The organism is uncultured Collinsella sp. (genome assembly GCF_959026545.1).
In the GTDB taxonomy this organism is placed as follows: Bacteria; Actinomycetota; Coriobacteriia; order Coriobacteriales; family Coriobacteriaceae; genus Collinsella.
On the sequence record NZ_CAUFLV010000002.1, the window covers coordinates 57,672 to 115,342 of the forward strand.

48 protein-coding genes, 8 tRNA genes and 1 pseudogene (2 of these 57 cut by a window edge) are annotated in these 57,671 nt (G+C 63.1%); 47 read left to right on the plus strand and 10 right to left on the minus strand.

The genetic code is table 11. From position 1 onward, the window contains the following. Positions 1-1,861 carry the 3' portion of a glycoside hydrolase N-terminal domain-containing protein gene (locus tag Q5Q88_RS01460; protein ID WP_302741365.1) on the plus strand. Its footprint begins 3,584 nt before the window's first position, so the window shows 1,861 of its 5,445 coding nt (coding positions 3,585-5,445); its start codon lies off the left edge, out of view; it ends in the stop codon at positions 1,859-1,861. A 353-nt stretch (positions 1,862-2,214) separates the two neighbouring features. Further along, positions 2,215-2,508 (plus strand): annotated as a pseudogene (locus Q5Q88_RS01465) (glutamine synthetase III); the annotation flags it as partial. Positions 2,509-2,629: 121 nt separating this feature from the next. Here the strand turns inward: Q5Q88_RS01465 and Q5Q88_RS01470 are convergent. Further along, a complete protein-coding gene (locus Q5Q88_RS01470) occupies positions 2,630-4,114 on the minus strand; it encodes a glutamate synthase subunit beta (RefSeq protein ID WP_294122442.1) in 1,485 nt (494 codons plus the stop codon). Further along, the gene (gene gltB, locus Q5Q88_RS01475; RefSeq protein WP_294159256.1) at positions 4,107-8,828 is read right to left on the minus strand and encodes a glutamate synthase large subunit; all 4,722 of its coding nucleotides are present in this window, start codon (positions 8,826-8,828) and stop codon (positions 4,107-4,109) included. The genes Q5Q88_RS01470 and gltB overlap by 8 nt, the downstream gene beginning before the upstream one ends. Positions 8,829-9,190: 362 nt before the next feature. Between gltB and Q5Q88_RS01480 the strand changes: the two genes are divergently transcribed. From Q5Q88_RS01480 to Q5Q88_RS01490, 3 genes are all read left to right on the plus strand, one after another. After that, positions 9,191-11,281 carry a glutamine synthetase III gene (locus Q5Q88_RS01480; protein WP_294122438.1) on the plus strand — a complete coding sequence of 697 codons (2,091 nt, stop codon included), beginning with the start codon at positions 9,191-9,193 and terminating at the stop codon, positions 11,279-11,281. A 25-nt stretch (positions 11,282-11,306) separates the two neighbouring features. Then, a tRNA-Glu gene (locus tag Q5Q88_RS01485) sits at positions 11,307-11,383 on the plus strand. Between the two features lie 266 nt (positions 11,384-11,649). Continuing rightward, complete coding sequence (locus Q5Q88_RS01490) at positions 11,650-12,174, plus strand: biotin transporter BioY (RefSeq protein WP_118654338.1); 525 nt, start codon at positions 11,650-11,652, stop codon at positions 12,172-12,174. A gap of 65 nt (positions 12,175-12,239) precedes the next feature. Here Q5Q88_RS01490 and Q5Q88_RS01495 read toward each other — a convergent pair whose 3' ends face one another. From Q5Q88_RS01495 to Q5Q88_RS01520, 6 genes are all read right to left on the minus strand, one after another. Beyond that, entirely contained in the window at positions 12,240-14,441 is a 2,202-nt protein-coding gene (locus Q5Q88_RS01495; protein ID WP_302741370.1) for a MurT ligase domain-containing protein, read from the minus strand. An 84-nt stretch (positions 14,442-14,525) separates the two neighbouring features. Beyond that, positions 14,526-15,320 carry a hypothetical protein gene (locus tag Q5Q88_RS01500; protein ID WP_302741372.1) on the minus strand — a complete coding sequence of 265 codons (795 nt, stop codon included), beginning with the start codon at positions 15,318-15,320 and terminating at the stop codon, positions 14,526-14,528. A 3-nt stretch (positions 15,321-15,323) separates the two neighbouring features. Further along, on the minus strand, positions 15,324-15,776 hold the full coding sequence (locus Q5Q88_RS01505) for a peptidylprolyl isomerase (protein WP_118654336.1): 453 nt from the start codon (positions 15,774-15,776) through the stop codon (positions 15,324-15,326). 75 nt (positions 15,777-15,851) lie between these two features. After that, positions 15,852-16,877 carry a hypothetical protein gene (locus Q5Q88_RS01510; RefSeq protein ID WP_302741375.1) on the minus strand — a complete coding sequence of 342 codons (1,026 nt, stop codon included), beginning with the start codon at positions 16,875-16,877 and terminating at the stop codon, positions 15,852-15,854. Continuing rightward, positions 16,877-17,962 (minus strand): hypothetical protein, encoded by a 1,086-nt coding sequence (locus Q5Q88_RS01515; protein ID WP_118654334.1) that lies wholly within the window; start codon positions 17,960-17,962, stop codon positions 16,877-16,879. The genes Q5Q88_RS01510 and Q5Q88_RS01515 overlap by 1 nt, the downstream gene beginning before the upstream one ends. A gap of 195 nt (positions 17,963-18,157) precedes the next feature. Then, entirely contained in the window at positions 18,158-18,574 is a 417-nt protein-coding gene (locus tag Q5Q88_RS01520) for a NusG domain II-containing protein (protein WP_302741376.1), read from the minus strand. A gap of 280 nt (positions 18,575-18,854) precedes the next feature. Here Q5Q88_RS01520 and Q5Q88_RS01525 point away from each other — a divergent pair, with 280 nt between their 5' ends. The 18 genes from Q5Q88_RS01525 (at position 18,855) to lysS (ending at position 36,146) form a co-directional block, all read left to right on the plus strand. Further along, complete coding sequence (locus Q5Q88_RS01525) at positions 18,855-20,069, plus strand: iron-containing alcohol dehydrogenase (RefSeq protein ID WP_118654332.1); 1,215 nt, start codon at positions 18,855-18,857, stop codon at positions 20,067-20,069. A gap of 700 nt (positions 20,070-20,769) precedes the next feature. Continuing rightward, positions 20,770-21,723, plus strand: coding sequence for a hypothetical protein (locus Q5Q88_RS01530; protein WP_302741379.1), 954 nt, complete (start codon positions 20,770-20,772; stop codon positions 21,721-21,723). 456 nt (positions 21,724-22,179) lie between these two features. Next, on the plus strand, positions 22,180-23,247 hold the full coding sequence (argC, locus tag Q5Q88_RS01535) for an N-acetyl-gamma-glutamyl-phosphate reductase (protein WP_294158139.1): 1,068 nt from the start codon (positions 22,180-22,182) through the stop codon (positions 23,245-23,247). Positions 23,248-23,273: 26 nt separating this feature from the next. After that, positions 23,274-24,563, plus strand: coding sequence for a bifunctional glutamate N-acetyltransferase/amino-acid acetyltransferase ArgJ (argJ, locus tag Q5Q88_RS01540; RefSeq protein ID WP_302741382.1), 1,290 nt, complete (start codon positions 23,274-23,276; stop codon positions 24,561-24,563). A gap of 9 nt (positions 24,564-24,572) precedes the next feature. After that, a complete protein-coding gene (gene argB, locus Q5Q88_RS01545; RefSeq protein ID WP_118654328.1) occupies positions 24,573-25,571 on the plus strand; it encodes an acetylglutamate kinase in 999 nt (332 codons plus the stop codon). An 18-nt stretch (positions 25,572-25,589) separates the two neighbouring features. Continuing rightward, on the plus strand, positions 25,590-26,873 hold the full coding sequence (locus tag Q5Q88_RS01550) for an aminotransferase class III-fold pyridoxal phosphate-dependent enzyme (RefSeq protein WP_118654327.1): 1,284 nt from the start codon (positions 25,590-25,592) through the stop codon (positions 26,871-26,873). A gap of 23 nt (positions 26,874-26,896) precedes the next feature. Then, positions 26,897-26,972 (plus strand) — tRNA-Val (locus tag Q5Q88_RS01555). A gap of 274 nt (positions 26,973-27,246) precedes the next feature. Continuing rightward, positions 27,247-28,170 (plus strand): HAD family hydrolase, encoded by a 924-nt coding sequence (locus tag Q5Q88_RS01560; RefSeq protein WP_118654326.1) that lies wholly within the window; start codon positions 27,247-27,249, stop codon positions 28,168-28,170. Between the two features lie 92 nt (positions 28,171-28,262). Further along, positions 28,263-29,141 (plus strand): glutamate racemase, encoded by an 879-nt coding sequence (gene murI, locus Q5Q88_RS01565; protein ID WP_294122419.1) that lies wholly within the window; start codon positions 28,263-28,265, stop codon positions 29,139-29,141. 172 nt (positions 29,142-29,313) lie between these two features. Continuing rightward, complete coding sequence (gene rph / locus Q5Q88_RS01570) at positions 29,314-30,048, plus strand: ribonuclease PH (protein WP_118654324.1); 735 nt, start codon at positions 29,314-29,316, stop codon at positions 30,046-30,048. A gap of 94 nt (positions 30,049-30,142) precedes the next feature. Further along, positions 30,143-30,808, plus strand: a complete 666-nt coding sequence (gene rdgB / locus Q5Q88_RS01575; RefSeq protein WP_118654323.1) for an RdgB/HAM1 family non-canonical purine NTP pyrophosphatase — start codon at positions 30,143-30,145, stop codon at positions 30,806-30,808. Position 30,809: 1 nt separating this feature from the next. Further along, entirely contained in the window at positions 30,810-31,256 is a 447-nt protein-coding gene (gene dtd / locus Q5Q88_RS01580) for a D-aminoacyl-tRNA deacylase (protein WP_118654322.1), read from the plus strand. Between the two features lie 258 nt (positions 31,257-31,514). Continuing rightward, complete coding sequence (locus Q5Q88_RS01585; protein ID WP_118654321.1) at positions 31,515-31,811, plus strand: Veg family protein; 297 nt, start codon at positions 31,515-31,517, stop codon at positions 31,809-31,811. Continuing rightward, positions 31,812-32,795, plus strand: a complete 984-nt coding sequence (gene ispE, locus Q5Q88_RS01590; protein WP_302741388.1) for a 4-(cytidine 5'-diphospho)-2-C-methyl-D-erythritol kinase — start codon at positions 31,812-31,814, stop codon at positions 32,793-32,795. Between the two features lie 36 nt (positions 32,796-32,831). Beyond that, positions 32,832-32,908: transfer RNA gene (locus Q5Q88_RS01595), tRNA-Pro, on the plus strand. Between the two features lie 257 nt (positions 32,909-33,165). After that, positions 33,166-33,417, plus strand: coding sequence for a twin-arginine translocase TatA/TatE family subunit (locus Q5Q88_RS01600; protein WP_118654320.1), 252 nt, complete (start codon positions 33,166-33,168; stop codon positions 33,415-33,417). A gap of 97 nt (positions 33,418-33,514) precedes the next feature. Further along, the gene (gene greA, locus Q5Q88_RS01605; RefSeq protein WP_118654319.1) at positions 33,515-33,985 is read left to right on the plus strand and encodes a transcription elongation factor GreA; all 471 of its coding nucleotides are present in this window, start codon (positions 33,515-33,517) and stop codon (positions 33,983-33,985) included. 175 nt (positions 33,986-34,160) lie between these two features. Then, complete coding sequence (lysS, locus tag Q5Q88_RS01610; RefSeq protein WP_294158096.1) at positions 34,161-36,146, plus strand: lysine--tRNA ligase; 1,986 nt, start codon at positions 34,161-34,163, stop codon at positions 36,144-36,146. A gap of 256 nt (positions 36,147-36,402) precedes the next feature. Here lysS and Q5Q88_RS01615 read toward each other — a convergent pair whose 3' ends face one another. Continuing rightward, a complete protein-coding gene (locus Q5Q88_RS01615) occupies positions 36,403-36,879 on the minus strand; it encodes a PIN domain-containing protein (protein ID WP_118654317.1) in 477 nt (158 codons plus the stop codon). After that, a complete protein-coding gene (locus Q5Q88_RS01620; RefSeq protein WP_302741393.1) occupies positions 36,849-37,217 on the minus strand; it encodes a hypothetical protein in 369 nt (122 codons plus the stop codon). Before Q5Q88_RS01620 ends, Q5Q88_RS01615 begins: the two co-directional genes overlap by 31 nt. Positions 37,218-37,408: 191 nt before the next feature. On the opposite strand from Q5Q88_RS01620, the gene Q5Q88_RS01625 reads away from it, so the two are divergent. The 24 genes from Q5Q88_RS01625 to Q5Q88_RS01740 form a co-directional block, all read left to right on the plus strand. Beyond that, the gene (locus tag Q5Q88_RS01625) at positions 37,409-39,346 is read left to right on the plus strand and encodes an ATP-binding cassette domain-containing protein (protein WP_118654315.1); all 1,938 of its coding nucleotides are present in this window, start codon (positions 37,409-37,411) and stop codon (positions 39,344-39,346) included. Beyond that, positions 39,343-39,759 (plus strand): PadR family transcriptional regulator, encoded by a 417-nt coding sequence (locus tag Q5Q88_RS01630; protein WP_118654314.1) that lies wholly within the window; start codon positions 39,343-39,345, stop codon positions 39,757-39,759. Before Q5Q88_RS01625 ends, Q5Q88_RS01630 begins: the two co-directional genes overlap by 4 nt. Then, complete coding sequence (locus Q5Q88_RS01635) at positions 39,752-40,597, plus strand: hypothetical protein (RefSeq protein WP_118654313.1); 846 nt, start codon at positions 39,752-39,754, stop codon at positions 40,595-40,597. The genes Q5Q88_RS01630 and Q5Q88_RS01635 overlap by 8 nt, the downstream gene beginning before the upstream one ends. Positions 40,598-40,887: 290 nt before the next feature. Then, positions 40,888-42,345: an aminoacyl-histidine dipeptidase gene (locus Q5Q88_RS01640; protein WP_302741398.1), complete on the plus strand. Its 1,458-nt coding sequence runs from the start codon at positions 40,888-40,890 to the stop codon at positions 42,343-42,345. A 314-nt stretch (positions 42,346-42,659) separates the two neighbouring features. Next, complete coding sequence (locus tag Q5Q88_RS01645; RefSeq protein WP_302741400.1) at positions 42,660-45,290, plus strand: ATP-dependent Clp protease ATP-binding subunit; 2,631 nt, start codon at positions 42,660-42,662, stop codon at positions 45,288-45,290. A 154-nt stretch (positions 45,291-45,444) separates the two neighbouring features. Continuing rightward, positions 45,445-46,509: a DNA integrity scanning diadenylate cyclase DisA gene (disA, locus tag Q5Q88_RS01650; protein WP_118654310.1), complete on the plus strand. Its 1,065-nt coding sequence runs from the start codon at positions 45,445-45,447 to the stop codon at positions 46,507-46,509. Between the two features lie 57 nt (positions 46,510-46,566). After that, complete coding sequence (locus Q5Q88_RS01655; protein WP_302741403.1) at positions 46,567-47,436, plus strand: 2-C-methyl-D-erythritol 4-phosphate cytidylyltransferase; 870 nt, start codon at positions 46,567-46,569, stop codon at positions 47,434-47,436. Positions 47,437-47,730: 294 nt separating this feature from the next. Further along, the gene (ispF, locus tag Q5Q88_RS01660; protein WP_118654308.1) at positions 47,731-48,219 is read left to right on the plus strand and encodes a 2-C-methyl-D-erythritol 2,4-cyclodiphosphate synthase; all 489 of its coding nucleotides are present in this window, start codon (positions 47,731-47,733) and stop codon (positions 48,217-48,219) included. A gap of 255 nt (positions 48,220-48,474) precedes the next feature. Further along, positions 48,475-49,947, plus strand: coding sequence for a cysteine--tRNA ligase (gene cysS / locus Q5Q88_RS01665; protein ID WP_302741404.1), 1,473 nt, complete (start codon positions 48,475-48,477; stop codon positions 49,945-49,947). Positions 49,948-50,185: 238 nt separating this feature from the next. Beyond that, positions 50,186-51,160, plus strand: coding sequence for a 23S rRNA (guanosine(2251)-2'-O)-methyltransferase RlmB (gene rlmB / locus Q5Q88_RS01670; protein WP_302741405.1), 975 nt, complete (start codon positions 50,186-50,188; stop codon positions 51,158-51,160). Between the two features lie 75 nt (positions 51,161-51,235). Further along, positions 51,236-51,934 carry an NYN domain-containing protein gene (locus Q5Q88_RS01675; RefSeq protein WP_302741406.1) on the plus strand — a complete coding sequence of 233 codons (699 nt, stop codon included), beginning with the start codon at positions 51,236-51,238 and terminating at the stop codon, positions 51,932-51,934. Between the two features lie 48 nt (positions 51,935-51,982). Continuing rightward, positions 51,983-52,057 (plus strand) — tRNA-Thr (locus Q5Q88_RS01680). Positions 52,058-52,779: 722 nt separating this feature from the next. Continuing rightward, positions 52,780-52,863: transfer RNA gene (locus Q5Q88_RS01685), tRNA-Tyr, on the plus strand. 5 nt (positions 52,864-52,868) lie between these two features. Further along, positions 52,869-52,944, plus strand: a tRNA-Thr gene (locus tag Q5Q88_RS01690). 3 nt (positions 52,945-52,947) lie between these two features. Continuing rightward, positions 52,948-53,024: transfer RNA gene (locus Q5Q88_RS01695), tRNA-Met, on the plus strand. Positions 53,025-53,120: 96 nt separating this feature from the next. Then, positions 53,121-54,311: an elongation factor Tu gene (tuf, locus tag Q5Q88_RS01700; RefSeq protein WP_118654303.1), complete on the plus strand. Its 1,191-nt coding sequence runs from the start codon at positions 53,121-53,123 to the stop codon at positions 54,309-54,311. A gap of 265 nt (positions 54,312-54,576) precedes the next feature. Further along, positions 54,577-54,726 carry a 50S ribosomal protein L33 gene (gene rpmG, locus Q5Q88_RS01705; RefSeq protein ID WP_006720939.1) on the plus strand — a complete coding sequence of 50 codons (150 nt, stop codon included), beginning with the start codon at positions 54,577-54,579 and terminating at the stop codon, positions 54,724-54,726. Between the two features lie 14 nt (positions 54,727-54,740). Next, positions 54,741-54,816, plus strand: a tRNA-Trp gene (locus tag Q5Q88_RS01710). 75 nt (positions 54,817-54,891) lie between these two features. After that, positions 54,892-55,149, plus strand: a complete 258-nt coding sequence (gene secE / locus Q5Q88_RS01715) for a preprotein translocase subunit SecE (RefSeq protein ID WP_118654302.1) — start codon at positions 54,892-54,894, stop codon at positions 55,147-55,149. 4 nt (positions 55,150-55,153) lie between these two features. Beyond that, on the plus strand, positions 55,154-55,693 hold the full coding sequence (nusG, locus tag Q5Q88_RS01720) for a transcription termination/antitermination protein NusG (RefSeq protein ID WP_118654301.1): 540 nt from the start codon (positions 55,154-55,156) through the stop codon (positions 55,691-55,693). Between the two features lie 125 nt (positions 55,694-55,818). After that, a complete protein-coding gene (rplK, locus tag Q5Q88_RS01725) occupies positions 55,819-56,247 on the plus strand; it encodes a 50S ribosomal protein L11 (RefSeq protein ID WP_118654300.1) in 429 nt (142 codons plus the stop codon). 95 nt (positions 56,248-56,342) lie between these two features. Then, entirely contained in the window at positions 56,343-57,053 is a 711-nt protein-coding gene (gene rplA, locus Q5Q88_RS01730; RefSeq protein WP_118654341.1) for a 50S ribosomal protein L1, read from the plus strand. Positions 57,054-57,247: 194 nt separating this feature from the next. Further along, complete coding sequence (locus Q5Q88_RS01735) at positions 57,248-57,604, plus strand: PadR family transcriptional regulator (protein ID WP_302741443.1); 357 nt, start codon at positions 57,248-57,250, stop codon at positions 57,602-57,604. After that, on the plus strand, positions 57,604-57,671 hold the 5' end (the start) of the coding sequence (locus Q5Q88_RS01740) for a permease prefix domain 1-containing protein (protein ID WP_302741445.1). 1,069 nt of this gene lie beyond the right edge of the window; 68 of the gene's 1,137 nt are visible here — the first part of the coding sequence; the start codon lies at positions 57,604-57,606; its stop codon lies off the right edge, out of view. Before Q5Q88_RS01735 ends, Q5Q88_RS01740 begins: the two co-directional genes overlap by 1 nt.

A 57,671-nucleotide genomic window follows, 5' to 3' on the forward strand; every position in this document is an offset into this window, starting at 1 on the left:
AAAGGGCACCCTGAACGATGATGAGCGCCTCACCTGGACGGGTGGCTGGTACAGCTGGGGCGAGGCCGGTCACCACGGCGGCTCCAAGGGCGAGAGCAACACCCTGGGCGATTCGGTGAGCCTGCGCTTCGAGGGCACGGGCATCCGCGTGTACTCGGCGTTGAACAACGATAACGTGGCCTTCAAGGTCGAGATCGACGGCGCCGTGGTGAACGAGGCCCTATCGTTGGGCGGCAATGACCAGAAGAACGTGAAGGTCTTCGAGAAGCTCGACCTCAAGAACGGCGAGCACACCATCAAACTCACCTCCGTCGCGCGCGCGGGCGCCGGCCAGAGCAAGTCGAACGTCGACTGGTTCGAGATCATCGCGCCGAGCGACGCGGCAAACAAGGTCGAGCTGCAGGCGCAGATCGAGGCGGGAGCGGGTCTGCTCGAGGGCGCCTACACCACTGAGAGCTGGGACGTCTATAGCAAGGCGCTCGATGCTGCGGTGAAGGTCATGAACGACGCGAACGCCACGAGCGAGACGGCCGCCGAGCGCGCCACATCGCTGAAGGAAGCGCGCGAGCAGCTCGTTTTGATCGACGACGCTTCCATCGAGTTTGACACCGAGGCGCATCTGGCATTTCCCGCGATCGAATCGCGCGCGGTGTGCACGAGCTGGGACGCCGTTAAGGATGCCGCGACGTATCGGGTGCGCGTCTTTGCAGCCGATGCCGAGGGCGCGCCCACGGGCGACGCCCTGTCCGACATCGTGGTCGACGGTGTGCTCGCGCGCGTGAGCGGCCTCGATCCCGAGACGTCCTACGTCGTGCGCGTCGATGCACGTAACGAGGCGGGCCGCGTTATCAAGCGTATCGAGGGCGCGGTCGACACCCTGCCCGTCGCATCCGAGGATGCCCTTGAAGCCCCCACGGGCCTGGCGGTGCAGCCGAGCGAGACGAAGGGCGAGGCCGTGCTTTCGTGGAACGCCGTCGAGGGTGCTACGCGCTATCACGTATACGTGAACGGCGTGAAGAGCGCGACGGTCGACACCGCGTCGGTCATGCTGTCCGGCCTGGTGAAGGACGGCGTGTACTCCGTCAAGCTCGTGGCGAGCAGCGACAGCGGCGCCACATCCCTGCCGGCATCCCTCGTGTTCACGTACGAGGGCGCCCAGGAGCCCGCCGTTGACTACGCGGGCAAGATTCGCGACCTGTTGGATGCGAACAAGAACCTGGTCGAGTCCGAGTACGAGGCGGCTGCTTGGAAGCAGTTCGCCGAGGCCCGCGATGCGGCTCAGAAGCTGCTCGACGACGACTCGGCAGACGAGAGCGCTCTGAAGGCGGCGTACGAGAAGCTGGTGGATGCGCTCGAGAATCTGGCGGACCATCCCGCCAAACCCGAGCCGGGTGTGGACTATGCCGAAATGATCCGCAAGGTTCTGGAGGAGAGCAAGGGCCTGGCCGAGGACGAGTACGAGCCCGAGGCGTGGACGCGTTTCGCTGCCGCCCGCAACGCGGCGCAGGCGCTGCTCGACGCGGGGTCGGATGACGCCGAGGCGCTGAAGGCCGCCTACGACGAGCTGCTCGCCTCCATCGCGAACCTCAAGGAGCATCCGGCGCCCGAGCCCGAACCCGAGCCCGAGCCCGAACCCGAGCCCGAGCCGAGCCCCGATCCCGATACCGGCGGCAACGGCGGCGGTAACGCCGACGGCAACGGTGGTAGCGCCGGTGGAAACAATGCCGGCGGCAACGCTGCATCGGGCGGTGGAGCAGGGTTCTCGAACGGTCTGGCCCAGACCGGCGACCCCGCATCCCTCGCCGTGGTGTTCACGGCGCTGGGTGCCGCGGCAATCGCTGCAGCGCGCCGCAAGCGCTAGGACGTCATGCCCGCGGTGCCGGCTGCCGGCTTGTGAAGCCGGTATGCGGATGCCCACGGATAAAGGACCAAGCGTGAAGGCCCCGTCGCATGGAGCGGCGGGGCCTTTTACTTTTGAAGGCCCGTCCGCCCAAAGGGCGTACGCCGGCGGAAGATTTGAGTTCCAACCGTGTTGTCAATTGTTGTTTGAGGATGGCTCCGCTATGCCTAGCTGCATGCTTCCCGCTGCGATCGCACCGGGGAGCGAGGTGTAGCGCCTGGCGCGAGGCAGCGCGGGGCGCGTCTGTATCGACCGACCATCTCGGGGCGGCGCCGCGGCGCCGCGGCTTTTTGACCTATGAAAGGGAGCTCCCTATGGCTGATCTTACCGAGCGTTTTGGAACCATGGTCTTCTCCGAGGACGAGATGAAGCGGTGGCTGCCCAAGGACGTGTACAAGAGGCTCGCCAAGACCATCGAGGAGGGCGAGTCGCTCGACCTCGATGTGGCGAACGCCGTGACGCACGCCATGAAGGAATGGGCGCTGCTGCACGGCGCCACGCACTACGCGCACTGGTTCCAGCCGCTCTCGGGTATCACGAGCGAGAAGTACAACAAGCTCATGAACATCGAGGCGACCACCATGGTGCGCGAGGCGCGCCGCGCCGTGGACGCGATGGAGGAGATCGTCGCCGCCGACTACTGGCCCGTTCCCACCTACGACGATATCCTGTTCTACGTGCAACCTCTCAGAAAGGGGACAGGCACTTTTCTGAGGTCGCGAGCTGAGGCTACAGCGCGAGCTCGCGGGCGACCTCGTCTGCACAGGCCAGGGCGTCGGCGATGGCGTTGACTACCAGTGAGGAGCCGGTGCGCGCATCGCCGCAGGCGAAGACCGCGGCCCCCGGCGCGCCCTGCGTCTTGGGGGCGCAACGGTGGGAAGCCCCCTCCATGACGGTCAGGGCGCGCCCCTGGTCGGAGACGAGCGCGCCGAAGGCGTCGAACGTGCTCGTCTCCGGTCCGGTGAACCCGCAGGCGATGAGCACCAGCTGTGCCGGGATCTCATGCTCGGATCCCTCGATACGGCGGGGGGTGCCGTCGCTCCAATCGAGGTTGGCGACGAGCAGCCCGCGCACGCCGCCCCGTTCGTCCGTGAGAACCTCGATCGTGTCGGCAGCCCACGTGCGCATCTCGGCGCCCATGAGTTCGATGGCCTCTTGCTGCCCGTAGTCGGTCTTCTTCACGTTGGGCCATTGCGGCCAGCCATTGCCCTCGCGCGGGCATGCGGGCGGCTCCGGCAGGAACTCGAGCTGGCGCACTGATTGCGCTCCCTGGCGCACGGCGGTGCCCACGCAGTCGTTGCCAGTGTCGCCGCCGCCGATCACGACGACGTCGAGGCCGCGTGCCGATATGACGCTCGAGTCCGTATCGCCCGCGAGTACCGCGCGGGTCGCCGCCTCGAGGTAGTCGACGGCGTATACGACACCCGCCGCATCGGCGCCCGGGGATGCCAGGGGGCGCGGCGTACGCGCCCCGCATGCGAGGATGACGGCGTCCGACTCTTCGAGCAGCCCCTCGGCGACGTCTGCGCGAGAGGCGTCGACGCCCAGCCGGAATTCAATGCCCAGCGACTCCATGAGGTCCACACGGCGCTGGACGATCGACTTTTCGAGCTTCATGTTGGGGATTCCGTACATGAGCAGACCGCCGGCTCGGTCATCGCGCTCCACGATGGTCACGCGCGCGCCGCGCCGGGCGAGGTCCCACGCCGCCGCGAGCCCGGCGGGGCCGGATCCCACGACGGTGACGCGCGGCGCGTTCCTGCCAGGGGCGGGGAAGCGTGCGGGGCCGCCGTGCTCCCACTCCCAGTCGGAGATGGCGCGCTCGTTGTCGTGGATCGTGACGGGCTGGCCGTCGACGGTCCCGAGGTTGCACGCCGCCTCGCACAGGGCCGGGCATACGCGGCTCGTGAACTCGGGCAGGGGTGAGGTGAGCGCGAGGCGTTCGGCGGCGGCCTCCATACGTCCACGGTAGATGAGCTCGTTCCACTCGGGGATGAGGTTGTGCAGCGGGCACCCGCTCGTGCGTGCGCGCCCGAACGATATGCCCGATTGACAGAAGGCGACGCCGCACATCATGCAGCGGCTCGCCTGCTCACGCCGGACATCCTCGCCGGGTTCGCGATACAGCGGGTCGAAGTCGCGCGTGCGTTCATCGGTCGGCCGCAGGACGTGGGCCTGCCGATCCGTGGTGAGAAAAGCTCCGGGTTTACCCATGGTGGGCCTCCTTGGTGCTCATGGGACTGCAGATGGATGAGGGAATGGTGCTTGCAGCGGATGCTGCGCTTGCTGAGGGCGCGGTCATGATTTCGAAGGCGCGTTCGACGGCCGCCTCGTGGGAGTGTCCGGCGCGTTCCTCCTCCGTCACGATCTCGAGCATGTGCCGGTATTCGGTGGGAATCACCTTGATAAAGGCGTGCTCGATGTCGGAGAAGCAGTACAGAAGCCTCATGCCGCGCGGACTCGCCGTGTACCTGACGTGCTCCTCGATGAGTGAACGGATGCGGGCGAGTTCGGAGGCGTCCGGCCGCTCGAGCGTGAGCGTCTCCGCGTTCACGCGGCTGGCAAGCGTGCCGTACTCGTCGTAGACGTAGGCGACGCCGCCCGTCATGCCGGCGCCGAAGTTGTGCCCGACCTCGCCGAGGATGAGCGCGACACCGCCCGTCATGTACTCGCAGCCATGTGCGCCCACACCCTCGACGACCACGGTCGCACCCGAGTTCCTCACGGCGAAGCGCTGGCCGGCAAGGCCGTTTACAAAGCCGCGACCGCCCGTCGCGCCCATGAACGCGACGTTGCCCACGATGACGTTCTCGTCGAACTTGAAGGTCGCGCCCTCTGGGGGTGCCACGGACAGGACGCCTCCCGAGAGGCCCTTGCCAAAGTAGTCGTTCGCGTCGCCGCGCACGCTGAGCGTCATGCCGCTGGGAACGAATGCGCCGAAGCTCTGGCCCGCAGAGCCCGTGCACCGTACCGTGATGGAGCCCTCCGGCAGCCCGTTGGGGTGCGCACTGGTGACGGCATGTCCGAGCATGGTGCCCGTGCAGCGGTTGATGTTGGCAATGTCGACGTCCAGCTGGACGGGGACCATGTGCGAGCGGGCGTGGGCGGTGCGAGGGATGAGCAGCGTGGCGTCGAGCGTCTCGTCGAGGTTCGAATCGGCCGCCATGTAGGGCAGGTAGTGGCGGCAATCGGCCCCGGGGATATGGGAGCCGAACTCGCAGCGAGCCGGCGCGAGGACACGGGAGAGGTCGAGGAGGTCGGACTTCCAGTTTCCGGCGCCGCGCACCTGGCGCAGGCATTCGACGTGCCCGACCATCTCGTCGACGGTGGCGAAGCCCAGACGCGCCATCACGCCGCGCAGCTGCTCGGCGACGAACAACATGAACCGTTCGACGTGCTCGGGCTTACCGGCGAAGCCGTGGCGCAGGCGGCAGTTCTGCGTGGCGATGCCGGCCGGGCACGTGTCCTGCTGGCAGTCGCGCTGCATGAGGCACCCCATGGCGATGAGCGGCATGGTGGCGAAGCCGAACTCCTCGGCGCCCAGCAGGCACGCCACGGCGACGTCGGTGCCGTCCATGAGCTTGCCGTCCGCCTCGAGCACCACGCGGGAGCGCAGGCCGTTGCGCACGAGCGTCTGCTGTGCCTCGGCAAGGCCGAGCTCCAGCGGCAGGCCGGCGTGCCAGATGGAATCGCGCGGGGCCGCGCCCGAGCCGCCGTTGTGGCCCGAGATCAAGATCTTGTTGGCGGCACCCTTGGCGACGCCGGTGGCGATGGTTCCCACGCCCGCCTCGCTCACAAGCTTGACGCTCACGCGCGCACGGGGGTTGGCGCACTTGAGGTCGAAGATGAGCTCGGCCAGGTCCTCGATGGAGTAGATGTCGTGGTGCGGAGGAGGCGAGATGAGGCCGATGCCGGGCGTCGACTGTCGGACCTCGGCGATCCAAGGGTAGACCTTCTTGCCGGGCAGGTGGCCGCCCTCGCCGGGTTTCGCGCCCTGCGCCATCTTGATCTGGATCTCGGTTGCCGAGGAGAGGTACCGGCTCGTCACGCCAAAGCGGCCAGAAGCGACCTGTTTGATGGCGGAGTTCACCGAGTCGCCATCCGCGAGCGGCGTCTCGCGGCGCGGGTCCTCGCCGCCTTCGCCCGAGTTGGACCGGCCGTGCAGACGGTTCATGGCGATGGCGAGACACTCGTGGGCCTCGCGGCTGATGGAGCCATAGCTCATGGCGCCGGTGTTGAAGCGCGTGGCGATGGAGCGCGCGTCCTCGACCTGATCGAGCGGGATGGGCGCGCGATCGGATGCGTCGAAGTCGATCAGGTCGCGCAGGCGCACGACGCGGCCCGGGCGGTGCAGGCGGGCGCTATACGCTTCGAATGCCTCGGCGTCGTCTTCGTGCACGGCACGTTGCAGCAGGTAGACGGTTTGGGGGTCGATGAGGTGGTCTTCGCCGCCCAAGGGGCGCCACTTGGTGAGGCCGAGCGTGGGGAGCTGGTCGGGCGCGGGAGAATGCGCGATTCTCTCCGCGGCATCCACCCGCTCATCGAGTTCGCGCTGAAGCTCGGCGAGGCCCATGCCGCCCACGCGGCTGACCGTGCCCGAGAAGCAGCGGTCGACGAGCTCAGGTGCGAGGCCGACGGCCTCGAAGATCTGGGCGGAATGGTAGCTTTGCATGGTGGAGATGCCCATCTTGGACATGATGGACACCACGCCCGCTGTTGCCGCGCGGTCGAAGCGTTCGATGCCCTCTCGAGCGCAAAGCACACGGCCGTCGGCTTCCACAAGGTCGCCCTCGTGCGCCAGACGCGCGATGTGCGTGTGGGCGCCGTACGGGTAGATGCCGCTTGCCGAGTAACTTACAAGCGCGGCGAGGTCGTGCGCCGAGAGCGCGTCGCCGCACTCGACGATGAGGTCGGCGAAGGTTCGCAGCCCCGAGCGCATCAGGTGGTTGTGAACCGCTCCGACGGCGAGGAGCGACGGGATGGAGACCTCACCTGAGCCCGCGCGGTCGGAGATTGCCACGATGTTCACGCCGTCGCGCACCGCCCGCTCGACCTCGCGGCACAGCTCATCGAGCGCGCGCTCAAGCGCACCTTCTCCCGCATCGCGCAGGTAGACGGCGCGGAAGGTGCGGGCATGGAAACCCGTGCGGTCGATTGAGGAGATTGCCTTGAACTGCTCGCCCGTGAGGATCGGGGAATCCAGGCGAATGAGCTGGCAGGCGCTGCGGCTGTCCTCCAGCAAGTTGCCGTGATTGCCCAGGTACAGGATGGTCGAAGTGACCACGTGCTCGCGCAGCGCGTCGATGGGCGGGTTCGTCACTTGGGCGAACAGCTGGTAGAAGTAGTCGAAGAAAGAGCGCGTCTTGGTGGAGAGGCAGGCGAGCGGGGCGTCGATGCCCATGGAGGCGAGCGGCACCTTGCCCGTCAGGGCCATGGGGCGCACGACCTCATCGACGTCATCCCAGTGGTGGCCGAGTTTGGCGGCCTCGACGGCCGACAGCATATCTGCCCCGTCGGTGTCTGCATTGCTGCCAGACTCGTCCGCGATGTCCGCAAGGGTGAGCATCTCCTCGGCAATCCAGTCGCGGAACGGCTTGAGCTTGGCAAGGCCAGAGCGAAGCTCGTCGTTGTAGATCACGCGCGCCTGGGAGAAATCGACCTCGAGCATCTCGCCCGGACCGAGCAGCCCGGAGGTGAGGACGTTGGCAGGGTCGACCTCGATGGTTCCAACCTCGGAGGACAGCAGGAAGCGGTCGTCGCGCGTCACGTAATAGCGAGCCGGGCGCAGGCCGTTACGGTCGAGGGCGGCGCCGAGCGTGCGTCCATCGGTGAACGCGATGGCGGCAGGTCCGTCCCAGGGCTCCATGAGCATGGACTGGTAGGCGTCGTAGGAACGGCGCTCCGGCGTGAGCGCGTCATTGTGATCCCAGGGCTCGGGCATGAGCATCGAGACGGCGCGCGTGAGGGGCCTGCCGTTTTGCACAAGGAATTCGAGCACGTTGTCGAGGATCGCGGAGTCCGATCCCTCGCGGTTGATGATGGGCAGCACGCGTTCCAAATCGTGTTGGAGCACGGGCGAATAGAGGTTGGGCTCACGCGCGCGGATCCAGTTGACGTTGCCCTTCAAGGTGTTGATCTCGCCGTTGTGGATGATGAGGCGATTGGGGTGCGCGCGCTCCCAGCTGGGCGTGGTGTTGGTCGAATAGCGGGAGTGGACGAGCGCGACGGCCGTCTTGACGGCGGCGTCGTTGAGGTCGATGTAGAAACGGCGCATCTGGGTCGCGACGAGCATGCCCTTGTACACGATGGTCCGCGCGCTCATGGAGCAGATGTAGAAGATCTTCCCGTCGAGGGAGGGCTCGGCATCGGCGCGCTTCTCGATGGAGCGACGGCACACGTAGAGGGCGCGCTCGAATTCGTCACCGGCCTCGATCGAGTCGGGGCGTCCCAGGAACGCCTGCATGATGGTGGGCATGCAAGCTTGTGCGGTCGAACCGAGGTCGTGCGGATCGACGGGGACGGTGCGCCAAAAGAGCAGGGGGATACCGCAAGCGGCGCATTCCTCTTCGAAGATGCGGCGTGCGTCCACCACTCCGTGTTCATCGCGCGGCAAAAAGACCATCGCCACGCCGTAGTCGCCCTCTGCGGGCAGGAGATGCCCGCACTTCTGTGCCTCCTTGCGGAAGAATCGGTGGGGGACCTGGAAGAGAATGCCCGCGCCGTCACCGGTGTTGCGCTCGAGCCCCACGCCGCCGCGGTGCTCGAGGTTCACCAAGACGGAGAGGGCGTCGTCGAGGATCTGGTGGCTGCGCTCACCCTTGATGCTCGCCAGGGCGCCGATGCCGCATGCATCGTGTTCGAATTCGGGTTTATAGAGGGTCGGCTGGTCGTCCTTGCCTGTGGCGGGCGATATGGGTGTCTGTTCCATGCCTGCTCCTTTGCTCTTGATGCCAGTGAGAATCGTTCGGCAGGAATGGTACGTTCGGTTGGTTGCGTGTGGTTTGCAGGTGTGTTTCCCGATGGTTTCCGGCATGCGAACATCTGAATACGCACATTTCACACCCATGCTGAGCTGGGATTATCCAAAAACGGACGAAATACGCCGTCGCATGATTTTTTTGCCGCAGGTGTGCTTACGACATTCTTTCCGCAGGCAGCATGCGGTACGCTACGATATGTTTCACGCTTGCAACGCAGCGGTAATTGCATCGAAACGTATGGCGTATAGGCTGCAATCGTCCGCTAGCACCAGCGTCGCTCACGCGCGGCGCGCCACGAAGGGAGCATCTGATGGCCGATCTCACCGACCGCTTCGGCACGATGGTCTTCTCTGAAGACGTCATGAAGAAGTGGCTGCCCAAGGACGTGTACAAAAAGCTCGCGGGAACCATTGAGGAGGGCAAGCCGCTCGACCTCGACGTCGCGAACGCCGTGGCCCACGCCATGAAGGAATGGGCGATCGCTCACGGCGCCACGCATTACGCGCATTGGTTCCAGCCCCTGTCGGGAATCACGAGCGAGAAGCACGACAGCTTCCTTGAGCCCAACCACGATGGCACCGCCATCACCAAGTTCTCGGGCAAGGCGCTCATCAAGGGCGAGCCCGACGCCTCGAGCTTCCCCAACGGCGGCCTGCGCGCCACCTTCGAGGCACGTGGCTATACCGCATGGGACGCCACGAGCCCGGCGTTCATCAAGGACGACGTGCTCTGCATCCCCACGGCGTTTTGCTCCTACACCGGCGAGGCGCTGGATAAGAAGACCCCGCTGCTGCGCTCCATGACCGCCCTCGACGAGCAGGCCAAGCGCGTACTCGCCCTGTTCGGCAAGCATCCCAAGCGCGTCGTGCCTTCCGTGGGCGACGAGCAGGAGTACTTCCTCATCAAGAAGGACGCATACCGTAAGCGCCGCGACCTCGTTATCTGCGGCCGCACGTTGTTCGGCGCGGCTCCGTGCAAGGGCCAGGAGCTCGAAGAGCACTATTTCGGTGCCATTCGCCCAACCGTCTCCGCGTACATGAAGGACCTCGATAACGAGCTTTGGGCACTGGGCATCCCGGCCAAGACGAAGCACAACGAGGTGGCGCCGTGCCAGCACGAACTCGCGCCCGTGTATTCCGAGCTCAACGAGGCCGTTGACAACAACCTCCTCATGATGGAGAAGATGAAGCTCATCGCCAGCCGCCACGATCTGGTGTGCCTGCTGCACGAGAAGCCGTTCGAGGGCATCAACGGTTCGGGCAAGCACAACAACTGGTCGCTCGGTACGGCCGACGAAAACCTCCTCGACCCCGGCGACACCCCGCTCGAGAACTTGCAGTTCGTGGTGTTCCTTACTGCGGTCATCGAGGCCGTCGACAAGTACCAGGATCTCCTGCGCGCCAGCGTCGCGAGCTGCGGCAACGACCACCGTCTGGGCGCCAACGAGGCGCCGCCGGCGATCATGTCCATCTTCCTGGGCGATCAGCTCACCGAGGTCGTCGAGATGCTGATGGACGGCGAGGCGAGCGTCCACGCCACCACCGACACGCTCACCTTCGGCACGGTGCTGCTGCCCAACCTCGAGCAGGACAACACCGACCGCAACCGCACGAGCCCTTTCGCCTTCACGGGCAACAAGTTCGAGTTCCGCGCCGTGGGCTCCGAGGCGAACGTCTCCGACGCGAACCTGGTGCTCGACTGTGCCGTCGCCCAGGCCCTGCGCGACTTCGCGGACGCCCTCGAGGGCACGCCCGAGGACGACTTCCAGGAGGCCGCGCTGGCCTACTGCGCCGAGCATCTGCGTGAGCATCGCCGCATCCTCTTCTCCGGTGATGGTTATTCCGAGGCGTGGGAGAAGGAGGCCGAGTCTCGCGGCCTGTGCAACTTCCGCACCGCCGCCGACGCGCTGCCGGCATTTGTCGCCGAGAAGAACCTCGCGCTGTTCCAGGAGCTCGGCGTGCTTTCCGAGGCAGAGGCCGTGTGCCGCTACGAGGTTAAGCTCGAGAAGTACAACAAGCTCATGAACATCGAGGCCACGACGATGATCCGCGAGGCGCGCCGCACGTACCGCCCGGTCATCACCGCCTACGCCACCAAGGTCGCCAAGGGTCTTGAGGCCATCCGCGCCGCCGGTGCCGAGGCGGCGATGCAGTGCGAGCAGAATACGCTCAATAAGCTCTGCAACGGCATCACCGACATCAACGAGGCCATCAAGGCGCTCGATGCGGTGCACGTCAAGGCGGAGTCCATGGCAGATGGCCAGGAGCAGGCGAATTGCTATGCGCACGAGGTTGCACCCGCTATGGCCGACCTGCGCGCGGCAGTCGATGCCATGGAGGAGATCGTGGCTGCAGATTACTGGCCGGTCCCGACGTATGATGACGTCTTGTTCTACGTGTAGGAACTCTGTTATACTCTTGCGCGCTGTCCCCATCGTCTAGCGGCCAAGGACGCCACCCTTTCAAGGTGGATATCACGGGTTCGAATCCCGTTGGGGGCACCATCGAATTGCCAGCCCGGATCCCTTGCGGGATTCGGGCTTGTTACGTTGACGGGCCGGGGTTCGAACCCATTGGGGTCGCGAGACTGAGGAAACGCGCGAGCGTTTCCCAGCGAGCGTGCGAGGGCGCTATGCGCCCGAAGCCGCGGACGGCGCAGCCGGACGCGAATCCCGTTGGGGGCACCATCGAATTGCCAGCCCGGATCCCTTGCGGGATTCGGGCTTGTTGTTGTAACGGGGCTCGTTCTTTTCATGAATGGGGGAGCAACATGGACGCCAAGCGTATTGCCCGTGCCGGACTCATGGTGGCGCTATTGGCGGCTTCCGCCCAGGTCATGCTGCCTTTTGGCCCCGTGCCCTTCACCTTGCAGACGTTCGTGCTCGCCATGATCCCCGCCGTGCTCGATCGCCGCACGGCGGTCCTTACGGTTGTCGCGTACGTCTTGCTCGGCGCCGTTGGCCTTCCGGTTTTCTCCGGCTTCATGGGAGGCTTCGGTGCGCTTGCGGGCCCCACGGGCGGTTTTCTGTGGGGATTCATCCTGGGCATGGTAGCAGCCGGCGTTCTGGACAGGGCGCTTCCGGCACGTATCCCCGCGTACCCGCGTGCCCTCGCATCCGCCGCTGTGTTGCTGCTCGTTTCGTATGTATGCGGCACCGTCCAGCTCATGGCGTTTCTGTCGATCGACCTGTGGGGCGCGCTTGCCATCGCGGTGGCTCCCTTCATCATCCCCGATGCCGTCAAGCTCGTCTGCGGCGCGCGGGTCGGGGTGTCCGTTGCCCGCGTCTTGCCATAAAAACGCGCGCCACGGGACGTGACGCGCGCATCTTCGAATATGTGCCACAGGGACTGGCGGCTGCGTTAACCAAGCAGTTTCATCGCCGCCTCGTGTGCGGCGTGCTCGCAGGCATCGTCGAGCATGGCGAGTGGCAACAGCTCTCGCGCCTGTATGTTACCGCCGCGCCCGCGGCGCTCGAGGGCTCGCGTGATGAGCCAATCGGCGAGCTCGGGGTTCTTGGAGAGCGCGGGTCCGTGGAGGTATGTTCCCACCAGGTTGCGGTGGAGGCATCCCTCAGAGCCGTCTTGACCGTTGTTGCCGGTGCCCTCGAGCACTGAGGTGCCGAGCGGATGCTCGCAGGCGTCGAGCACCGTGCGTCCGCCGTGGTTTTCAAACCCTACGAACGGGGCGTCGGCGATATCGGTTTTCACCGCGACGTTGCCCGTGAGGCGGCCTTCGCCACGTACCGTGTCGGCGGCGATGATGCCCAGCCCCTCAACCTTTTCATCGCCCATGTAATACGAGCGCCCGAGGAGCTGGTAGCTGCCGCAGATTGCGAGAACGACGCCATCATCCTCAACGTAGCCCTGCAGCTCGTCGCGCTGGTGGCGCAGCTCGTTGGCAACGGCGAGCTGGTCGCGGTCGGCACCGCCGCCTATGAGCACGATGTCCGCCGTGGACAGGTCGAGCACATCGCCCATGTGCACGTCGTCAACCTCGACGGGAATGCCCCGCCACCTGCAGCGGCGTTCGAGGATGATGGCATTGCCGCCATCGCCGTACAGGTTCAAGGCGTCGGGATAGAGGTGGACGATGCGCAACGGACGGCCCAGGTCGAGCATCTTGTCCGAGTGCTGGGTGTCGTCGTCATCGTGGATGGCCGTTACATCGATGGACACGGTTTTCGCATCGCCGGTCACGACGTCCCCGAGCCCCTCGAGCTCCTTGACGATTGGGGGGAACGCGGTGTAGTTGGCAACGGCATGAAGGACCTCGCCGACATCCTCGCCCGCCAAGGTATCGATGACATCGCCGATGCTATTAACGAGCGAGGCGTCGATGCCGGCGTACTTGAGGCGAACCTGCAGGTCGTGCGCGCGCGATCCGCCCGCAAAGGCATGTACGCCGGGAGCGCTCAGACATTCGAAGTCAACGTCCCAAATCCACGAGACGTCGCGTCCGTCCGCATCTGCGTCGTTGAGGTAGAAGGCCATGAGTTTGCCGCCCGAGGCCTTGACCTGCTGGATCTGACGATCGAAGCCCACGGGATTCTTGGCCAGGTCGGTCGCGACGATGCGCCCCTTCGCCTGCCAACGCGTCATGCGCCCTCCGGTGGGCACATAAGTGTCGAGGACGCCCTGGAAGCGGCTGGAATCGCCGTCGAGCGCGTCGAGGACCCAGGCGGCGGTCCAAGCGGCGGTGATGTTGTAGACCATGTACAGGCCGTTGTATCTGGTGGAGAGGGGCGCGGTCTGCGAGGACCCGTCTTGCTGCGCCTTCAATTCGAAGGAATAACCGGTGCTGGTGAGGTGCACGTTCGAGGCCCCCGAGGCGAGGTCGGGGCGCCTCCAGCCACAGGCGGGGCAGTGGTAGGAGCCCAGCTGACCGTATTGGATGTAGTCGTATTCGAGTGGGGCGTTGCAGTGGGCGCAGAAGCGCGACTCGGCGATGTGCGAGGCCTCGCCGCCGGTGGGGCCATCGAGCCCAAAGGGAAGCGAGGGATTGGGCAGGCGGTCGGCGATGGAGGCGCACAGCGGGTCGTCGGCATTGAAGATCAGCGTGGTCGTTGGCGACAAGGCGAGCGCCTGCGCGATGACGTCCTGGGTATGGTCGATCTCCCCATAGCGGTCGAGCTGGTCGCGGAACAGGTTGAGCAAGACGAAATACGTGGGCTTGAGGCGCGGCAGGATGCGCACGGTGTACAGCTCGTCGCACTCGAACACGCCCACGCGGCGCTTGCCGGCGGTTCGACGTCGATTGGAGTTCGCCTCGAGCAGGGTGCCCGTGATACCGGTCTCCATGTTGTTTCCCGCTCGGTTGCACACGCAGACGGCTCCGCTCGCCGCCACGGCATCGGCTATGAGGTTCGTCGTGGTGGTCTTGCCGTTCGTGCCGGTGATGACCACGCTTGCGTCCAGGAGGCCGGCAAGATCGGCGACGAGTTCGGGGTCGATGGAAAGGGCGAGCTTGCCGGGCAGTGCACCGCCGTTACGATGGAGGACGGAGCGGAGCCCCCAGCGGGCAAGGTCGGCGGTGACGGTTGCGATGTTCGATCTGATGCTCATGAGAGCTCCTATCGTGATGGGGATGTCATGTGCCTGGCGTTCGCTCCCGCCTTCCATGGTGGAGGGCCGGGGAGAACGACGGGCTTACTGGCTGGCAGCTGCGTATCGGGCGCGGCTGCGCTCCTCGGGTGTCATGCGGCTGCGCGGGGAGTAGATGACGTGTGTGCGGCAGCACTCGACGCACAGATCGCATCCGGCGCAGGCATCTGCGTCGATGCGGAACACGGGCGGCTCAAAGCTAATCGCCGGGCAGCCGGTGATTTGCTGGCAGCGGTGGCAGCTCATGCAGGCGTATGCATCGATCTCGGCGGGCTCCGCCTCGTATTCGCCGCGCTGGATTTGGGCGCAGGGCGAGGCGAACACCACGGCGTGGACGCCGGGGCGCGCCAAGGCACCGCAGAGAACGCCCGCGGCGCGTTGGCTGTCGAACGGATCCACGATCACGGCGTCGCCGCAACCCAGGGCGAGGGCACGTTCCGCCAGTCCTTCGATGGCCTCACGCGTGAGGAATGCGCGGCTGGATGCGAGCACGGCAAGGATGGTGACCCGTCCTTCTGCGGAAAGCCCCGCGAGTTCGGCTGATTCGTCATCACGGGCGAGCGCGGCGTCGGGCACGAAGTGGATGCACGCCTCGCAGGAGGGTTCCTGCGGTGTACCGCCCTGGGGCACAGGCGCCTTGTAGCGGTCGAGCAGCGCCTCTTCGCCGCCTACGCACGTGCAGGCGGCCGGGTGCATGGAGCCAACGGCGGCGCAGCCTGCGTCGCCGCAGATAACGCGGGCGCGTCCACGCCCAAGTGCCTCCCTACATGCCACGTATGCCGCGCGGTGGGGGCAACCCGGGCACGCCACGCCGCGCCGGATGGGATGGGACGTCACCATGGTCTACGCCTCCTCATCGGTATAGGGCTCACGGCTCACGAGCGAGAGTTCGAAGGTGAGGGTGTGCCCGGCCATGGGATGGTTGAAGTCAAACAGCGTGTCGCCGTCGTCGGCCACGCGCATCACGCGTGCGAGTTGCTGGTAGCCCTCGCCGTTCATGAGGTAGATGAGTTGCCCGGGTACCAGTTCCTCATAGTTTGGAATCTCGATCGTGGGCATGACGTACAGAAGGCGCGGGTCGTGCTCACCGTAGGCGTCCCTGGGCGCAAGGGTCACGGTCTTCTTCTCGCCGGGCTCCATGCCGAGCACCGCGACCTCGAAGCCTGGGACGACCTCGTGGTTTCCCTCGACATATGTGAGCGGCGTGCGGCCCTCGGTGGTATCGAAGACCTCGCCGTCCTCAAATGAGCCGGTGTAGTGCACGGTGACGCGGTGCTTGAGCGAAAAATCCTGCACGGGCGGTTCCTCCGGAATCGATTGGCAACCCGATAAGCGTATCACGGATGGCCCGGTGCCCGGCGCGCATGGGGGCTAGAACCCATGCCGTAACGCGAACTCCTCGGCACGCTCTCGGATTCCCTCGACGCCCTCCGCCCATGCGGCGAAATCGGGCGTGTCGGCGATGATGCCGTCGGCCTCCCACACGGCTTGGTGCGACAAGTCCCATGCCTCGAGGGCCGCGGGCCGCACGGGCAGGTACGGGTCGTGGTAGGTCGGGTTGATGAGGAAGAACGCCCCGCCGTCGCAGCGCGCCGCGAAATCACGGAGCGCACGGCGCGCGCTGCGACGCTGTCCGAGCTTGTAGAGCAAGATGGTGCGTCCCAAGAGGAACCACGGCAGGTCCTCGGCGCCCTCACCCGCATCGCGCGCAGCCGCGAAGAACCCGTCTTCGTCCTCCAGACGCGCGAGTGCGAGGAAGAGCGTGCCCACGGCGAGGTTGGGGTAGCCGTGCGCGCGCATCACCGTGCGGGCGTACGAGGCGGCGGCGCGGTAGCGGGCTGTGAAGATGCATCCTTGGGCGAGCGCCTCAACGGTGTGAAGCCAGCCGATGACCTCGGGGTCGCGTGCGGTGAGCTCCCCGGCATCCTCGCTTGCCGCGAGTGCGCTTTCACGCCATAGCCCCTCGATATCGGGGTCGAATCCCGGACGGGACATCACGAGTCTCTCCCGAGTTTCACGTTCGAGCTGGAGCATATCGCCCAGGCAGGCATCGAGGGGCACCTCGGCGAGCTGTATGGCGACGAGCCTCGCGTCGACGCAGTGGGGGTCCGTTCGCATGATCGCCGCGAGCTGGGCGCGGGCACGCTCGAAGAGCGCGCTGCGGTCGCGTTCGAAATCTCCGTCGGGCAGGTCCTCCATGCGGAGCAACCCGTCGAGGAGCTCCTCCTGCACGCGCATGTACGACACGAGGGCCCGCGCGCCGTCATCGGTTGCATAGCGATCGGGATCGCGCTCGATCTGTTCGTGAACGAGTTCGCGCGCCGCGTTCGTGAGCTCGGGATGGGCGAGGGCGTAGCGATGTTCAAGGTACGCGGGAACGTATGCACGTGGATTCATCAGTTCTCGCCTCCGGGTGCGTTGCCGCGCGTCTCGGTGTGGGGGAGCGGGTCGCGTGCGTCGAGGGAACGCTGCACCAGGTCGTGTTCGGCGATCCACAACGCAAAGCTCGCCGAATCGGGCGTGCCCATCCCTTCTTGCAGGAGCGGCGTCGCCTCCGAGAGGGCCAGCACCAGCTCATCCTCGCTGCCGGGTTGCACATTCACGCGCGAGAACACGCCGTCGGGGAATTCTGCCTGGAAGTAGAGGGATTGGGCACTGCGAGGGTACACGCGCATGAGCGTTCGCAACGCCGTCGTGGCCCCTGCCATGTCGAAGGAGCGGTATGCCAGGCTCATCTGCGCGATAAGGCTCCACGCGTCCGGTGCGTGGCCGCCGGGTTGTGTGCGGCGCGAGGCGCTCTTGCCCGCAAGTTGATAGGCGGCTGCATGGCGCGAACGGTAGCGTTTGAGTTCCTCGGGCGCCACCTCGAGCTTGGCGAGCGCGAGCATGCCGGTGTGGCGAATGCCCGCCATGTCGAGTGGGTAGGCTCTCAGGCCCTCCTCGGCGCACATGAGGGCCATGCGGTACTGCCCGGCGATGAACAGCCGCGAGGCGAGCATGGCAATCCAGCGTTGGAGGGGCCGCTGCCCCAAATCGCGCGCGAACTCCTCTTCGTAGGGGTTCGATGCGTCCTCGAGGAGGTGCTCGACGTCGCGTTCGACATCTGCGCGATGGTCGAGCAGATAGGAGATGAGTTCGTCGTCCGATTCCGATTGCAGGGTGGCGAGCATGCGCTGGGCATCCCAATTGCGCGGGTCGAGCTCGGTCGCCTCGCGCAGGTAGTTCTCCGCAATGTCGAACTGCGCCTCGGCGTCCTGTTCGGTCGGTGCGAACGGCGCACGGTAGTCGACGACCTCCGTTGCCTTGGATACCAAGTGAAACGAGCGCTCACGATCGGTGTGGATGAGCGACGAGGGGTCGTTTTGGAACGCCTCGGAGGCACGATCGATGTACAAGGGGTCTTGGAGGAGCTGAACGCCTTCGCGTTCCATATTGGCGAGGATGAGGCGAAGGCAGTCCTCCTGGATGGGGTCGAATGCCATGGGTCTCTCCTTTCCGGTTGACTGGTGGCGTGGGCCTGGTCGTTCGTGATGGTCGCGGGACGTGGCTCCGGGGCCCGAGGTATATATCCGCACGTACGGCTCTTATTCGTTATCGAACTAGTGTAGCCGTTTTCTTCTTGCCCATGGCGTGCGTCCCTTTGGGCTCACGCCATTGGCTTGCAGGACGTTGACGCGTCAATGAAGGACGGTCGCCTGTGACTCGTCTTGAACGATTTCGACGACGAGTCCGTGGGGAAGGCATACGATTTCTTCTCCAACGCCCGCAATGGGGTCATGCTCGACACAGACCTGGTTGTTGCAGTTGGCGCTCTCGACCTTTACGGTGCCGTTCGCGATGCGAATGGTGTTGAGGCCTTCGTGCGCATCGGGCCCCGTTCCCGTCCCGGGCGTTTCGACCACATATGTCGTCTCCGTGGAGAGCGGGTCGGTGCGGCGGAAGCCCTCTTTGGTCTGGGTAACCACGAGCGCGCCGCTCGCCGAAAAATCGCCAGCGTTTGCGGAGTTTGCCAACCACCAGATTCCACCTATGACGGCTGCCAGCAAAAGACCAGTAAAAAGGAGGATATCCCCCGTTTTGATGCGCGTTTTCATACACGTTCCCTTTCGCGACCTGCTGCTAAGAGGGCGAAGTATGCAAGAAGCCTAACAGATTTCGAACCTAGTCGGATGGGCGCACGCGATATGATGTGAGCGTCTGTGATTGAACGATTTACCACGCTCTCGTTAGGCACTCGGGAATCCGCGGGGGGCGCCCCCTCGGGCACCTGTTTGGGCCCGAGCGGTGAAACCGGTCGATCTGCGGGCATAGTCCATGTGGGGCTAACGGTGCCCCGCGCAAACGCGGTTGATTCCGCGAAATGGGAGGTAAGTAATGGGACGTTTCACCAATCCTCGCGACCTGTATTTTGGTGAGGGTGCTCGCCACGAGGTCAAGAACCTCAAGGGCTCCAAAGCCATGATCGTGACTGGCGGCGGCTCCATGCGCCGTGGCGGCTTTTTGCAGGACGTCGAGGCGGACCTTAAGGAGGCCGGTTTCGAGGTCGAGATCTTCGAGGGCGTCGAGTCCGACCCGTCCGTCGAGACGGTCATGAAGGGCGCCAAGGCCATGGAGGCCTTCCAGCCCGACTGGATTATCGGCATCGGCGGCGGTTCCCCGATCGACGCCGCCAAGGCCATGTGGCTGTTCTACGAGTACCCGGAGGAGACCTTCGAGCAGGCCGTCGTGCCCTTCTCCTTCCCCGAGCTCCGCACCAAGGCCAAGTTCTGCGCCATCGCCTCCACCTCCGGCACCGCGACCGAGGTCACCGCGTTCTCCGTCATCACCGACTACGAGAAGGGCATCAAGTACCCGCTGGCCGACTTCAACATCACGCCCGATGTCGCCATCGTCGACCCCGAGCTCACCTACACCATGCCGGCCAAGCTCTGTGCCCACACCGGCATGGACGCGCTGACCCATGCCATCGAGGCCTACGTCTCCACCGCCGGCTCCATGTACACCGACGGCAACGCGCTGCACGCCATCCGCGAGATCGTCGAGTGGCTGCCCAAGTCCTACCAGGGCGACCATGAGGCCCGCGCCCACATGCACGACGCCCAGTGCATCGCCGGCATCGCCTTCTCCTCCGGCCTGCTTGGCATCGTCCACTCCATGGCCCACAAGACCGGCGCCGCATTCTCCGGGGACCACATCATCCACGGTTGCGCCAACGCCATGTACCTCGGCAAGGTCATCCAGTTCAACGCGAAGGACGAGCGCGCCAAGAGCCGCTACGCCTTCATCGCCAAGGACATCCTGCATCTCGAGGGTGAGACCGAGGACGAGCTCGTGGAGGCCCTTGTCCAGAAGATCCGCGACCTCAACGACGCTCTCGACATTCCGCAGGGTATCAAGAACTACGGCCAGTACGGCGTGAAGGCCGATGAGTCCATCATCGACTACGATGAGTTCGAGGCTAAGAAGTCCGAGGTTGCCGCCAACGCCATCCTCGATGCCTGCACCGGTTCCAACCCGCGTATCCCCACGCAGGAGGAGATGGAGCAGCTGCTCGAGTGCGTCTACACGGATACCCCGGTCACGTTCTAGTCTCCCTTGGCGTGCGCGCTGCGTGATTCGCGGCGTGCACGTGCGATGTCATCGCACACATGAGCCGCCCTGGGCAGTTTTGAACTGTCCCAGGGCGGTTTTTTTGATGCTTGTTCTTACGATCGCCCGATTTCCGCGCTTGCGTCCCGGCCGATGCCGCTGTTGGTCGGCCCCCGGCCTCCTTCACTCGACGACGCGAAGAAACGTGGGTTTGAAACGAGTGCATTATTTCAAACCATTGATTTCTCACATAAACGGCCTTGGTAATGTGATTTATCACGGGTTTGAAATGAACGCGCTCATTTCAAACCCGTGTTTCCTCACAATCCAGCAGGACGAGCGGGCGGCCAAGGAGGGTTTGATCGATTTGTCAAGCCCCGAATAGGTCGTACGGCCATATTGGGGGTACAGACGGTCGAAAGAACTTTCAATGTGACGCAAGTCGAGCTCTGATGATGCGATTTCGACCTTTGACCCGACCGTTGGCCGATGAATTGCCACCGCCCATGGATAAAAATGCATCGGCTGTGGCACTGAGCTGGGTGTCAGATAATCCCCAACCACGTGCAAGACTCATTCCGTCGTCTCATTGATACCGTAGAGGTTCCGAGGTGTGCGGATGACGGGACGACATATGGGGGACGCAAAACAGCGAGTTTTGGATAAGTTCGACCGGTGTGACCGGCAGGGACTGTGGCTGATGCCGGAGTGCCACGCAGAAGAGGCCTTGCTGCATCGGCTTCGCGCGGCAGGCGAAGTGACCTGCCCCTGTCGAGGCATCTTCGCACGGACCGCGGCGTATGGGTCTGCCCCGCCGCGCGTGCGTTCCTACAAGCTCGTCCGCACTTTGGGCAAAACGCACCCGGAATGGATATTCTGCCTGTATTCCGCTGCGATGGTGCACGGATTGCAGGTTCCGAACCGGCTGCTCGACAAGGCGCACGTGGTGTCGGCGCTCCCAAACAGCCCTGCAAGTCCAATCGCGCGCCACACGTGGGCGCTACGCGATGGCGACGTCGTCAAGGTTATGGGAGTGCAGGTGACGTCCCTTCGGAGGACTCTTATCGATTGCCTCTGCGCGGCGCCGTTTAAAGAGGGTCTGGCGATTGTCGACTCCGCATTGCATTGGGGGATGACAAGTGAGGAAGAGCTGAGTCAGTGGCTGGCGGAGGATGGCTTCCGTAAACGGGGTGTTCGCCAGGCACGCGAGACGCTGTTGTGGGCGGATGGGAGAAGTGAGAACGGAGGAGAGTCCATCGCGCGCGCCGCGATGATCGAGCTCGGTTTCCAGCCGCCTGAATTGCAGGTGGAAATAATCGACCCCATGGAACCGGACAACCCGAAGTACGGTGACTTTGGCTGGTGCTTGAGCAACGGCCACTGGATCATCGGCGAGCTGGACGGGCTGGAGAAGTACCGGGCGAGAGCGGCGAATGCCGGCGATATCGATGCGGTGATTCATGCCATGGCGAAGGAGCGCCGTCGGGAGGCGCATATCAACATGGCCAATGCAACGGTGATTCGGTTCTCCATGGAGGAGGTCTACAACGTCGAGTACTTCGAGAACCTGTTGACGACGGCGGGCGTTCCTCGACGGGATTACGTCGACCGGGCGTCACGACAAGGTGCTGCGCGCGGCGGGACATCGCGCTGATATGGCGAATTGAAACAGCGGGGACGATTTCAAACCCATGATTTTTCACATTTTGAGGCTTGGTAATGTGATTTACCAACGGTTTGAAATTGTGGCGTCATTTCAAACCGTTGATTTCTCACAGAAAGCAGCTTGATAATGTGATTTATCAGGGGTTTGAAATCGGGACCCTCGTTTCGGAGCTCGCGTTTCGAAGCGCGCGTGTCGGCTTTGTTACGAATGTATAAAAGTGAATGAATCAATCAGAAATGATAATATTTACTGTCAAACTTTCGCAATATTGCAAATGTTTTGATGGGCAATGCATATGGAAGCGACGAACGGCCTCGGGTCGGACAACGGTCCCGGAAGCGGCAGCGGACCAGGGCTCGGCAACGGCCCCGGGAGCGACGCACGGCCCCGGGTCCGGCGGGCGGAGCTGCATCGCAGCGTATACATGGCAGAAGGGCGGAACACATGGCGTATCAGGTAGGAGTCGTTGGCGCAGCGGGGTACGCCGGGGCGGAGCTCGTCCGCTTGCTCCTCGCACACCCGGATTTCGAGCTCAAGGCGATAACGTCCAACGCCGATGCCGGTGTGCGGCTCGCGGACATCTACCCCGCGTTTACGGGAGAGACGGACCTCGTGTTCACCAGCCATGACGATCCCGCGCTGATGGCCCTCGATGCGGTGTTCCTTGCCGTCCCGCATACCGCAGCCATGGGGATGGCGCCCAGCCTCTTGGCGCACGGCGTCTCGGTGTTCGACTTGTCCGCGGATTACCGGCTGGCGAGCGCGGAGGTCTACGAGGAATGGTATGGGGTCCCGCACGCCTCGCCCGAACTGCTCGCAGGGCGCGCATTCGGGCTTCCGGAGCTGTTCGCCAAAGATCTCGCCGATGCCCGTGCCAGTTTGGAGACGGGGGAGCCAGCCCTGGTGGCATGCGCGGGGTGCTATCCCACGGCCACGTCGCTGGCGGCTGCTCCGGCGTTGCGCATGGGCTGGTGCCGCGAGGATACGATTGTGGTGGTGGATGCCGTCTCTGGCGTGACGGGCGCGGGAAAGGGCTGCAACGCCCGCACGCATTATTGTTCGGCCGATGAAAATGTCGAGGCATATGGTGTGTGCAAACACCGTCACACGCCGGAGATCGAGCAGATCTTGCAGGCGAAAGACCGTGTGGTGTTCACGCCGCACCTCGCGCCGCTCAAACGCGGACTGCTGTCCACCGTGACGCTGAGGCTCACGCAGGAGGCGGCAGCTATGGATGTTGAGGAGGCCGTCGAGGCGTACCGCTCGTTTTACGAGGATGCGCCCCTTGTCACCGTGCTCGATGCGGGCGCCATGCCGCGAACTGCCTCAGTGGCGGGCACGTGCCGGTGCCAGATCGGCCTCGCCGTGGACCCGCGCACGGGAGTGCTGGTGGCAACGGGAGCCATCGACAACTTGTGCAAGGGGGCTGCCGGTCAAGCTGTGCAGTGCGCCAATATCGTCTTTGGGCTCGAGGAGCGACGAGGTTTGCCGCTTGTCGCCATGCCAGTCTAGCCAAAACGAGTCCTAAGGGATGCATTATGAACACGACCTTCAACACGACCTCGACATCTTCCGCCGTATCGTTGCGCCCCATCGCTCGGGGCGGCGTGACGAGTGCGCAGGGCTTCACCGCCGCCGGCGTCCATGCCGGTTTTCGAAAGAACCCGGGCCGCGCCGACCTCGCGCTCGTGGTCGCCGACCGCCCCGTTGCCGCAGCCGGCGTCTTTACCACCAACCGGTTCTGCGCAGCCCCCGTGCAGGTGAGCCGCGAGCAGCTCGGCGGAATCGAGCGCGGATATGGCACGATGCGCGCTGTGGTCATCAACTCCGGTAACGCCAACGCTGCGACGGGGGAGCCCGGTCTCGCCATCGCACGGGAGACCTGTGGCGTCGTCGCGGATGCCCTAGGTTGCAAGGCAGGTGAGGTGCTTGTCGCCTCGACGGGGGTCATCGGTGTCCCCCTCGATATCGAGCCCTTCGAGCAAGGGGTCCCGCAAGCGGCGGCGGCGCTTTCGCGCGAGGGCGCCCATGATGCGGCCCGCGCGATCATGACGACTGATACGCATGCCAAGGAGTACGCGGTTGCGTACGAGAGCACGGCGCCGGGTTTTGAGGGCTGCGCGTTCACTGTGGGCGGTATGTGCAAGGGCTCGGGCATGATCATGCCGAACATGGCGACCATGATCGCCGTCATCACCACCGACGCCCCCGTTCAGCCCGCCGCCCTGCACGAGATCTTGCTCTCGCAGGTGCGTGTGACATTCAACAAGGTGACCGTCGATTCGGACAGCTCCACCAACGACACGTGTGTGATATTCGCCTCGGGTGACGCGGCACCGGGCGTTGCGCTCATCGAGCAGGGGACGCCGGCCTACGCCGAGCTGTGCCAAGCGGTCCATGCCGTGTGCGAGAACCTTGCCCGTGCAATCGCCGCGGACGGCGAGGGTGCCTCGAAGCTCGTGACCGTGAACGTTCACGGTGCCGCTACCAAAGCCGATGCCGATACCGCCGCCCGTTCCGTTGCCAATTCGCCGCTGGTCAAGACTGCGATCGCCGGTCACGATTGCAACTGGGGGCGCATTGCGGCGGCCCTTGGCAAATGCGGGGTGCCGTTCGATCAGAGCCGGGTCGACATCGACATCATGGGGATGCCCGTGTGTCGTGCCGGCCTCACCGTGCCCTTCGATGAGGCCGAGGCCCTGCGACGATTCGAGGAGCCCGAGATCGTCATCGAGGCCAACCTGGGCGCGGGCACGTGCTCCACGACGGTGTGGACCTGCGACCTCACGCACGAATACGTGTCCATCAACGCCGATTACCGTTCCTAGGAGCAAGTCATGAAATACGCACGCGACAGCAGGACCTCGCTTTCAAGCGAGGAGACCGCGCAGCTGCTCTTCGAGGCGCTGCCTTGGATGAAGAACCTGACGGGCAAGACGGTCGTCATCAAGTACGGCGGCGCCGCGATGGTGGACGAGCGCCTGCGTGCCGATGTGATGAGCGACATCGTGCTGCTCAAGATCATGGGGATGAAGCCGGTCATCGTCCACGGCGGTGGTAAGGATATCAACGCCGCGCTCAAGCGGCACGAGATCCCCGTGGAGTTCCGCGGCGGCCAGCGCGTTACGAGCAATGAGGCGATGGAGCTCGTGCGCGAGGTGCTCGTGGGAAAGGTAAACGGACAGCTCGTGTCGGCGGTCAACCAGCACGGCAATCTTGCCGTGGGCGTGTCGGGCTCCGATGCGGGAACGATTGTGGCCGAGCAGCTCGCGCCCGAGTTGGGCCGTGTGGGGCGCATTGTCCGCATCAACGGCGGCTACCTTAACAACCTGGTCGAGAACGACTACATTCCCGTCGTCGCGACCGTGGGCGTTGGCGAGGACGGCGGTTTTTACAACATCAACGCCGATGTCGCCGCAGGGCACATAGCCGCTGCGCTTGGCGCCCACAAGGTGATCTTCCTCACGGACGTCGACGGCCTGTACGAGGACTTTTCCGATAAGTCCTCCCTCATATCGAACCTCACGGTCGACGAGACGCGCGCCATGTTGAAGGACGGTGCGATCGACGCGGGCATGATCCCCAAGCTCGAGAGCTGCATCGCCGCCCTCGCCGGCGGCGTGCTGCGCGCCCACATCATCAACGGGACCATGCCGCATTCGCTGCTGCTGGAGCTGCTCACCGACGCGGGCATCGGCACGGTGATTCACGCGTCCCGCAATGCCTACGAATACGACCGCCATCCCGATCCGTCGGCGTATGACGCCGAGGCCTGCGCGCCGTCTTCGCCAGCACCGCTTGACGCGTTTTCCGCGCGCTTGACCGAGAACAGCTAAACGAGAAAGGGGAGGCGTATGTCGCTTGCGGCTCAACAGACGCTCGAGTCTTCATATGTAATGCACACCTTCGGCAGGTCGGAGGTAGAGTTCGTCGGCGGTCACGGCATGACGCTCGTCGACGACGCGGGACGCGAGTACCTTGATTTTCTCGCGGGAATCGGCGTGTGCTGCCTGGGTCATGGGCACCCGGCGGTTTCGCGTGCCGTGGGGGAGCAGGCGGATCGGCTGGCGCACGTGTCGAACTACTTCTATATCGAGCATCGAGGCGAGGTGGCGGCGCTCATCTCCAAGCTTGCCAACGGCGATGTGGAGGGTGCGCGGGCATTGGCTCATGCCATGGATGCAGGTGATGAGGAGGCGGTGCGCGCCGCGTCTGCCCCGGCGGAGGGCGAGCAGGTGTGGAAGACATTCTTTGCGAACTCGGGTGCGGAGGCAAATGAGGGTTCGATGAAGCTCGCTCGCCTGTACGCCAAGCGTGTCGGCAACGGCGGTAACACGATCGTGTGCCTGCGCGGCGGTTTTCACGGGCGCACGCTCGAGACCATCGCGGCGACCATGCAAGATTGGCTGCAGGATAGCTTCCGGCCGTTGCCGGGCGGCTTTGCGGCGTGCACGCCGAACGACGTTGATGAGCTGAGGGCCATCTTCGATGCCCTGGGCGATGAGATCTGCGCCGTCATGCTCGAACCCATCCAGGGGGAGAGCGGCGTGCATCCGCTCACGCGCGAGTTCATGGAGGCAGCGCGCGACGTGGCGCATGAGCATGGAGCGCTGCTCATTGCCGATGAGGTCCAGACGGGCATCTTCCGCTCCGGCAAACCGTTTGCGTTCCAGGTTCTCGGGGTAGAGCCCGACATCATGAGCCTGGCAAAGGGTATCGCCGGCGGCGTTCCGGCGGGGGCGTGTGTGGCCAAGAAGGAGATTGCCGACGTGTTCCGTCCCGGCGACCACGGGTCGACGTTCGGCGGGAGCTGCTTGGCAGTTGCGGCGGCGGCAGCCGTGCTTTGCGAACTCACGCTCGGCGCATATGACGACCGCGCCGCCGAGGTGGGAGCCTATTTTGCGGAGCGTCTTGGCAGCTTGGATGCGGTTCGCGAGGTGCGTGGCATCGGCCTCATGGTGGGCTGCGATATCGCCGAGGATGTGGGAGATGCCCATGATGTGGTGGCGGCGATGCTCGCGGAGGGCTTCGTGATCAACGCTACGGGCCCGCATACGCTGCGGTTCCTACCCCCGCTCATCTGCGGTACTGCGGATATCGACCGGCTCATTTCCGCTCTCACTCGCGTTTTGGCCTAGTTGCCGCTATACTGTTCACCCACGGGCGATTGGCGCAACGGTTAGCGCAGGTGCTTTACACGCACAAGGCTGGGGGTTCGAATCCCTCATCGCCCACCATAGAACGTCAACGCGGGGGTCACGGCGCCCCCGCGTTTTCGTTTGAATTGCGTGGATTCGAACCCCGTTCGGGGTGCGGAGCTGAGGAAACGGCGCGAGCCGTTTTCCAGCGCAGCCCGCAAGGCGCGCGAGCGCCGCGGCGGGAGGAGGGCGGCGCCAGCCGCCCGGCGAATCCCTCATCGCCCACCCATGTTTTTGAACGCGGGGGCAGAGAGTGCCCTCGCATTTTTGTTTATGATGGTGAGGACGAACCTGCATCGCGAGAAAGGCTGCCATGAGCGACTTCGACCTCTCGAACTATCCCGTCCTGCCGTGCGAACCCACGGGTGGGCTGCACGACAAGCTCGCCCGCGTGAAATACGTCTTCACCGACCTCGACGCCACTATGCTGGCGCCTGGCTCCTGCGCCCTCTCGGACAACGACGGCAACCCGTCAACCACACTCGTCGAGGCCATCGTCGCCCTCAAGCGCGCCGGTATCGAGATCATCCCGTGTTCCGGCCGTGCCCGCGTGATGATGCACGAGGACTCCCGCATCCTCGGTTTCAACTCTTACATCGGCGAGATGGGCGGCCTGCTCATGCTCGACTTGAAGGCGAACCGGTGGGAGTACTTTACCGGCGACATGCCCTACGACCCCGATTGCGGCCTCACACCGCATCAGGTCATCGAGCGGGCAGGCGTGTGCCAGGGCATCATCGATCGCTGGCCGGGGCGCATCGAGTACCACAACGACATGGCCAACGGCATCAAGTACCGCGAGGTCACCGTCGGCATGCGCGGCGAGGTGCCGGACGATCAGGCACAGGCGATGATCGACGTCGCCGGGCTCGGTCTCGTGTGGGGCAACAACGGCTATCTCACCCACGTGTCCAAGCCCACCACCCTCGACCTCGGCGAGGACGGTCCCGGTCGCGCCTTCAACATCATGCCCGCCGGCCTCAACAAGGGCCGCGGCATCGAGCGCTTTTGCGAGCTGTGCGGCATCGACCGCTCCGAGACCCTCGCCATCGGCGATTCCGAGTCCGACTTCCTCGCCGCCCCCTACGTGGGGACCTTCGTGTGCGTGGAAAATGCGCTCAAGGACCCGGCTGCGCCCGCGCTCATCGAGGAGAACGACAACGTCTACATCACGCGCGGCAAAGTCGTCGAGGGTTGGATCGCGATGGCGAACGCCCTGCTGGCGGCTAAGGCGTAGAAAGACCACGCGGGATTGCCCCGTATCGCGCAGGCGAAATATCACACGGTGCCGCTCCGCACGGTGGGCACGGCAAGAGGGGAGAGCGTTTGATGCTCGATAGCGAACGACCGATCGGTGTATTCGATTCCGGTTTGGGTGGGCTCACGGTGGCACGTTGCATCGCCGAGGCGCTGCCGCATGAATCGATCTATTACGTGGGTGACACCAAGCGCTGCCCGTATGGCGTGCGTTCCGAGGAGGAGGTCCGCTCGTTCGTCCTCCAGGCGGGGCGCTGGCTGGCCGAGCGCGACATCAAGATCATGGTGATCGCCTGCAACACCGCGACGGCGGCGGGTCTGCGCATCGCACAGCAGATCCTGCCCGTACCCGTGATCGGCGTGATCGCGCCCGGAGCGCGCGCCGCCATCAATTCGACCCGCACCCGCAAGGTCGGCGTGCTCGCCACGCCGCTCACCGTGCGTACCGGTGCCTATACGCGCGCCATTCAGGACTTGGACGCGGGCGTCGACGTGTATGGCTGCCCCGCTCCCAGCTTCGTCGAGATGGTCGAGCGTGAGCTTGCCACCGGGGCCCACCTGCAGGAGCGCTGGCTCCAAGACGGCGACATCTTCGACACGCCGGAGAACCGCGTGGAAGTGGAGCGCACGTTGGCGCCGATTGTCGATGGCGGGGCCAAGGTGGATACCGTGGTCTTGGGCTGCACGCATTTCCCGCTGCTTGCAGGACCCATTCGTCATGCGCTCGGCCCGGGCGTGCGCGTTGTGTCCTCTGCGGAGGAGACCACGCGTGAGCTCGAGGACATCTTGCGTCGCCGCGACCAGCTGGCGCCGGAGCCCGTCCGTCCCGAGCATCGCTTTGCCACCACGTCCGACAACATTGCCGAGTTTGCCGCGGCCGGCAGCTTCATCTTCGGTCAACCGCTCAAGAGCATCGAGCATATCGCACTCGACGAGCTTCGCGGGCTGTAGGGACCGCTGCGGGGACCGCCCCGTGGGCAAGACCGAGGCGGGCCGCGAACGTTGAGTGCCGTTCGCCCGTCAGCCTGAAGTCGGCTGCCCGCGTTTGGTGAGACCCCAACCCATATACGACTCACAGGTACGTGTCGCGCCATGCGCGCTCAGATCGAAAGGAACGAAATCCATGGACCGCATGCTCATCGACCGCTCATACGGCCGCGCAGCAAACGAGATGCGCCCCGTCAATCTCACCCGCGACGTCATGAAGAACGCACTGGGCTCCTGCCTGGTTGAATTCGGCGATACGAAGGTGCTATGCGCCGCCACGATCGAGGAGGGCGTGCCCGGCTGGCGCAAGGCGAGCCGCCAGGGTTGGGTCACTGCGGAGTACGCCATGCTTCCCGCGTCCACCAATCGTCGTACTCGTCGCGAGACGAATAGCCGCAAGGGCCGCTCCATGGAGATCGAGCGCCTGATCGGCCGCAGCCTGCGCACCGTGGTGAACATGAAGGCCCTCGGGGAGTGCACCGTCACCGTGGACTGCGACGTTATTCAGGCCGATGGCGGTACGCGCACGGCCAGCGTCACCGGCGCCTGGGTCGCGCTCCACGACGCGCTCATGGCCTGGGTGGAGGCGGGGAAGATCTCCCGTCTACCCCTCACCGGCCAGGTCGCCGCCGTTTCCATGGGCCTCGTGGACGGCTGCGAGCTGCTCGACCTCGATTATTCCGAGGACAGCCATGCCGAGATCGACATGAACCTCGTCGCCACGGATTCCGGTCAGATCATCGAGATCCAGGGCACCGGAGAGCAGACGCCTTTCGACCGCGCGCGCCTCAACCGGCTGATCGACCTCGGGGAGCTCGGCATACGGGAGCTCATCGACCTGCAGAACGACGTGACGGCCTTCCGCGACTGAGGAATGCGGGGCGCCCAGGTTCCCACTCGACCCATCAGACGCCCGTCCGGGCGCACGTAAATCGACAGAGCACATGAGAGGACAGGAGGCGCACATGGCGCTGGATAAGATCGACATCGATACCCTCGACTCCGAGCGCACCATCGTGGTGGCGACGGGCAACGCCCACAAGCTCACGGAGATCGAGGCGATTCTGGGCGCGGTCCTGCCCGAGGTCCGCTTCGTCGCCCTGGGACAACTCGGGGACTTCGAGGACCCGGAGGAGAACGGGACGACCTTCGTGGAGAACGCCATCATCAAGGCCGAGGCCGCCGTCGCGGCGACGGGGCTCGCCGCTATCGCCGACGACTCCGGCCTCGTGGTCGATGCGCTCGACGGAGAACCTGGCGTCTATTCCGCCCGCTATGCCGGCGTTCACGGTGACGATGCCGCGAACAATGCCAAGCTCCTGAGGAATCTCGGTGATACGCCGGATGTGGAGCGCACCGCACGGTTCATGAGCGTCATCGCCCTCATCGAGCCCTCGGGTGCCGTCCTCACCGGCACGGGAGCCTGCGAGGGTACTATCGGCCATGAGGGCCGCGGTGACCACGGCTTCGGCTACGACCCGCTGTTCCTGCCGGACGACACGCCCGGCAAGACCATGGCCGAGCTCATGCCAGAGGAGAAGAACGCCATCAGCCATAGGTTCCACGCGTTGCAGGACCTCTCGCGCCAGCTCGTCGGCTCGGCGGGCGACGCCGCGGCGGAGGGCCGCTGACGTGCGCGCCGTCGTCCAGCGCGTGTCTCATGCCCGTGTGAGCATTGGCGGCGAGCTCGTGGGGTCCATACGCCGCGGGTACCTCATCTTGCTCGGCGTTGGTCATGCCGACACGCGTGAGACTGCCGAGAAGCTCTGGGGCAAGATCTTTGCCCTGCGCATCAACGATGACGCGGAAGGCAAGACCAACCTCGCCCTCGACGATGTAGCGGGCGAGGTTCTCGTCGTGTCGCAGTTCACGCTGTTCGCCAACTGCAAAAAGGGCCGCCGCCCGTCCTTCACCGAGGCCGCGCCCCCGGCGCAAGCAACGGAGCTCTACGAGTACTTCGTCAGTCTCGCCCGAGCCGATGTGCCGCACGTCGCGACAGGCCGCTTTGGAGCCAACATGCAGGTGGAACTCGTCAACGACGGCCCCTTCACCATCGTCCTCGACACCGACGAGCTGTAACTCGCAAGACGAATCGACACCCACCCCGGCACACCGATTGCCGGGATTGCCTATGCCCACCGGGAGATTGCCTATGGAAAACATCCTTTTCGCAAGTCCAAAGGGACGAACGTCATAGGCAATCTCCCCCGTGCCATAGGCAATGTTGTGCCCATGGCCGGCGTGACCTTGAGGGACACGCCGTCTCCCTGCTATACTTCCAGCGTTTGTATATTTTGGGTGCAATCTGTACTTTTGCGCCCCAACGGAGGCTATAGCATGGAAGAGCTGGAAGTTAACCACGTCGCGGAGATTCAGGATGCGCTTGCTGGAATGGTCGGCGACCGTGTGAAGGTTAAGGCCAACATGGGCCGAACCCGCGTTATCGAGCGCATGGGCGTCATCAAGGGCGTGCACCCTGCCGTGTTCATCATCGAGGTCGACGAGCGTCGTGGTCGCAAGTCCCGCCAGTCGTATCAGTACGTCGACGTGCTCACGGGTACGGTCGAGCTGTTCGACCCCGAGAGCGGCGAGCACATCTTCACCCCGCTTGGCACGCAGCTCGAGGAGCACTAGATGTCGGCGACCGGTCAAATGACGGGCACTGTGCCCAACCCGGCGTTCGACCCGTATCGCGCAACCGCTCGTGCGCAGGGCACCATAGCCCCGCAGGGCCGGTTCATGCTTATCACCGCGCCCGCCAAGATCAATCTGTACTTGGGGGTTCATGAGGGCACTGGCGAAGACGGCTACCACCGTGTCGATACGGTCATGACGACGCTCGACCTCACGGACACCTTGGCCATCGCGCCGTCCGATCGCCTCATGGTCAAGACGGTGCCCGAGGCCGATTTTCCGCAGGAGAGCAACACCGCCTACAAGGCCGCAGTCGCGATGGGCAAGGCGTTCGATCGCGAACCGAACTTCGCCATCCTCATTGACAAGCATATTCCCATCCGCGCAGGACTCGGTGGTCCGTCCACCGACGCCGCTGCGACTATCATGGGTATCTGCCGCTATTGGGGTGTTGACCCGCGTGATGGACGCATCGATGCCGTGGCTCGTTCCATCGGCGCCGATGTGCCGTTCTTCCTCTACGGGCCACCCGCCCACCTGGATGGACGCGGAGATCGCATGAGCGAGTTGTTCCGCCCGCTCACCGGCACTCCTGTGGCTCTGGTCAAACCCATGACGGGTGGCGTGTCCACGGTCGAGGCATACCGCCGATTCGACGAGGCCCCCGTTGCGTCCGGCCCGCTCGAGCCCATGCTCGAGGCGATGCGGTCCCACGACGAACAGGCCATCTTCGAGCATGTCTCGAACAACCTTGCACCGATCGCGCGCGAACTGTGCCCCCAGATCGGCGAGATCGTGGACTGGATGCGCGAGCAGCCCGACGTCCGCGCGGTCGATGTCTGCGGTTCCGGCGCGACCGTCTTTGCCGTGTGCAACACGCAGATGGCGGCCGAAAAGATTGGCATCGCGGCCATGAAGGAGCATGGTTGGTGGGCGCAAGCTGCGAAGATGGAAAAAACTGGACCAATTATCGCTGTGGGCTAGATTTTCATCCGAGGCTTTGATACTATAGCGAAGCTTCGGGTTGTGGCTCAGCTTGGTAGAGCACCGCGTTCGGGACGCGGGGGTCGCTGGTTCAAATCCAGTCAACCCGACCATCGATTTTTACAGGGTCGCCTTCGGGCGGCCCTGTTGCGTAAGGGGCTCTGCGAATGCTGGCATATGGCAAGAAGCGTGCAAGGCCCCATAGATTGTCTAGAAGCCGTTTACCGAGTCCTTACGAAGGGCCTCGATCGCCCGTGTAAAATAGGCGGATGTTGTGCAGAGCCATGGCGGCGGGTTATACTCATTCGAGCTGTAACGCGCACGGTGTTTCGCCGTTCACGCCAAACGGAAAGTTTCTGGGAGGAAATGTATGTTCCCTAAAGGTTTTGAGTGGGTTGTCATCCTGATCGTCGCCCTGCTGATCTTCGGTCCCAAGAACCTGCCTAAACTCGGCAAGTCCCTGGGCAAGACCGTCAAGAACATCCGTGAGGGCATGTCTGGCGAGGAGTCCACCACCGAGGACGCCGAAGTCGTCGAGGAGGACGACGAGGTCGCCCAGCTCGAGGCTCAGCTCGCCGAGGCCAAGGCCAAGAAGGAAGCCGCTGCCAAGGACGCCGAGTAACCCGCTCGCAAAAGGGTTGATCGCGGCCGGTTGACCCGCTTTGGGTTCACCGGTCGCTTTGCTGTTATTCTGCACAATAAGAAGAGGAGTTCGACGCATGGATGCAAGCCAGATCGTACTGACCGCCGAAGGCCGCAAGAAGCTCGAAGAGGAGCTCGCCTATCTCGAGGGTGAGAAGGCCAAGGAGATCGTCGAGCACATCAAAGAGGCCCGTGCGTTCGGCGACCTTTCCGAGAATGCCGAGTACGATGCGGCCAAGGAAGACCAGGCCCGCAACGCCGCCCGTATCGCCGAGATTCGCGCCACACTCGCCAACGCTCAGGACGCCGTCGCCGGCTCCAATGCGATCGTCTCCATTGGCAGCATCGTGACGCTGATTGACGGCGACGGCGAGGTCTCCGACTTCACCATCGTCGGTACCACCGAGACCAACGTGCTTGAGCACAAGATTTCCAACGAGTCTCCGGTCGGCCGTGCCATCATCGGTCATGCCGAGGGCGAGAGCGTTGAGGTCGTGCTTGCATCTGGCAAGAAGCGCGTTTTCACCATCGCCAAGATCACGCGCTAGGGTTCGCGCTCCGTATTTCCGGTAGAACCCTAGCGCTCGTTCCGCTCCCTGGCGCCTCATGGCGCTGGGGGGCGGTTTTCGTTTACGTTGCTTATGGCGGGGACGATGTCCGCGTCTCCCGTTGACCATCACTGTCCGACGGACCCGATTCCGTCGTATGAGAGGAGCTGTTCGCATGGCCGAGAACCTCGTTGCCACCGAGGCCGTCAACACGCTGAATGACGAGCGAGCCCGCCGTCTCGCCGACCGCGCCGCCCTGTACGCCGCCGGCAAGAACCCCTATCCCGAGCACTCCAGCGTGACCGACCACGCGGCCGATTTGCTCGAGCGCTACGAGGGGCTTGCCAATGAGGAGTTTGCTCCCGAGGTCGTCACCATTGGCGGCCGCGTGGTCGCCAAGCGCGGCCAGGGCAAGATCATGTTCATCGTCGTGCGCGACCCCTCCGCCGATATCCAGCTTTTCTGCCGCGTGAACGATGTGGAGGAGGAGTCCTGGGAGGTGCTGAAGGAGCTCGACCTCGGCGATATCGTCCAGGCGACCGGCCAGGTGACCCGCACCAAGCGCGGCGAGCTCTCCGTCGCCCCGCGCACGGCGCAGCTGCTCTCCAAGGCCGTGCGTCCGCTGCCCGAGAAGTTCCACGGTCTCTCCGACAAGGAAACCAGGTATCGCCAGCGTTATGTCGACCTCATCGTGAACGAGGGTGTGCGCGAGACCTTCCGCAAGCGCTCCGCCATCGTCTCCGCGTTCCGTCGCTACATGGAGGACAACGGCTACATGGAGGTCGAGACCCCCATCCTGCAGTCCATCCAAGGCGGCGCCACCGCCAAGCCGTTCATCACGCACTTCAACGCGCTCAACCAGGAGAACTACCTGCGTATTGCCACCGAGCTGCACCTCAAGCGCCTGCTCGTGGGCGGCTACGAGCGCGTGTTCGAGATCGGCCGCATCTTCCGCAACGAGGGCATGGACCTCACCCACAACCCTGAGTTCACCACCATGGAGGCCTACCGCGCCTACTCCGATCTCGAGGGCATGAAGGAGCTCGCCGAGGGCGTCATCAAGGCCGCCGCGCGCGCCATCGGCCTCGAGGGCATGATCGACTACCAGGGCCAGGCCATCGATTTGTTCTCCCCGTGGCCGTCTCGCCCCATGACCGACGTCGTGTCCGAGGTCCTCGGCCGCGAGGTCACCATCGACACTCCCGTCGAGGAGCTCCGTGCCGCCTGCGACGAACACGACATCGAGTACAAGCCCGAGTGGACCGCCGGTAAGCTCATCGCCGAGCTCTTCGACGAGCTGGGCGAGGCCATCCTCATCAACCCGACCTTCGTCGTGGATTACCCGGTCGAGGTGTCCCCGCTGGCCAAGCGCCACGAGGACGACCCGCGTCTCACGCACCGCTTCGAGCTGTTCATCGCCGCGCACGAGTACGCCAACGCGTTCTCCGAGCTCAACGACCCGGTCGATCAGGCCGAGCGCTTCGCCGCGCAGATGGAGGAGAAGGCCGGAGGCGACGATGAGGCCATGGAGTACGACGAGGATTACGTGCGCGCCCTCGAGTACGGTATGCCCCCGGCGGGCGGCATCGGCATCGGCATCGACCGCGTGGTCATGCTGCTTACCAACTCCACGTCCATCCGCGACGTCCTGCTGTTCCCGCACATGAAGCCCGAGAAGGGCTCCAAGTCCGGCGCCGCTGCCGCCAAGGCCGCCCAGATGGCCGAGGCCGCGGGCGCCGCGAGTCCGTTCCTCACACCCATGAAGCCCACGGTCGACTACTCCAAGGTGGTCGTCGAGCCGCTGTTCGAGGACTTCGTCGACTTCGACACCTTCGCCAAGAGCGACTTCCGCGCCGTGAAGGTCAAGGACTGCGTCGCCGTGCCCAAGTCCAAGAAGCTGCTGAACTTCACCCTGGACGACGGTACCGGCACCGACCGCACTATCCTGTCCGGCATCCACGACTACTACGAGCCGGAGGACCTGATCGGCAAGACGCTCATCGCCATCACCAACCTGCCCCCGCGCAAGATGATGGGCATCCCGAGCTGCGGCATGATCATCTCCGCTGTCCATGCCGAGGCAGAGGGCGACGAGACCCCCGAGCGCCTCAACGTGCTGATCGTGGATGACAGCATCCCCGCCGGCGCCAAGCTGTACTAGGCTTTCCCAGGCACCCGATCTTGCCGTTCAAGCGGGGGCGCGCCACCCTAAGGTGTACGCGCCCCCGCTTTCGCGTCAATATCGGGCACTTGGAAAACCCTAGCTTCGCACGGGGCACCCCGCCTTCGGGTTCAATCGTCGGGCGCCGCACGCAAGGTGTGCGCCCTCCTCTTTCGCACGAAATGGTGCAGTTGGGGACGTACCCCAACTGCACCATTTTGTGAAAGGCCGTTCGAGCTGCTCGAACGGCCTTTCGCTATGAAATGAGCTCCAGTGCTCGGTCGGGGGTGATGCATGCCTCGGGGAAGCGTTGCAGCAGCGGGGCATCGCGCGTGACGATGTAATCCGCTTGCGCGGATTCGCCCGATGCGAGAACCAGATTGTCCTCCAGGTCTCCGAACTTATCTCGCAGAGACCGCGCCATGGTGCATTCAAAAAGACCGAGGGGCGTTGGCGTGGCGAGCTCAAGGATGCGCTCGACGCATGCCCATGCGACGGGTTCGTATGATGGGCCCGCTTTGCCCTCACGCATATCCTGCTGTCGAAATCGCCTCGGCAGGATGTAGAACACGTCCTTTAGGGTGGTGGGGCAAACGAGCAGGGTCGTCTCGCTCAAGATGGCGGCCTCGAGCAAGCGCTCTGATGCGCCTGCGTCGACTTCGCTTCGCATGAAGTAGTCGATCCACACGTTGGTGTCGATTATCAGGCTGAGGTTTTTGCCGGATACACGCATCGGGCCTCCATCTCGCCGATCATGTCGTCGTACATCTCGTCGCGCAGCTGATGCCAGGTCTTTTCCCCTAACAGGTCGCCGGTGGGACCCGTGTAGCCGTGTTGTCGTGCGGCCCTGATTGCCAAGCCGGCGCCGTCATGGATGAGAGATAGCTTCCTTTGTCGGTCTGCGTCTATATCGCATGCCTCGGCCTCCTTCATAAACGGGGGCACATCCTGGTGGTCACATAGATATGTCCAAAGCGCCCGAACGGCCTGGCTGGGGCTATAGCCGCACTGGCTCAAGACCGCGTCGCCTCCGACTTTTATCGAGCGTGCTAGGCGTGTGTTCATTTGCATTGTCGCTTCCATGGCTCCTCCTGACGCTATACGTATAGCATAAGTGTATCAGGTAACGGACCATACGCTTCGCCGTCTGCCGAGCGGTGAACGGTTTCGCGCCCGCCATAAGCTACTTAGCGTTACTATGTAGCTACTACCTAGTAAGGCAAAGTAGCTTTGCGGAAGAGCGGCTCAAGGCGGTGGTGCACATGTTGCGTTACATGCAGGCATTGGTAAAAGTCATGGTGAAGAATCCTGTTTTGTGGTTGGTTATCCTGGTGTGCCAACTCATGTTGGCGGCTCCGTTTATCAAAGGCGACGACACGATGGGCTACTTCCTGGGAGCGGAGCAGCTCGATACCGCGTTGCGAGAGAGGCGCAAGAGCATTGAGGAAGGTGCGTACGACTCCGCTCCGCCCGAGTTCCGCGAGCAGATGAAAGAGGAACTGAGCCTCATGACGCGGGCGAGCCTGACCGATGATCCGGCGGAGTACGCCCGTCTACGCGCCCAACTTCTCGCGAGTGACCTCGAATCATTCAGGGCGGGCAATCTGATCGGCCCCACCGAGAAGAGTCTCGAGTCGGAATACCAGTTCTTCACCCTGCTCTCCCAGCAAGAAGACTCGCGCATATTCGAAACGTACCGCGAGGCTCCTGCGTTGTTCTATTTCGCTGCGGCATACAGCTCGCTTCCCCTGCTCATGTGGGTGTTGCCTTCGGTTGTGCTGGCGGTACTGCTCAACCGCTCGGTGAGTGGCAGATGCCTGCTCGCTCAAGCTCCCTTGGGGTGCTTTACCGCGATGGCGGGTCAGATCCTTGTGCTCTCGGTGCTCTCGGTAGGCGCAATCATCCTTATCGCCCTTCCCTCGTTCATTATCCCCATGCTCGTCAATGGTTTCGGCGAGGCGAGTTATCCAGTAGTGAATGTGTTGGGCGAGGCCCAGACAGCGGTGCGCGAATGGTCGGTGGGAGAAATTGTTCCCCGTGCCCTACTAATGCTGCTTCTAGCGGCCATGTTTTCCACGCTTCTCACTCATGCGATAGCCCGTGTCGTGCCGAGGCGAATCTTGTTTGTCGCCCCTGTGACGGTTTGCTTGCTCCTGGCTTGGCCGATGGTCGAGGCGTATATGGCGATGGGGTCGCTCCCCGGCGTCGAAAGCGTGAATAATGAATCTGCCATGCTCGAGGTAATCGCGCCATACAATCCGCTTTCATATTTGAACGACTTTATGGACGTGGCGGGTCGTGCGAACTATTGGCCCAATCAGGTTCAGCTGAACGACGAGCGCCTTACGCTTGGATTGGCGGCTGTCGTACTGTTGGGGTGGGCGTTCGTGGCCCTTGCAATTGCCTTTGGCGCTGTCGCTGTGCGAGGCCGGGCGCTTGCTCGCAAGGATGCCCACCGCCCCGCTTCGTCCGGTAGCGGCATGGTCGTCCAGGGAGTCTTGTTATCATACGGAACCCATGTGGTGATTGACAACGCCTCATGCGAGCTGCCCCCGGGCACGATCACGGGACTCATAGCGCCGAATGGCAAGGGCAAGACGACGTTGCTCGAGGCCATGGTGGCGTTGAGCGGGACGCGACGTGCGGGAAGCGTGCATGCCAACGGCATTGCATCGGCGCAAGCGGCGTTTCGCAGGCTGGTGCTGTACGTTCCCTGCGATGCAGGACTGCTGTACCCCAACCTTTCGGCGGCGGACCATATCAAGCTCGCCGCAGCACTGTGGCCCGATAAGGTGGACACGCGCAAGCTCATCGAGCTGTGCGGTCTTACGGGTTATCTCAACAAGCCCGTCCGCGCGTATTCCTCGGGCATGAAGCAGCAGTTGGCGCTTGCGGTGGCGTACTGTACGGGTGTTCGTTATCTGGTGCTTGACGAGCCCATGAACGCATTGGACCCTGGTAACGTGGCGCTCAATACGTACATCATGAAGCGCTTGGCGTTGCAGGGAATGAGCATCTTACTCTCATCGCATATTCTGTCCAACCTCGACGAACTCTGCGATACCATGCTGGCCATCAAAGACGGCTCGCTCATTCGTGCTGCACTCGATGCGGAGAGCGGGGGCGCGCGAGAGGTGTACGAGCGGTTGTTTGGAATGCCTCGCACATACGGGAGCGAAGGGAAGGATGGCACTCCATGACCTCATCGCAGATGTTGAAAGGCGTGCTCGAGGGGTGCGTGCTGGCGCTTGTCGGGCGAGGGGAGACCTACGGGTACGAGCTTGTGGGCACACTTGCATCGTGCGGGCTTTCGGGTATTGCCGAGGGCACTCTGTACCCGCTGCTCATGCGCCTGGAAAAGAAGGGCTTCATCTCCTCGACGTACCGCGAGTCCGAGATGGGCCCGCGTCGCAAGTACTACCGCATCACGCCCGAGGGCGCGGCGGAGATCGACGCGTTCGCCGAGGAGTTCGCGAAGCTGTCCGACGTGGTGGAGAGCGTACTGGGGGAGGAGCCCGGCAGCGCAGCTGGGAAAGCGCTCGGCAGCGTGTCCAGGCCAACATTCGAAATGAGCGAGAGTATCGAGGAGAAGGCGGGGAAGACCCATGCGTGAGACCATCATCACCCTGCGTGTGCGCAATGCAAAGCTCGAGTGCGCCTTGGCATCCAAGTCGGCGCAAAACGCGATTCGGCGCATCCGGACCGAGCTCACCCGCCGTGGCCTCACCACGGCTCAACGCGAGGGCATCTTGCACGACAATCTGCTCATGCTGGCGGAGTGCGAGTCCTCGGGCGGCGATCCAGTCGAAATGCTGCTGGGCACCGCCAGCGTGTCGTCCTTCGATGCGGCGATCAACGCGTTTTGTGACGGCGTCGCGCCCGAGTGTCCGCGGCTGCCTACGGCGCTCGTCGTCGTGAGGTTTTTCGCCCTGATGCTCGTAGCGCTTGCCGTGGTGCTCGCCGCGCACTTGGCGTACCGGGTTGGCAGCAAACCCCCGGGAGGCTGGCTGCCCTGGTACATGGTGAATCTGCGGACCTTCGACATGCTTATGTTCAACATGGAGGTCGTCCTGGTGGCGACAGTCTTTCTTATCGTGCAAATCGTCTCAGCACGTGCTCGCCGTAATCCATGGCCGCATGCGTTGCCTGCAGTTGCGGCACCTTTACTGCATGCATTGCTCATGTGGTATACGTCAGTAGTCGGCGTCATCACGCTGCCCGGAGGTGTCATCATCTTCAATCCTCTCGTATTGGATTCCATCGCTCCGATTGTCCAGGCGCAGGCTTCGATGCGAGCGATGTTACCGGGGGAATTTGGCTCAATTGTGTATACGAGTGACCAGCCGTGGATGAACGTCAACTACCTCATTTTATTTGCAGCGATTGCAATCGTGCTTGTCTTGAGCGCACTCGTTGTATACCTCATCGAGTCGCGCAATCCACGTACGTAGTCCGTTCATCGTGGCACATGCACGCCAAAGCGCGCTAAAGGGGCACGTCCCCCTTTGGCGCGCGGTCGTCCCATGCGGCTGTCGGAACATTGATACCGTCGATTTCTCACAGAAAACGGCCTAAAACTGTGAGGAATCAGGGGTTTCAACGTGCGCGAGGAGATTCCGCTGCCGCCGTCTAGCGACATCACGGAAGCGTCTGCGGGCGCGTGCTGGTTTGGCGCGTTGATCTTTGGGAATATACAAAACCGTATGTGAAGTATTCACTGACGTTGTTCCAAGGAGGCACCATGGACTACAAGATCACCGGTTACGAACCAGCCAAGCTATTCCATTACTTCGAGGAGATCAGCGCTATCCCGCGCGGCTCCGGCAATGAGAAGGGCATCAGCGATTACCTGGTGGCGTTCGCCAAAGACCGCGACCTATGGGTGTACCAGGACGACGTATATAACGTGATTATCAAGAAGCCCGCCTCCGCAGGCGCCGAGGACAAACCCGCCGTAATGCTGCAGGGCCACATCGATATGGTGTGCGACAAGCTCGGGTCCGTCGAGCACGATTTCGAGAAGGACGGCATCGACCTGGTTGTCAAAGACGGCATCCTTACTGCTAACGGCACCACGCTCGGTGCCGACAACGGTATCGCCGTCGCCCTCATGCTCACCGTGCTCGATGATGATGCGCTTGCCCATCCGGCACTTGAGTGCGTCTTTACCACCGATGAGGAGTCCGGCCTCGTGGGCGCCGAGACCCTCGACAAGTCCCAGATCGACGCTCGCATCATGATCAACCTCGACTCCGAGGAGGAGGGCGTTGCCACCGTGAGCTGCGCCGGCGGCGTCGTGGTCACCTACACCCGTCCCATCACGCGCGAGCACAAGTCCGGCAGCACCCTCACGCTCGAGATCTCCGGCCTGTTGGGCGGTCACTCCGGTGCTGATATCCACCTTGAGCGCGGCAACGGCAACCTCATCATGGCCCGCATCGTCGAGCGCCTCATGGCTGCCGGCGAACCCGCCCTCGTGAGCTTCAACGGCGGTACCAAGGACAACGCCATCAACCGCGAATGCAAGGCGGTCCTTGTCTACAAAGATCACGCCGCCGCCGAGGCGGGCGCCGAACTTGCCCGGAGCATCGCCGATGCCGTCTCCGCGGAGCTCGAGGTCTACGACCCCGGCTTCTCCTGCGCCCTCGCCATCGCCGACGACGCCGAGGTCGAGGCCATCAACGAGGACACGGCGCTCGCCTTCGTGCGCACCCTTCGCCTCGCGCCCAACGGCGTGATGCGCCGCAACCTCGCGGCGGGCGGTGCCGTGGACGTTTCTTCCAACATCGGCGTGGTCGCCACTTCCGACGACGAGGCCACGATTCTGCTGTCCCCGCGTTCCTCCATCACTTCCCTGCAGGAGGAGTTCAAGGACCGCCTGCAGACGCTCGCCGACGTTCTGGGCTTCGACGCCAAGTTCGAGTACGAGTATCCGGGCTGGAGCTATGCCGAGCACTCGCCCGTGCGCGACGTTTTCCTCGAGAACTACCGCACGTTGTTCGGCACCGAGCTGCGCATCGAGTCCATCCATGCCGGCCTTGAGTGCGGTCTGTTCGCCGAGGCCCTCGACGGGCTGGACGCCATTGCCGTGGGCCCAACCCTCAAGGACGTCCACACGCCCGACGAGAGCATGGAGCTCGCCTCCTCCGAGCGCTTCTACACGTTGCTCGTCGACGTGCTCAAGCGCCTCGCCGCGTAGCGCGGATTTTCAGTTGGGGACGTATTCCAGTTGCAACAGAAGAGGACGTCCCTACCAACTTCATCATCGCGCCTCCGGTAAGCCCACGGGCTACCGGAGGCGTTGATTCGTTTGGCGTCATGTTGCGCGGCTCCAAAAGGAACGGTGCTCGCGCAAATGGGCTCGCCCCCCGTTGATCTTGAGGTTTCGTTACGAAGCGCGTTGCGTCCGTGTGTGTCACTTCAACGATTGAGCTGCTATCGGGTATGATGGTGAACCTTAAAGGGTACAGACCAAAACTAATACGTCTGAGATAGCACGTAAGAGGTACACGCATGTTGGATCGATTCACCGACCGCGCACGCAAGGTCATGTCACTTGCGAAAGAGGAGGCCAAGTCCCTCAAGACCACCAAGGTCGGCACCGAGCACCTGCTGCTCGCGCTCGCCAAGGAGCAAGAGGGCATTGCCGCCGAGGCCCTGCGCGACCTCGAGATCACGTACGATGACGTCCTGGAGCAGCTTAAGGAAATCCGCAGTTCGAAGGCGGATGAGCAGGAGACCGAGGATGCCAAGCTCGCGTTCACGCCGCTTGTGATCTCGGTTATGGAAAAGAGCTTCCGCCTGGCGCGCGAGAACAACCAGACCTATGTTTCCACGGAGCACCTGCTGCTCGCCATTGTGAGCGAGGGCGACGGCGTCGCGATGGACATCTTGCGCCGTTTGGGCGTTTCCGCCGCGAGTGTGCGCACCGCTGTGGAAAAGCTCACGTCAAACGACCAAGGCAAACAGCGCCCCCTTGCGGGCGCCGGTTCCGGTCGCCCGGGCGCGGGGCTGCCGTTTTTTGGCGGAGGAGCGCAGGGGCAGGCGGGCGGCAAGACCGAAAGCACGCTCAAGCAGTTCGGGACCAACCTCACCGAGGAAGCGCGCGCCGGCAAGCTCGATCCGGTCATCGGGCGCGAAAAGGAGATCTCCCGCATGATGGAGATCTTGTCCCGCCGAACCAAAAACAACCCGCTCATTCTGGGTGATCCGGGCGTGGGCAAGACCGCGATCGTCGAGGGGCTGGCACAGGAGATCGCGGCGGGCAACGTGCCCGAGAACCTTATGAACCAGAACGTCTGGACGCTCGACCTGCCCGGGCTCGTCGCCGGCGCCAAGTATCGCGGTGAGTTCGAGGAGCGCCTTAAGAACGTGATCGCCGAGGCAACCGAGGCGGACGACATCATCCTGTTCATCGATGAGATGCACACGCTCATCGGCGCGGGTTCGGCGGAGGGCTCCATCGACGCAAGCTCTATGCTCAAGCCTGTGCTCGCCCGCGGCGCCTTCCAGATCATCGGTGCCACCACGGCCGAGGAGTTCCGCAAGTACCTCGCCAAGGATCCTGCTTTCGAGCGACGTTTCCAGGCGATTGATGTGGATGAGCCGAGCGTCGAGGACACGGTGGCGATTCTCGCCAAACTCGCCCCCAAATACGAAGAGCATCATCATGTTCGGTACACGACCGCGGCGCTCGAGGCGGCCGCGAGCCTGTCTAACCGCTACGTCCAAGACCGCTTCCTGCCCGATAAGGCGATTGACCTCATGGACGAGGCCGGCGCCCGCGCGCGCATTGCCCGCAACAAGGCCCCCGAGGCGGTTCGCGAGGCGGAGGCGCGCGTTGCCGAGCTCAGGGCGGGCATGGATGAGGCGACCGCTGCCGACGACATGAACAAGGCCGCAGAGCTCAAGGAGCGAATGCAGGCTGCTGAGATTGCCCTGGGCGAGGCCCGCGCCGCTTGGACTGCGGAGCTCGACGCGAGCCCCATCGTCATCGATGTGCCGCAGATCGCCGACATCGTGTCCGTGACTTCGGGCGTTCCCGTCTCGTCGCTCACCGAGGACGAGAGTCGTCGCCTGCTTGCGTGCGAGAGCGCCCTCAAGACGCGCATCATCGGCCAGGACGAGGCCGTTGCCGCCGTCGCAAAGGCCATTCGCCGCAGTCGCAGCCCGCTCAAGGACCCCCGCCGCCCGGGCGGCTCGTTCATCTTCCTCGGCCCCACGGGCACGGGCAAGACCGAGCTCGCCAAGACGCTCGCCGAATATCTGTTCGGCAGCAAGGATGCACTCATCAGCTTCGATATGTCCGAGTTCGGCAGCCAGTACGAGGTCTCCAAGCTCATCGGTTCGCCTCCCGGCTATGTGGGCCACGAGGAGGGCGGCCAACTCACCAAGGCAGTCCGCCGCAGCCCGTACTCGGTCGTCCTGTTCGACGAGATCGAGAAGGCGCACCCGGACATCTTCAACATACTGCTGCAGGTGCTCGATGAGGGACGCCTCACCGATAGCCAGGGCAAGACGGTGGACTTCCGCAATACGGTCGTCATCATGACGAGCAACGTCGGCGCACGCGAGATCGCGCAGGACGCGAGCGTGGGCTTTGGCACCACGGGCGAGGCCGGTCTCACCGCCAACGAGATCAAGAGCCGGGCGATGGGCGAGCTCAAGCGTTTGTTCCGGCCTGAGTTCATCAATCGCGTGGACGACATCGTGGTATTCCAAAAGCTGCAGGGCGAGAGCCTGACGCGCATCGCCGAGCTGCTCGTTGCCGACCTGCGCGAACGTCTGATTGCCAACGGCATGAACATCGTGCTCACCGACGAGGCGCTCGACAAGATCGTGCGCGAGGGTACCGATCTGTCCAACGGGGCCCGTCCGCTGCGCCGCGCCATCCAACGGCTGATTGAGGATCCGCTCTCCGAGGAGCTGCTGGCGGGGGAGTGGAATGCCGGTGACACGGTGCTCTGCGATGTGGCGGATGACAAGTTCGTGTTCAGCCATACGACGGGCGAGATCCCCGCACCCCGTGCGGTTGGCGCGTTGGGTGCCGGTTTTGGACCTTCCGCTCCGCGTCGCGCCACGAGTGCTCCGCGCAAGACCAATAGCGCCGGTGGCCTCACCAGCGTCGGCGCGGGCGCGCAGTAAACGCAAGGATGCGATTTGGACCCGTGTGCCAAAGGGGTGTTCCCCAAAGGCGCACGGGTCCAGTTTTTCGCGCTGAGTAGCTTTTCTGCAAATCCTTCGGACACTGCGCGATTCATGCGACAATGGGACAAGCGTGTAATCGAGGAGGTTCGTCGTGGAACAGAAGAGCACAGAAGATCGCATGAAGGAGGCCGTACGCCTCACTGCGCCCGGTCAGCCGCTGCGCACCGCGCTCGACATGATCATCGCGGGTCACATCGGCGCCCTTATCTGCGTGGGCGACACTGAGGCCGTCCTCGCCGCCGGCAACGATGGGTTCCCGCTCAACATCTCCTTCACGAGCAACCGCCTGTTCGAGCTTTCCAAGATGGACGGTGCCATCGTCATCGACGGTGGGCTCAACAAGATCCTGCGCGCCAACTTTCACCTCAATCCCGATCCGTCGCTCGCCACGAGTGAGACGGGCATGCGTCATCGTACCGCCGCACGCATGAGCGTGCTCACCAACGCTACGGTCATCTCGGTCTCCGAGCGCCGCGGCGTGGTGAATGTGTACGTTGACGGCCGCTCCTACCAGATTCAGCCCGTCACCGAGATCATGAGCTCGGTCAATCAGCTCGTGTCCACGCTCCAGACCACGCGCTCCTCGCTCGACCGTGCGCTGCTCCGCTTGACCGCCCTCGAGTTGGACGACTACGTCACCCTCGCTGACATCACGAGCATCTTCTCCAGCTTCGAGATCATGGAGCAAGCGAAGGTCGAGCTCCAAAGCTGCATCACCAAGCTCGGCAACCAGGGCAAGCTCGTGCAGATGCAGCTCGAGCAGCTCGCCGGCGCAAGCATGGAGACCGAATACAACCTGATGATCCGCGACTACGCCGCCGATGCTTCCGAGGAGAACAGCGAGCGGATCCGCGTGATGTTCTCCGACATGTCGGCCCAGGACCTTACGAGCCCCAGCAAAGTCGCCGCCGCTCTGGGGTACGAGGACCTCGACGAGGATTCCGTTATGTCGCCGCTGGGGCTGCGTACGCTTTCTCGTGTCTCGGTTGTTCGCGATGGCGTTGCGGAGCGGATCGTGGACGAGTACGGCTCGCTGCAGGACCTCATGGACGACATCAAGAAGGACCCCGATCGCCTGGGAAGTTTTGGCGTGAACAACCCTGCCATTCTCGCGGACTCGCTCGCGCGCATGCATGGCGGAAAGCGCGAACCGTAACACGATACCTTGGACGAGGCGGCGCGGCTTTGCGCCGCTTTGCATGTAGGGGGATGCATGGATACAAATACGCGCGCCCGCGGCTGCGCCATCATCGTCGCCGGCGGGTCCGGCACGCGGTTTGGAAACCCGGGCGGCAAGCTGTTGATTGATGTGGCGGGAAAGCCGCTGATCACCTGGACGCTCGAGGCGTTCGATGCCGCAAGCCGGGTCGAGCGCATCGTCGTGGTATGCCCACCCGAGAAGACGGACGAGATGCATCGGGCGGCCGTCGCGCCGTTCGGATTCGCGACGCCCATCGCATTCGCGCCCTCTGGCGCTGAGCGGCAAGATTCCACGCGTAACGGTTTGGACTCTGTTCCCACAGACTGCGATATCGTTTTGGTGCACGATGCCGCCCGCCCGTTGATCCTCCCGGAGACGATCGATGCGGCGATCGACGCGCTGGTATCCGCCGATCAGGCCCCAGCATTCGGCGACCCGGGTGGGAACGTTTCTGGCAAACGCGAGCTTGGAGCAGACTGCGCACTCCATGGTGATGCGCCCAGTCCGACTCGGTGCGAGGACGCATCGATTAGCTCCATATCTGCCTCCGATGACCTTCATGCACTCGATGGCGTCGTGTGCGGCCAGCCCGCGGTCGATACCCTCAAGGTCATCGATGCAGGAGGGTGTTTTGTCGAAACTCCTCCTCGCGCTCAATTCTGGACGGTCCAGACCCCGCAGGTGTTCTGGGCCGATTCCCTGCGCCGCGCGTATGAGTGGGCCGATCGCACGGGCTTTGTGGGCACTGATGATTCGTCCTTGGTCGAGGGCATGGGCGGCCGTGTGCGCGGCTTCAAGGCTCCTCGCGACAACCTCAAGGTGACGCTGCCCGAGGACCTTGCCCCAGTGGAGGCCGCCCTGCACGCCCGGCTTCAAGGCTGACCATCGTGATGCAGGTGCTTCCTTAGCGTTGAGTGCCGCATTCGGGAACGCATCTTGAGGTTTTTCGTACTGGATTTCGATTCCTTCGAGTAGAGCTTCTGTTTCCAAGACAAAAGCGCAGCTCGGCGTTGCTTGAAAACGCGGTCTATTCGGGCTTTTCCGAAAACGATACGAAAAAGCTCGAGAAGATGTCCGAGAAGGTGCCCAGTGGCCAGTCAATTCCGCGCTATGGGGCGAAAAGAGCGTTGCAGGGTATATGCTTAGCCCGTGCACACAGTTGGAACAGGGGGTCGCATGGCATCGAATCTGCGCATTGGGCATGGATATGATGTGCATCGGTTGGTTGAGGGCCGCCGCTGCATTATCGGCGGTGTGGATATCCCGCACAGCAAGGGGCTGCTCGGGCACAGCGATGCCGACGTGCTTGCCCACGCCCTGTCTGACGCTATCTTGGGAGCCTGCCGTGGAGGGGATATCGGTAAGCTATTCCCCGATACCGACCCGGCGTATGAGGGCGCGGACTCTTTGACGCTACTTTCCAAGGTGATGGAGTATGCGCGGCAGCTCGGATATGAGCTCGTAGATGCCGACTGCACCATCGCCTGCCAAGAACCCAAAATCGGCCCGCACCGCGAGGCTATGCGCGAGAACCTCGCTCGCGCCATCGGCTGTTCGGTAGAGAACATCGGCGTCAAGGCCACCACTACCGAAAAGCTCGGCTGGGAAGGCAAAGGCGAAGGCATCGGTGCCTGGTCCGTCTGCCTGCTGGAGCGATGTATCTAAAATGATTGCCCTTGGGCGATTCGCCATCTTGCTCTGCATCCTGAGCGGACCTATACCCGGCGGAGCGGAACTCCCCGCTTCTGCAAGGTCACCCGCTCGTATAGACTGTCACGTATACGGTTCCAAGGTCGCTCGGGGGCGTTTCATCCGCCGCGAGTTCCGCACGCAAAGCAGAGTCCAGCGGACTCTGCGTCTTGCGCAGGACTGTCCGAGCGCCGGATGAAACGCCCCCGAGCGACCCAGGAGGAGTTGCTTATGAAGATCTACAACAGCGCCACCCATCAAAAAGAAGAGTTCCGCCCCATCGAGGAGGGCAAGGTCCGCATGTACGTGTGCGGCCCCACTGTCTACGACAACATCCACATCGGCAACGCCCGCACGTTCATCAGCTTCGACGTGATTCGCCGCTGGCTCATCGCGAGTGGCTACGAGGTCACGTTCGCCCAGAACCTCACGGACGTCGACGATAAGATCATCAACCGCGCCAACGAGCAGGGCCGCACGGCCGAGGAGGTCGCGACTGAGTTCTCGGACAAGTTCATCGGTGTCATGCGCGCCGCCAACGTGCTCGACCCCGACGTGCGCCCCCGCGCCACCAAGGAAATCGGCGCGATGATTGGCATGATCAAGACGCTCATCGAGGGCGGCCACGCCTATGCGGCCGACAACGGCGACGTGTACTTCTCCGTCCGCAGCGATCCCGCGTATGGCGAGGTGTCCGGCCGCAACATCGATGACCTCATGGTCGGCGCCCGCATCGAAGAGAATGAGGACAAACGCGATCCGCTCGACTTCGCCTTGTGGAAGGCCGCCAAGCCCGGCGAGCCCAGCTGGAAGAGCCCCTGGGGCGAGGGCCGTCCCGGGTGGCACACCGAGTGCGCCGCGATGGTCCACCGCTATCTGGGCACCCCGATCGATATCCACGGCGGCGGCTCCGACCTCGCCTTCCCGCACCATGAGAACGAGTGCGCTCAGGCCACCTGCGCCTGGCACGAGGGTTTTGCCAACACCTGGATGCACACGGGCATGCTGCTCGTTGACGGCGAGAAAATGAGCAAGAGCCTGGGCAACTTCTTCACGCTGGCCGAGGTGCTCGAGAAGCACTCCGCTGCGGCCCTGCGCCTGCTCATGCTGCAGACCCACTACCGCAGCCCGCTCGACTTCTCCTGGGAGCGCCTCGAGGGCGCCGAGAACTCGCTCGCGCGTATCGCGGGCACGGTCCGCAACCTCAAGTGGGCTGCCGACCATGCCGAGGGTGAGCCGAATGCCGAGCTCGCCGAGGCCCTGACCGCCGCCATGAGCAAGGCTGCAGCCGATTACGAGGCCTGCATGGACGACGACTTCAACACGGCCGGGGCCGTCGCCGCGTACTTCCAGCTCGTGACCGAGGCGAACAAGTACCTTGAGCAGGCGGCTGGTGCTGTTGACGAGGACGCCTCCCGCGTGTGCGCTGCCGTGATCTCCGGCGCGCTCGCGCAGCTGGGCGTCGAGCTTCCCGTGATCGAGGAGCCGCTTCCGGTTGGCCTGCTTGGCGTGGCCGCTGGCCTTACGGGCTATACGGGAGACGATATTGACGAAGCCGCCGAGAAGATCCTCGAGGCCCGCACCGCGGCCCGTGCCGCGAAGGACTGGGGGACCGCTGACGCCATCCGTGACCAGCTGCGCGACATGGGGCTGGCGATAGAGGATACCGCCTCCGGCTCCCGCATCAAACACCTCGCTTCCTAGGGCACCCCACCTTGCCCCTCACTCGTCGGTCGGCGCCCTAAGGCGTCCTCCCTCCTCCTTCGGGGCAATCTGGGGCACCCTAGGAAGCGAGGATTTGGGCACGCCGTCTTGCCGTTCAATCGTCGGGCGCCGCATCCGACCCCGGGTGCGGCGCTCGTGTGTAAATTGGGGATGGGTGCAGTTTTGCACGCCGGGATGTGACAATGTCGCTGAATGATTCATAGCGAAGGGGGCCGAGATGGCACAGGGGAAGCGCCCGCAAAGGGGCGGAGACTATCAGGGCAAACCGAAGCGCGTCAATGAGAGCCGCTCCAAGACGCCGCGTAGTCACGATCAGAAGTCCGCAGGGCAGCAGCGCCCCGTCAGGGCCCGCGGCCAGCAGTCCCGCGATGTCCAGCGAACCACGCAATCCCAGGCGGCTCCTCGACGCCGCGACGTCCATGTTGCAGAGGGGAACTACATCGAGGGCCGTCGCGCGGCATTCGAGGCGCTGCGCACGGGCTTTCCCATCAAGCGTGCCCTCATCGCCCAGGGAGTGGAGGGCGAACCGGCTATCCGTGAGTTGCTCGCGGGCCTTGGCGAGGCAGGCGTGAACGTCAAGAGCGTCCCCCGCGCACAGCTTGACGCCATCTCCAGTCACGGGGCGCATCAGGGTATCGTGTTCGAGGTGGGCAGGTTCCCCTACGCGGACCTTTCCGATATCATCGCCGCCGCCCCCGCCGACCGTCCGGCGCTCGTTGTGGTGCTCGACCATGTGACCGATGCCGGTAATTTCGGCGCCATCGTGCGTTCCGCCGAGGTCGTGGGTGCCTCTGGCGTCGTCATCCCCAACAAACGCGCTGCCGAGGTGACAGTCGCCACCTACAAGACGTCGGCTGGCGCGATCATGCACCTGCCGATCGCGCAGGTTCCCAACATAGCCCGCGCGCTCGAAGACCTCAAATCCGCTGGCTTTTGGGTCGGTGGTGCCACCGAGCATGCCACCGATGTGTGCTGGGATGCGCCATTCGAGGGCCGCGTGGCGCTCGTTATGGGATCGGAGGGCGATGGCATCTCGCGTCTGGTCCTCGACACGTGCGACTTCACCACTAAGCTCCCCCAACTCGGTCAAACCGAGAGCCTCAATGTGGCCCAGGCCGCCACGGCTTTGTGCTTTGAATGGCTGCGTCGCAATCGCACGACGTTGGTGGATGCACCGGCGATGGGGGAGTAAGAGGTCATGCACGTCAAATTCACGGCACTGCCACGTACAATGCGCTGCGCGGCACGGAATGCGGGGGAGTAGGACATGACCAAAAAGAACCGCCAAAAGTCAAAGGCCAAACGCTTTGGCGAGGGTTCTGCAAAGCCCATTGTCGATGCCAGCACCTACGGCGTGGGGAACGCGTTCGCCGGGCTCAATGCCACCAACACGGCGGGCCCCGTAGTCCCTCCGCGCGGTGTGCGCTCGGGCAAAAAGGAGCTGCTCGTCGTCGACGGCTACAACGTAATTCATGCCACGCCCAAATACGAGGGCCTCATGTTCGATCGTGGTGACCATCCGTACTCCACAGATCTCTACGACCGTGCCCGTGAGGCGCTCATCAACGATGTCGCCGCATTTGCAGGCCGCCAGTACGAGGCAGTCGTGGTGTTCGACGCCGCGGGCAACGTGTCTCCCGAGCGGCCGAATCTACCTCAGGGAGGCGTGAGAATCGAATTCTCCCCCACGGGCGTCACAGCCGATACGGTCATCCAAGACTTGTGCACAAAAGCGCGCGAGGAGGGGAGGGCATGCTCGGTGGTTACCAGTGACGCCATGATCCAGGCCACGGTCATGGGGCATGGCGTCACGCGTATTTCCGCCCGTATGCTCGTTGAAGAGATTGGCGATATGCAGCGCGACTTCGAGCGCGTACGTGAGGAGAATGTGGACATAAAGCTCACGCTTGGCAGCAGGCTCAGCCCCGAGTCCCTCGCCAAACTTAAGTCCTTGCGCGGCAGGTAGAGCTCGGCTATCCTAAAACGGTTTCGCATGTGCGAACGTGCCAAGCGTGCCAGCGTGGCTCAACGGTAGAGCAACTGATTTGTAATCAGTGGGTTGCGGGTTCGATTCCTGTCGCTGGCTCCATTGAGGTGAGAAGTCCGGTGCCATTTGCGGTGCCGGGCTTTCTGCTATGACGGGCCGGAATCGAACCCGGTTGCGGGCGCGGAGCTGAGGCAATGCGAAGCGTTGGCCAGCGCAGCGCGCAAGGGCCGTGAGGCCCGCAGCGGAAGGAGGGCGGCGCTAGCCGTCCGGCGATTCCTGTCGCTGGCTCCATTGAGGTGAGAAGTCCGGTGCCATTTGCGGTGCCGGGCTTTCTGCTATGACGGGCCGGAATCTGTCCCGTTGCCCGGGCGCAGTGTGAGGAATCCGCAGTTTGAAACAGCTGGGACATTTCAAACTGCGGATTCCTCACATAAAAGGGCCTGGTAATGTGATTTATCATGGGTTTGAAATACCAGGGTCATTTCAAACCAACGTTTTCTCACACCGAGCACGAGATCCTACCGAGCACGGGATTCGGCCGAGCACGGGATCCTATCGAGCCGAGCACAGATCTGTACGGACATCACGCCCCAGCGCTGCATCCTCCTAAAGTGCTTGCACGGAACATGCGTGCACATGAGCTGAGAGAGTGGCAATCACAGGTCCAACACATCAAGAATATGGCCATTGACCTGCAATGCGATACGCCCGGATACGTGTATATAAAAGCTTTTGTTGACATGGCCGGTTTTCACGTTTTATTATTCCATTCGCTCGAGCACGCAACGAGGGAAACCAAGGACCGTGGTTGAGTTTGACAGACTGGGGATGTGGCACAGCGGCAACTGCGGCGGACTGTAAATCCGCTCCCTCTGGGTTCATAGGTTCGAGTCCTATCATCCCCACCAGTCAGGCCTGTATAGCTCAGTCGGTAGAGCACTTCGTTGGTAACGAAGAGGTCACCAGTTCAAGTCTGGTTGCAGGCTCCATCTGGCGGTGTAGCTCAGTTGGTCAGAGCGCACGGTTCATACCCGTGTTGTCACTGGTTCGAATCCAGTCACCGCTACCAGGTAACTAGGGCGGCTTCCGAGGAAACGAGGGGGCCGCTTAAGTTAAGTAGGGACTTGCTCCAAAAGGGGGCAACCTTTTCCAGAAGGAGGGCTTCATGGCCAAGGAAAAGTTTGAGCGCACTAAGCCGCATGTTAACATCGGCACCATCGGTCACGTTGACCACGGTAAGACGACCCTGACCGCTGCCATCACCAAGACTCTGTCTGAGACCGAGGGCTGCAAGGCCGACTTCACCGCCTTCGAGAACATCGACAAGGCTCCCGAGGAGCGCGAGCGCGGCATTACGATCTCCGTTTCCCACGTTGAGTACGAGACCGCCACTCGTCACTACGCTCACGTTGACTGCCCCGGCCACGCCGACTACGTCAAGAACATGATTTCCGGTGCTGCCCAGATGGACGGCGCTATCCTCGTTATCGCCGCTACCGACGGCCCGATGGCCCAGACCCGCGAGCACATCCTGCTCGCCCGTCAGGTCGGCGTTCCTTACATCGTCGTGTTCCTGAACAAGTGCGACATGGTCGACGACGAGGAGCTCATTGACCTCGTCGAGATGGAGACCCGTGACCTCCTCTCCGAGTACGAGTTCCCGGGAGACGACCTGCCGATCATCCGTGGTTCCGCTCTCGGCGCCCTCAACGGCGAGGAGAAGTGGATGGATTCCGTCCGCGAGCTCATGAAGGCTGTTGACGAGTACATCCCGACGCCTGAGCGCGACAACGAGAAGCCGTTCCTGATGGCCGTTGAGGACGTCATGACCATCTCCGGTCGTGGTACCGTCGCTACCGGTCGTGTCGAGCGCGGTGAGCTCAAGCTCAACGAGAACGTTGAGATCGTCGGTATCAAGGAGACCAAGTCCACGGTCTGCACCGGCATCGAGATGTTCCGCAAGTCCATGGACTTCTGCGAGGCTGGCGACAACGTCGGCCTGCTGCTCCGCGGCATCAAGCGTGAGGAGATCGAGCGCGGCCAGGTTCTCTGCAAGCCGGGTTCCGTTACCCCTCACACCAAGTTCACTGGCGAGATCTACGTCCTGACCAAGGACGAGGGTGGCCGTCACACCCCGTTCTTCGATGGTTATCGTCCCCAGTTCTACTTCCGTACCACCGACGTGACTGGTACCGTGAAGCTGCCTGAGGGCACCGAGATGGCTATGCCTGGTGACCACATCACCATTACCGGCGAGCTCATTCACCCGATCGCCATGGAGGAGGGCCTGCGCTTCGCTATCCGCGAGGGTGGTCACACCGTGGGTTCTGGTATCGTCTCCACCATCATCGAGTAACCTACACTCGCTGATCTAGGCGTACTTAAGGGACCCGGCGCCGCATTTGGTGCCGGGTCTTTTTTCTGCCAGTCTCGTACCTAACGCGCCAAAGGTGTTGGGTATTCTCACGTCTGTGCTGCTTTTCACGGCCTTTTGTATAAGAGTTGTGAATCTCATTTGCAGAATAGACGCGGTAATACCAATGGGATTGACAGCATTACCAAGATGATGGTATTGTTAGCGACCGTGCCCGCAACGGGGCAGTACATGGAGGTTTAGATACATGCGCACTATGGTTACCCTGGCTTGCACCGAGTGCAAGCGTCGTAATTACACGACCACCAAGAACAAGGCAAACATGCCTGATCGCATGGAGATTAAGAAGTATTGCCCTTGGTGCAAGAAGCATACGCTGCACAAGGAGACTCGCTAGTCTCTTTCGCATACACGCCAGTAGTTCAATTGGTAGAGCAACGGTCTCCAAAACCGTCTGTTGAGGGTTCGAGTCCTTCCTGGCGTGCCAGTCTTTAATCCGTAAGCCTCCTCGCGAGGCTTACGGTTTTCAATGTATAGGCGCATTGCGCGGAGGTAAGCCATTATGGCCAACAAGAAGAGCACCAAGACGCCTGCGAAGGCGAAGAAGTCAGACAAGAAGCCTGGCCTCATTGCCCGCGGCAAGGCATACATGGCCTCTGTTCGTTCCGAGATGAAGCGCGTTGTGTGGCCTACCAAGAACGAGCTCGTCAACTACACCGTCGCCGTTTGCGCCTCACTGATTGTCGTTGGCGTATCGATTGCCGTTCTCGATCTTGTCATCAGTGAGGGCCTCGTGCTCTTCGCCGGCTTGAGGGGGTAAGCAGATGTCCAAGCGCTGGTACGTCGTACATACCTACTCTGGGTACGAGAACCGTGTCAAATCCGATCTTGAGCATCGTATCGAGACCATGGGCATGCAGGATCGTATCTTCGACATTCAGATTCCCACCGAGCGTGTCACCGAACTTAAAGAGGGCGGCAAGCGCGATGAGAAGGACGTCAAGATCTTCCCCGGTTATGTGCTCGTCCGTATGGAGATGGATGACGACGCCTGGACTTGTGTTCGCAATACGCCCGGCGTCACCGGTTTCCTCGGTGGCAGCGGCAAGCCCGCTCCGCTTTCCCGTGACGAATACAACAAGATGATGCGTAAGACCGACAAGGGAGCATCTGCGCCCAAGCGTGCTGTCGTCGATATCGAGGTCGGGTCTTCGGTTCGCGTCATCTCCGGCCCGCTCTCTGATTTCGACGGTAAGGTCTCCGAGGTCATGCCTGAGTCTGCCAAGGTCAAGGTAACGCTCATGATCTTCGGCCGCGAGACTCCCGTTGAGCTTAGCTTCGACCAGATCACGGTCATTGCCTAAGCATTCCCGTTTGTTTGTCCGCGCTTGAGCGCTTCGGCCCCGACCGCTCATCGGTGTCCGTGCTTCTAGCGAACGTGCGCTGACGATATTTGATTTCGATATTCCACGTTCAAGGAAGGTGTGACATGGCAGAGAAGAAGATCGCCACCGTCATCAAGCTTCAGATTCCGGCCGGCAAGGCCAACCCCGCTCCGCCCGTGGGCCCCGCCCTTGGTGCCGCGCAGGTCAACATCATGCAGTTCTGCCAGGCTTTCAACGCCGCCACGCAGGACAAGATGGGTGACATCATCCCGGTCGTCATCACCGTTTTCGAGGATCGTACCTTCGACTTCGTGTGCAAGACCCCGCCGGCGGCTCACCTCATTAAGAAGGAGCTCGGTCTCAAGGGCGGTTCCGCCGTTCCCCAGCGCGATAAGGTCGGCCAGCTCTCCGATGAGCAGCTCACCAAGATCGCCGAGATCAAGATGCCCGATCTCAACGCCAACGACATCGATGCGGCCAAGAAGATCGTCGCCGGTACCGCCCGTTCCATGGGCGTCACCATTGCCGAGTAAGTATTTGCTCGCTCGTTATTAGGTAACTCGCACGCCAAAGGGGCGTGTGAACGATGTGGGAGGGTTCGCCCGTCTGCACCACAGGAGGTATTGACATGGCTACTAAGCATGGCAAGAAGTTCCGCGAGGCTGCGGCTAAGGTTGATCGCGCCGCCGTCTACTCTCCGCTTGAGGCCGTGAAGCTCGTCAAGGAGCTTTCCGCCGCCAAGTTCGACGAGACCGTTGAGGCTCACTTCCGTCTGGGCATCGACACTCGTAAGGCCGACCAGAACATCCGTGGCTCCATCTCCCTGCCCCACGGCACCGGCAAGACCGTCCGTGTCGCTGTCTTCGCCGAGGGTGCTCAGGCTGAGCAGGCTGCCGAGGCCGGCGCTGACGTCATCGGTTCCGACGAGCTCATCGCCCAGATCCAGAAGGGCGAGATCAACTTCGACGCTGCCATCGCCACCCCGATGATGATGGCCAAGGTTGGTCGCATCGGTAAGATCCTCGGTCCCCGTGGCCTCATGCCGAACCCCAAGCTCGGCACCGTGACCATGGACGTCGCCAAGATGGTCTCCGAGCTCAAGGCTGGCCGCGTTGAGTATCGTGCCGACCGTTACGGCATCTGCCACGTGCCGCTGGGCAAGGTCTCCTTCGATGAGCAGAAGCTTGTTGAGAACTACGCCGCCCTCTACACCGAGATCCTCCGCGTCAAGCCGGCTTCCGCCAAGGGCAAGTACGTCAAGAGCATCTCCGTGTCCTCCACCATGGGCCCTGGCGTCAAGGTTGACTCCGCCGTTCAGCGCAACTTCATGGAGGCCTAAGCGACACGTCGCTTCCCACATATGACTCGGAAACCCGGTTCGCCTCGTGCGGACCGGGTTTTTCTTTAGGTCTTGTAAGCCGGCTGCAATAACCGCTCACGTCATTCTGGCTACCGTCTACCTTCCAGTCAAAAGTACATCGACACACATAGTACTATGTAGTAAAGTTGTCTTACAATTCAAGTACAAAGGAGGTGGCCGATGTGGCGACACGAGACGCAGTGAGCGATTTAATTAGGGGAAATATCGATGCGATTATCTTAAAAACTCTTTCAGGCGCTGATAGCTATGGGTATGAGATTCTCAAATCCGTTGCTACAGTGAGTCGTGGCGAGTACGAGATGAAGGAGCCATCGCTCTATACGAGCCTTAAACGCCTTGAGGCGCAGGGTTATGTCGAAAGCTACTGGGGCGACGAAACGCAAGGTGCTCGGCGTAAGTACTACCGAATGACGGAGGAGGGCGCACAGGAGCTGACGGAGGCGACTGAACGTTGGGTCCATGTGCGTCAGATTATCGATAGCTTACTGCTGCAAGATGGGAGCGAATAATGAACGAACTTCGTATGTACGTTGAGCACCTCTTTGAAGGCAGGGTGCTCACGGCGGAAAACATTGA

Excerpts from the sequence above, each read along its gene's own strand:
- rpmG (WP_006720939.1), top strand. The coding sequence starts at position 54,577 with ATGCGCACTATGGTTACCCTGGCTTGCACCGAGTGCAAGCGTCGTAAT.
- murI (WP_294122419.1), top strand. The coding sequence starts at position 28,263 with ATGCTCGATAGCGAACGACCGATCGGTGTATTCGATTCCGGTTTGGGT.
- Q5Q88_RS01635 (WP_118654313.1), top strand. The coding sequence starts at position 39,752 with ATGCGTGAGACCATCATCACCCTGCGTGTGCGCAATGCAAAGCTCGAG.
- argB (WP_118654328.1), top strand. The coding sequence starts at position 24,573 with ATGAAATACGCACGCGACAGCAGGACCTCGCTTTCAAGCGAGGAGACC.
- argC (WP_294158139.1), top strand. The coding sequence starts at position 22,180 with ATGGCGTATCAGGTAGGAGTCGTTGGCGCAGCGGGGTACGCCGGGGCG.
- Q5Q88_RS01530 (WP_302741379.1), top strand. The coding sequence starts at position 20,770 with ATGCCGGAGTGCCACGCAGAAGAGGCCTTGCTGCATCGGCTTCGCGCG.
- nusG (WP_118654301.1), top strand. The coding sequence starts at position 55,154 with ATGTCCAAGCGCTGGTACGTCGTACATACCTACTCTGGGTACGAGAAC.
- Q5Q88_RS01470 (WP_294122442.1), bottom strand. The coding sequence starts at position 4,114 with ATGGGTAAACCCGGAGCTTTTCTCACCACGGATCGGCAGGCCCACGTC.
- rplA (WP_118654341.1), top strand. The coding sequence starts at position 56,343 with ATGGCTACTAAGCATGGCAAGAAGTTCCGCGAGGCTGCGGCTAAGGTT.
- Q5Q88_RS01615 (WP_118654317.1), bottom strand. The coding sequence starts at position 36,879 with ATGCGTGTATCCGGCAAAAACCTCAGCCTGATAATCGACACCAACGTG.
- rplK (WP_118654300.1), top strand. The coding sequence starts at position 55,819 with ATGGCAGAGAAGAAGATCGCCACCGTCATCAAGCTTCAGATTCCGGCC.
- Q5Q88_RS01500 (WP_302741372.1), bottom strand. The coding sequence starts at position 15,320 with ATGGTGACGTCCCATCCCATCCGGCGCGGCGTGGCGTGCCCGGGTTGC.
- Q5Q88_RS01630 (WP_118654314.1), top strand. The coding sequence starts at position 39,343 with ATGACCTCATCGCAGATGTTGAAAGGCGTGCTCGAGGGGTGCGTGCTG.
- Q5Q88_RS01560 (WP_118654326.1), top strand. The coding sequence starts at position 27,247 with ATGAGCGACTTCGACCTCTCGAACTATCCCGTCCTGCCGTGCGAACCC.
- Q5Q88_RS01655 (WP_302741403.1), top strand. The coding sequence starts at position 46,567 with ATGGATACAAATACGCGCGCCCGCGGCTGCGCCATCATCGTCGCCGGC.
- secE (WP_118654302.1), top strand. The coding sequence starts at position 54,892 with ATGGCCAACAAGAAGAGCACCAAGACGCCTGCGAAGGCGAAGAAGTCA.
- Q5Q88_RS01495 (WP_302741370.1), bottom strand. The coding sequence starts at position 14,441 with ATGAGCATCAGATCGAACATCGCAACCGTCACCGCCGACCTTGCCCGC.
- rdgB (WP_118654323.1), top strand. The coding sequence starts at position 30,143 with ATGGCGCTGGATAAGATCGACATCGATACCCTCGACTCCGAGCGCACC.
- Q5Q88_RS01620 (WP_302741393.1), bottom strand. The coding sequence starts at position 37,217 with ATGCAAATGAACACACGCCTAGCACGCTCGATAAAAGTCGGAGGCGAC.
- rlmB (WP_302741405.1), top strand. The coding sequence starts at position 50,186 with ATGGCACAGGGGAAGCGCCCGCAAAGGGGCGGAGACTATCAGGGCAAA.
- Q5Q88_RS01510 (WP_302741375.1), bottom strand. The coding sequence starts at position 16,877 with ATGAATCCACGTGCATACGTTCCCGCGTACCTTGAACATCGCTACGCC.
- gltB (WP_294159256.1), bottom strand. The coding sequence starts at position 8,828 with ATGGAACAGACACCCATATCGCCCGCCACAGGCAAGGACGACCAGCCG.
- cysS (WP_302741404.1), top strand. The coding sequence starts at position 48,475 with ATGAAGATCTACAACAGCGCCACCCATCAAAAAGAAGAGTTCCGCCCC.
- Q5Q88_RS01600 (WP_118654320.1), top strand. The coding sequence starts at position 33,166 with ATGTTCCCTAAAGGTTTTGAGTGGGTTGTCATCCTGATCGTCGCCCTG.
- Q5Q88_RS01480 (WP_294122438.1), top strand. The coding sequence starts at position 9,191 with ATGGCCGATCTCACCGACCGCTTCGGCACGATGGTCTTCTCTGAAGAC.
- Q5Q88_RS01640 (WP_302741398.1), top strand. The coding sequence starts at position 40,888 with ATGGACTACAAGATCACCGGTTACGAACCAGCCAAGCTATTCCATTAC.
- Q5Q88_RS01490 (WP_118654338.1), top strand. The coding sequence starts at position 11,650 with ATGGACGCCAAGCGTATTGCCCGTGCCGGACTCATGGTGGCGCTATTG.
- Q5Q88_RS01675 (WP_302741406.1), top strand. The coding sequence starts at position 51,236 with ATGACCAAAAAGAACCGCCAAAAGTCAAAGGCCAAACGCTTTGGCGAG.
- Q5Q88_RS01525 (WP_118654332.1), top strand. The coding sequence starts at position 18,855 with ATGGGACGTTTCACCAATCCTCGCGACCTGTATTTTGGTGAGGGTGCT.
- Q5Q88_RS01645 (WP_302741400.1), top strand. The coding sequence starts at position 42,660 with ATGTTGGATCGATTCACCGACCGCGCACGCAAGGTCATGTCACTTGCG.
- argJ (WP_302741382.1), top strand. The coding sequence starts at position 23,274 with ATGAACACGACCTTCAACACGACCTCGACATCTTCCGCCGTATCGTTG.
- Q5Q88_RS01520 (WP_302741376.1), bottom strand. The coding sequence starts at position 18,574 with ATGAAAACGCGCATCAAAACGGGGGATATCCTCCTTTTTACTGGTCTT.
- tuf (WP_118654303.1), top strand. The coding sequence starts at position 53,121 with ATGGCCAAGGAAAAGTTTGAGCGCACTAAGCCGCATGTTAACATCGGC.
- Q5Q88_RS01515 (WP_118654334.1), bottom strand. The coding sequence starts at position 17,962 with ATGGCATTCGACCCCATCCAGGAGGACTGCCTTCGCCTCATCCTCGCC.
- ispF (WP_118654308.1), top strand. The coding sequence starts at position 47,731 with ATGGCATCGAATCTGCGCATTGGGCATGGATATGATGTGCATCGGTTG.
- lysS (WP_294158096.1), top strand. The coding sequence starts at position 34,161 with ATGGCCGAGAACCTCGTTGCCACCGAGGCCGTCAACACGCTGAATGAC.
- Q5Q88_RS01550 (WP_118654327.1), top strand. The coding sequence starts at position 25,590 with ATGTCGCTTGCGGCTCAACAGACGCTCGAGTCTTCATATGTAATGCAC.
- Q5Q88_RS01625 (WP_118654315.1), top strand. The coding sequence starts at position 37,409 with ATGTTGCGTTACATGCAGGCATTGGTAAAAGTCATGGTGAAGAATCCT.
- Q5Q88_RS01585 (WP_118654321.1), top strand. The coding sequence starts at position 31,515 with ATGGAAGAGCTGGAAGTTAACCACGTCGCGGAGATTCAGGATGCGCTT.
- ispE (WP_302741388.1), top strand. The coding sequence starts at position 31,812 with ATGTCGGCGACCGGTCAAATGACGGGCACTGTGCCCAACCCGGCGTTC.
- rph (WP_118654324.1), top strand. The coding sequence starts at position 29,314 with ATGGACCGCATGCTCATCGACCGCTCATACGGCCGCGCAGCAAACGAG.
- greA (WP_118654319.1), top strand. The coding sequence starts at position 33,515 with ATGGATGCAAGCCAGATCGTACTGACCGCCGAAGGCCGCAAGAAGCTC.